Genomic DNA, 57,671 nt, shown 5'->3' on the forward strand with positions numbered 1-57,671 from the left:
GGCACCAGTTACTGTTGTTGTAAAACGATTCATAAAAGGCACACAATCATCTCATTTCATTTATAGTAAAAAGTGCTCTATACTATAAAATGTAGACAAACTATATAATGTACGTTGTCCAACAAAATTCCACACATATGAGAGGAGTTTGCTACACTATGCGCTACGTTATCGTAACAGGAACTTCACAAGGTTTAGGTGAGGCAATCGCCGTGCAATTGTTAGAAGAAAATACAACCGTTATCTCTATTTCTAGGAGAGAAAATAAACAGCTTGTAAAACTCGCAGAGCAAAACGACAGCAATTGTATTTTCCATTCCATAGATCTTCAAGATGTACATAATTTAGAAACTCATTTTAACGAAGTCTTTTCATCTATTCAAAAAGACAATGTCTCATCGATTCATTTAATTAATAATGCAGGAACACTTGCACCAATGAAACCTATTGAAAAGTCAGAAAGTGAACAATTCATTACGAACGTTCATATTAATTTAATCGCACCAATGATCCTTACTTCCACTTTCATGAAACATACGAAAGACTGGAAAGTAGAAAAACGCATTATAAATATTTCATCTGGAGCAGGAAAAAATCCTTATTTCGGATGGGGAGCTTATTGTACAACGAAAGCCGGTGTAAATATGTTTACACAGTGCGTAGCTACTGAAGAAGTGGAGAAAGAATATCCTGTAAAAACTGTCGCTTTCGCACCCGGTGTTGTTGATACAAATATGCAAGCACAAATTCGTGAAACAAATAAGGAAGACTTTATTAACTTAGATCGATTCACCGCATTAAAAGAAGAAGGAAAGCTACTGTCACCTGAATATGTTGCGAAAGCTATTCGTAACTTATTAGAGACTGAAGACTTTCCGCAAGGCGAAGTTATTCGAATTGATGAATAACAAAGAGGCACGCTATAATAGCGTGCCTTTTCATTCTATTTCTCTAAAAATATAAGTACAGACTCCATAATCTTCTCATAACCAATTTCTTGATAAATTTTATTTGATGTTGGATTTGCCAGGTCCGTATATAATGTCGTTGTTTTGTAGCCTTCATCTAACATACGTTGACTAAGTGCAGCGACACAACTAGATGCGTACCCTTTTTTCCGAGCTTCTTTCGGTGTATATACGAAATTAACTGTTATATTGTTTGTAGTCGGTCTCGTTTTTGCAGCTACAGAAACAATCTTCCCGTCTACTTCTAAACCAAATAGACGACGATTAGTAATTAATGTATGAGCAGTTTGTTTCGCTTCTTCTTTCGTAGTAGGAAGCTTCACATCTTCGCAAAATTGATATATCCACTGCTCTATTAATGTTAGCTCATCACTACTTACTTCTCGAAAGATTCCATCTCCGTTCCACTTTTTCTTTACTTGTTTTAATTCATATATACCTTGCTCCATTGCAACATTAGTTTTCTTATTCTCTAACACTGCAATCTCTTCCGCTAATTTCTGTACGATTTTTTTATTACCAATCAATCCAGGAATATGTGGATATACTTTCGTTAACTCTTTTGCAAGTTCCTTAATAGCTACTGCCGAAATCTCAGACGTAGCAACAATTATTTGTTTCTTTTCTTCTGTTTGAAGAAATACAGCTGCAATTTCTTCCTCTTGTTTTGCTACTCCTATAAATATCGGCTCTTGGACCATTTGTAATACACCTAATATGAGATTATTTTCCTGCTCATTCTTCTCTAAAAATGGTTTAACTTCTTCTGTAAAGTTAAGAATCTCTTCATATACATGTAATTGAATCATCGACAATCTCTTCTCTCTATTTATAGTTTCATTAAGTATTGGCGATTAATTCATTAAATCCTTCTTTTACGATTTAATAATGTTCGAAGCTAACGTATTCAAATCATTTTCAGCTTGTAAAATTCTTTGTTTTTCCTTTTCAAATACCTCTTCTTCTTTTTGAAATGACTCTTTTCGATTTTTAATCATACGCTCCATCTCTTTTTTACTCGGTCCACCATATACATTTCTTTTTTGAATAAAAGCTTCTGGTGATATAATTTCTTTCCACTCTTCTTCTAATAAATTTACTTTCAAATTTTCTTGTAAGTATACATTTATGTCTTTGAAATTTAATTCATGTAACTCCTTTTTCTGCTCCAATGACATATTCGCAATCGCACTTGCTGCATGATGTGCATGCCGAAATGGTATTTCATAGTTTTTTGTTAAAACATCTGCGAAATCTGTAATCGTAATCGCGTGTTTATATGAACGACTTTTTAACGTTTCCTCTTCTACTTTCATCGTTCGAATAACTGCGTTCATCATACAAAAAACACGAATCGCCTTTTCGATCCCTTTATATAAATACGGCTGCAAGTCATCCTCCGTATCGACAATATCGCCAAATGGTGTATTATGAATCATTTGAAATACAGTAAATGCTTCCCCTAAAGCACTACTCGTAATAGCACGAGCATGTTCTATTGAAACAGGATTTCGTTTTTGCGGCATAATACTACTTATTTGCACATATGGCTTCGCTACAGTAATCCCATCATATTCTTTCGTCGCTAATAGTAAAAAATCATGAATCCATCTACTCGTATTCGTCATAATAACCATTAGTAACGAGCTAACTTCTAATAAATAATCTGCTCCAGCAACAGCATCATATGAGTTCTCAATTACATTTGTAAACCCAAGTAACTGTGCCACTCGTTTTCTCTTAATTGGGAAGCTTGTTGTAGAAAGCGCAGCTGCCCCCATTGGAGAATGATTTAAAAGATGATACGCTTTTTTCATTCTTTCTAAGTCTCGTTGCATCGTATCATAAATTGCCAAAACATAATGACCAAATGTTGTCGGTTGCGCCGGTTGTGTATGTGTATACGCGGGCATAATTGTTTCCATATGTTCACCGGCGAGCTCGAGCATACTTTCTTGCAGCAATAAATGATGTTCCATTAACCGCAATACAAATTGCCGTAAACTCATGCGATACATCGTTACACCCATATCATTTCTACTTCTACCGATATGCATATTACTTACAAATTCACACTTTGCTTCTTGGGAAAGCAAATGTTCAACTAAGAAAAAAAGATCTTCATGTTGCTCTGTATATAGCAACTTCTCCTTTGGAATCCCCTCTACTTTTTTAAGTGCGATTAATATAACTTTCGCTTCTTCTCTTTTCATTAACTTCTCTTCAGTTAACATAGTAATATGTGCCCTATGCACTTGAAACATATCTTTTAATAAATAATTACGCTGAAAATTAAATACGTGCTGTAATACACAATCTACATATGTTTTCCCAGGGAAATCAGCGCCTTCATTCTTAATAAACTCTTCTTTACTCTGTTTCATCACCTTTTCCCCTTTCGCCTAAGTGTTACTACCCATCATACCCAAGGATGGTGAAAAAGTGCTTGTACATAAAAATAAACTCGGCGCTCATAGCACCGAGTTTATTTAATAAAAGTCGCATCATACTTATCACTTTGCAACACTTGAAAGTGTAGATTTGCTAAATGTTTACGTATTTCAGCACTGTCATCTTCATTTAAATTATTTGCCAAGAAAACAATTTCTGTACAGTTTCCTCGTTTATCCATTGCATAAACTGCTTTTGTTACCGTCCATGGTGTATAACCATTCTTTTGTCCAGCATGCCTGAATGTTTTACGATATTTCTTTGCGCTCATATCTGTTTCAACGATATTCGCCCACACTTTTTCTTCCGCTTCTGTAAGACCACCTTGATGATTTGCCTTTTGAAGCAGTACCATATAATCGTTAGCGGAAGCAGCCGGCAATCTATCCGACCAAATTTTGTCGTAACGTTCCTCTAAATACAGAGGAATTTCCTTCTGTAATAATGGTCCCTTCTTTTTTAAGCGTTCATGAATAATCATAGCATATTCACGATATTGCTCTTGAGACATTTCTTTTAACTTTTTCTCTATTTTATATTTTGGAACATGTAATTCTTTATGCAAATATCCCGGAATGTATAAAGATGAAACAATCGGAAATAGCGGTTGATGTGCAGGAAGTGCTAAACTTTGTAAATTCCGATTAATATTGTCTAATCCTAATACCTCCATTAAATATTCAGTATTTGCATTAGAACTAAACTTAACCATTCCTTTTGCAACTTCTTCTAAAGAAACCGCTCCTTCAGTTATCTTTTCTTTTTTTTGCAAATAATTTTGCCATCTATCTTGTGCACCACCATCTGTACCCGGCACATAATAACGATTCACATCATTAATTGAAACGAAACTAGACGGATCGATTTTCCCCTCTGTAACTTGTTTCGTATATTCAAGCGCCACAATTAACTTCATCGTACTAGCAACTGGCAATACAACATCCGGATTTACAGAATACACGACTTTATCATTTCTTTTTATTAAAAGTGCACTATTCTTTTCATCTTTATGTTCTTCAATAAAGGATGCTATGTACTGCGCATCATCATTATTTGAACTCCACACTTTTTTCACTAAAAAGTTACCTGATATTAGCAAAACGAAAATACCCACAATCACTGCGCATACTATAGTTTTTTTCAAGTAAAATTCCTCTCCTATTGTGTAACTCTTCTCTATTTATCTCTTAAAAACAAAATAATGGAGATGATTATTTAAACAATCATCTCCATTATTTTAACTTGTATGCTACTATTATGTCTACGTCATAATTTTCACAAAATCCTCTAGAAACTTTTTATAATGTAAAGACCAGCCAATTTTAACCCAATTTTTCAACGCTTTTGCTTCAGGTTGCGGGCGAAAATCAGCGATACTTTCCCCTTTCGCAACTCCAACCGTATCTACATCAACACGACGATACACGTAATCTAAAATAGATGGATTTGCCGCTACCATCATCGTTACTACATCATGCACTGGGCTCCCTGTTATTTTAGGATTCAGATTTTTATAAGCTTTATAATAATAATTGAAAATCGGTTCTATTAATTTCTTGAAATTCGTTTTAGAATGTTTCGTAATGTATTTCACCATCTCCGGTGTAATAATCGCTTCTGATGTAACGTTAAGCGGTATTAGTGTCACATTTTTTGCATTTTGCATAACTAATTGTGATGCAATTGGGTCACCATGAAAATTGGCTTCCGCGACTGGTGTAACATTTCCGGGCATTAAAAAAGCTCCGCCCATTATATAATATTCTTTCACATACTTCATCATTGGTTTTTCTAAAATAAAGGCCGTCGCTAATGTTGTTGATCTGCCGGCATCAACAATGATTAGTTCTCCTTTATATTTTTCAATGATATCGAAAAATGCACAAAAAGGTTTAATATTGGGAGAAAAAGTTTTAGGAGGCTTAATAGGTCCTAAGCCATCTGCCCCGTGAATTTCCGGATAATATGTTACAAACTCCCCAGATAAAGGAATTTTCGCTCCATTAATAACAGGTATATCTTCCCGGCCCGCCATTTGCAATAAATACGCCGCATTACTCGTCGCCTTTTCCTGTGTTACATTCCCATATCCTGTTACTACTCCAACAATATCAATATCAGGATGCAATAATCCATACATAATTGCTAAAGAGTCATCAATTCCTGGGTCTCCTAAAAATAATATTTTTTTCATAGACCTCAACTCCATCCCATCAATTGTTATTACTTTATGAATACATGACGGAATACAGAATGAAAAAGATAAATTTTGTATAAACAAAAAACGTAGGAACTTCATATTAGAAGTTCCTACGTTTTTCTATATTTTCATGCTACTTTTTTCATCGTAACCATACTACCAATTATATAAGAAATAAATGCAAAGCAAATCGGGAAAACAACTGTATGTATACCGAATGGATTAGGGTAGCAAAGGTGAATAAACATATAGGAACCTACTCCAACTAAGATAGATGCAAGAGCTCCAGTTGCATTTCCTTTTTTCCAATATAAACCTAACACAATCGGCCAAATGAACGCTGCTTCTAAACCACCGAAAGAAAATAAATTTAACCAAATTAAAAAGTCTGGTGGCTTAATAGCGGCAGCATATACGAGTAATCCTACGATACCAGTAATCAATAGGCTACCTTTCTTTATCGTACTATCCGCGGCATCTTTATTTATGTAGTTCACATATATATCTTTAATAATTGACGAACTTACAAGTAATAATAATGAGTTCACAGTAGACATTATCGCTGCCATTGGTGCAGCTAAGAAAACTCCAGCTAACCAAGGTGGCAACACTTCCATCGCGAGTAGCGGCATTACTTTATCTGGTACCGTTATGCCTGGAAGGACTACTCTTGCAAACACACCTGTTAAATGCATACCAATCATAATTGTACCGACGACAACCGTTCCAATGATTAATGCTTGGTGCATAGCTTTTGAATTTTTATAAGACATAGCACGCACACTAATTTGCGGTAATCCAACGACACCAATCCCAATTAAAATCCAAAATGATGTGACATATGATTTCGTTAAACTTCCATCCGCTCCGAACGGTGTTATTAGATTCGGATTAATTTGAATAAGTTCCTGCATAATCTTTTCAACTCCGCCACCAGCAATGACAGTAGCAATTAAAATGATTGTTGTTCCGACTAACATAATGATTCCTAATAACGTATCTGATAAAGCGACTGCACGAAATCCACCAATTAACACATACACAAGTACAGAAAATGTAAATAAAAATAGTGCCGTTGTGTAGGAAAGTCCTGTTAGCGACTCAATTAATCGTCCGCCGCCAACCCACTGGGCTACTGTTGCTGAGAACAAAAAGATTATAATACATAACGCAGAAAGAACAACTACCGCTTTATTATTGTATCTGCCCTTTAAATAATCAATAAGCGTAATTGCTTCCATCTTTCTAGCGATAATAGCAAACTTTTTACCAATAACCGTTAAAACGATATATCCTGTTACAACTTGAATCGCTGATAACAGCACCCATCCAAGCCCCATATTGTAAGCAATACCAGGCCCGCCGATAAAGCTACTTGCACTACCGTACGTAGCAATCATCGTCATAGCTAATAATAAGCCCCCAAGTTCACGCCCACCAAGAAAATATTCTTGTAAAAATTTATTATTAGCGGTTGCTTGTACACGTCTTGATGCATATACACCAATTAAAAACACAACGATAAAAGAAATTATCATTGGGATTATTACATACCAATTCATCTATCATTCCTCACTTTTTTCTTCCTCATCGAGTGAAATATCTTGAAATAAAAAACGAACAACTAAAATAAGCAAAATAACCATTACGATAAATCCAACGATACAGCTATAAAAAAACCATGCTGGAAAACCTAATACATATGTATATTCACTCGGATCCTTACTTCCAAGCCCATAGGCAAATCCATACCATATTATAAAATTAATAATAGCTAATCCAAGACCAATTAACGCTTCTCTATGGGCAACTCGAAAGCGCGGATCATCATGATAATTCTTCATTTTCCCCCTCCTCTCACGATGTATAATTGTACCACTGTTTTTCTAGTTTTTCCTACTAGAAAACAAAAACGCGCAGGATTTTTTGTAATTATATAGAATACAATGTTTCATTACATATTTTTTACAATTGTAACGAAAATGAAATTTGAATTTTCAGCGTTTTTTATTTATGATTTTAAGTAGAGGCTTTTCATCTAGTTCCCACATCCTTGATTTCGGAATAAACGCCGTCTCGTACTGCGTTTAAATTATATTTTCAAGGGGGTTATACAATGAGTCAACTAGCTGTAAATCTTCATGAAAAGGTAGAGAAATTTCTTCAAGGCACAAAGAAACTATATGTGAACGGAGCGTTCATTGAAAGCGCTTCCGGAAAAACATTTAAAACACCTAACCCAGCAACTGGTGAAACACTCGCTATCGTTGCTGAAGCTGGTCGCGAAGACATTCATAAAGCTGTGGTAGCTGCTCGAATGGCTTTCGATGAAGGTCCTTGGTCACGCATGAGCACTGCTGAACGCAGCCGTCTTATGTACAAGCTCGCTGATTTAATGGAAGAGCATAAAGAAGAGCTCGCACAGCTCGAAACGTTAGATAACGGAAAGCCAATCCGTGAAACAATGGCGGCAGACATACCACTTGCAATTGAGCATATGCGCTATTATGCTGGCTGGGCGACGAAAATTGTTGGTCAAACAATTCCTGTTTCCGGTGATTACTTTAACTATACACGCCATGAGGCTGTTGGTGTCGTCGGTCAAATTATCCCTTGGAACTTCCCACTTCTTATGGCAATGTGGAAAATGGGAGCTGCGCTTGCTACAGGATGTACAATCGTTTTAAAACCTGCAGAACAAACTCCACTATCCGCTCTATACTTAGCTGAATTAATTGAAGAAGCTGGATTCCCGAAAGGTGTTATTAATATCGTTCCTGGATTCGGTGAATCAGCTGGACAAGCACTTGTTAATCATCCACTCGTTGATAAAATTGCATTTACTGGTTCTACTCCAGTCGGTAAACAAATTATGCGACAAGCATCTGAATCATTGAAACGTGTTACTTTAGAGCTTGGCGGTAAATCACCGAACATTATTTTACCAGACGCCGACTTATCTCGCGCGATTCCTGGTGCACTTTCTGGTGTTATGTTTAACCAAGGACAAGTATGCTCTGCTGGATCACGCTTATTTATTCCAAAGAAAATGTATGATAATGTCATGGCTGATCTCGTCCTCTATTCTAAAAAACTAAATCAAGGTGTCGGTCTTAACCCTGAAACAACAATTGGTCCTCTCGTTTCCGAAGAACAACAAAAACGTGTAATGAGCTACATTGAAAAAGGGATTGAAGAAGGCGCTGAAGTACTTTGCGGAGGAAGTAATCCATTCGATCAAGGCTACTTCGTTTCTCCTACAGTATTCGCTGACGTAAATGACGAAATGACGATCGCAAAAGAAGAAATTTTCGGTCCAGTTATTTCTGCAATACCTTTTAACGATATTGATGAAGTAATTGAACGTGCAAATAAATCACAATTCGGCTTAGCGGCTGGTGTGTGGACAGAAAATGTTAAAACAGCACACTATGTTGCAAGTAAAGTACGTGCTGGTACTGTATGGGTAAACTGTTATAACGTCTTTGATGCAGCATCTCCATTTGGAGGATTTAAACAATCCGGTCTTGGCCGCGAAATGGGATCTTACGCGCTGAACAACTATACAGAAGTGAAGAGCGTTTGGATTAACTTAAATTAACGAGAAAGAACCTGACCTACTCGGTCAGGTTCTTTTCATTATGTATTCATTTACACTTGCAACCCACCGCTCACATTTAATACCTCTCCTGTAATGTAAGACGCATACTCTGATGCTAAAAAGGCAGCTGCGTTTGCAATATCTTCCGGCGTTCCGATTCTTCCAACTGGAATCGCTCCAACCATTTTCTCTTTTACTTTATCCGGTATTGTTTTTGTCATATCAGTATCCATAAACCCTGGACAAATCGCATTACACGTAATACCAAAACTTCCAACCTCTTTCGCTGCTGTTTTTGTTAAGCCTACAACCCCTGCTTTTGTAGCCGCATAATTTGCTTGTCCAATGTTTCCTTCCCTACTAATAGAAGAAATATTAATAATCCGTCCATACTGTTGTTGTCTCATATAAAGAAGTGCTGGCTGCATACAATAAAAAACGCCAGTTAAGTTCACTTGTAATACTTGTTCCCAAGCAGACTTCTCCATCTTATGTAACATTGCATCTTTTGTAATCCCAGCGTTATTCACTAAAATATGTAATGTACCAAATTTTTGCACCGCATATTCAATTAACGACTTCGCTTCATTTTGATTACTCACATCACATCGATATAAACTCACATCATACCCTTCATCTGATAATTCACGTGTCGTTTCTTGTAGCTTCTCTTCATTTACATCACTAATTAATACTTTGGCCCCTAGTTTTGCAAAAACTCGTGCGATTTCTTTTCCAATCCCCTGCGCAGCACCCGTTACAACAGCTGTTTTCCCATTCAACAATTCCATCTCTATCCCCCATTTCTATTAGTTATATTGTATATTTCGGCTCTATGCTTTCCAAATCCTCTTTGTATAAAAAAGTCTATTTGTGTCAAACTAACTTTGCAACGTCGCATAAAGTGAAACTTTAATCAGTGGGATTTTGTTCATCCCCCACTGATTATTAGCCCTCACCAATCGGGCATTTACGGGCAGTTAATCTCCCACCTAACTTCTTTGTTCCAACTGGATTTTGAGGTGGGAGTTTTACTACCCGTTAATGCGGGATAAAACACAAGGAGATTGTGTCGAATGAAAAAAAAGAATGTAAATCGAAACAAAGCTGCCGATGGCATTGATGTTGAGTTCGCTCGCGAACTCGCTGACCACAATGACTTAGAAGCAAACGCACGTGCAAATGCCGCTGATGCACGTCAAAAACGCCAATCAACAGAAAAATAAGGAACTACAACGTTCCTTATTCTTTTCAACAGGGACCTACTACCCATCAAAATAAACCGAGAGTATCTCTCGGTTTATTTTCTATATTTCTTTACGTAGTGCGCTAAAGCAAGTAACGGATATATATGCCCATAACTATGATAGCGAATATAAAAGCCCCCCGGTAACCCTGTACCAGTAGGATATTTTTCATTCATAGTAGACTGCGCGAGCAAATATGTAATTCCTTTTCGAATAATCGGTGTTTCTTGATCGTAGTAAGAAATGAGTGCATCAAGTGCCCACGCTGTTTGTGACGGCGTACTAAAAGGTAAAGAAATGAATTTTTTCTCTACACTACTTTGACAGGATTCTCCCCACCCTCCGTCTTCATGCTGCAAATGTTCGAGCCATGAAGCTGCTTTTTTCAACGATGGATGAGTAGAAGGCACTCCTAATGCACGTAAGCCTGTCATCGTTGCCCATGTCCCATATATATAACATATCCCCCATTTTCCATACCATGATCCATTCTGTTCCTGTACATCCATTAACCATTTGATAGCTTTCTTTTTTTGCTCTTCAAGCAATTCATTCGGTGCATACGTTCCGAATAATTCTAACACCCTACCTGTAATATCTGGTGTGGACGGATCGGTTATCATATCACTCGCATTTTCAATCGGCAAATTCGATAGTAACTTGCTCGTTACCCCTCGTTCAAAAGCTCCCCAGCCTCCATCATTGTTTTGCAATCCTTTTACCCATTCCACACCTCTTCCCCACGCATCATCTACTCTATCATTCCCTCTACTTCGCGCTAACGCTCTAAGGGCAGCTGTAGTATCGTCTATATCAGGGATCGTCGTATTAACATCTGAAAATCCCCAACCGCCAGCTACAAGTGATGATGCATGTACGCTCCAATCTACCTTTTTAGTTTGTTGTTTTTGCAATAAATACTCCGTCGCCCTTTGAATCATCTTATTTTCATTTGTAACTTTAGCTTCTTGCAATGAATAGCTAAGTAAAGCGGTATCCCATACGGTAGAAGGAGAATTTTGCAAATGACTTCCTCTGTCCATCTTCCATATATAAGATTTTAATCCTGTCACAGCTTTCTCAATAATTGGAGACTGAATAGAGTGCCCTAATGCAAGCAAAGCATAAATCATATAAAACGTAGCACTGGCGTAACTATATAATGTTCCATTTTCATCTATACGCTCCTTCATAAAGCGCTCTACTTCTTCGTATCCTTTATGATGTAACGATAATGGATAAGATATTACCTTTTTCACATCACCTAAAAACGATTGAAACAGCGGAGACCGCTCCTCTCGAAACCATTGCCCACCCCCGCCTGCAATATGATTTAAATTTGGCAATAACTTTTTCTCTACACGGAATCTCTTATTCATACAAATCATCATCGGAATTAAATGTATACGCGCTGAGCTGCTTAGCCCAAATATACTGAGGGGGGAGTCATCTTGTAAAAATAAGATTGGCGTTGGAAAGTGAAAAAGCGCAGGAAATTCATATTCTCCATGAATCGCTAATAAAAATTTCGTCATAAAATGAGCACGAGAAACTCCCCCGTGTTCCTTAATAAACATTTCAGCTCGCCTCATATTCATATCTTCTTTCGAATATTTTTCCGAAGCAAGTAAAGCAGCATATGCTTGGATCGTCGCGGATAAATTCCCTCCCTTTTCATCTTCGTATAATTTCCAAGTCCCTTCATTTGTTTGAAGAGATACTAACCTTTTCACAAACGGTTCTATTTCGTCATTTCGCCCTAATAATTTGAGTAAAAAAATCATGTGACAATCCGTTAGCAAAGCTCCTTCAAAACAAAATTGCCACGTTCCGTCTCGCCTTTGCATCGTTTGAAGTGCAGTCGTTCTCCGCTCTATCTCCTCATGCACTTTGTCATATAGTAGCACACCGCTCACCCACCCTTTCTAAGTCCGTATACGATATTCGAAAACTCATCTAAATATGTATGAAAACAAAGAAAAGCAGAACGTGTATTACACACATTCTGCTTACAAACAATACCCAACCCCGACAACAATTCCTAATAGTGCACCAACAACAACTTGATACGGTGTATGTCCAACGAGCTCATTTAACTTTTTATATTCTGTTTGTCTACCATGAAAAAAATCATTCAATATTTTCGCTTGCTTACTTACCGCAAGCCTTACACCTGAAGCATCGTACATAACAATAATGGCAAAAATAGCGGCAACCGCAAATATTGGACTCTCCACACCTTCCACCACTCCGACACCTGTAGCAAGTGCAGTAACAGTCGAAGCATGCGAACTTGGCATTCCACCTGAAGCAAAGAACTTAGCAAAATCAAACTCGCCTGTTTTTATTAATTTAAAAACGACTTTCGTTAACTGTGCTAAAAACCAAGAAATTATAGCTGCTATAAGTGGATCATTATGTAAAATTGTTTCCATGTTTTTCAGCTCCTCACTGACTATAATGGAATTTCTATATAATATAAGTATAAAGAAAAATGCGTAGAAAATACTACGCATTATGATACTTTTGCTGATTTATTTTTAATAAATTTTGGTTGCTTCTGTAGTAGAAACTTTGTTTTCGCCATTGAAAAGACAAATAAAGCAATCCATATACAGAAAAACGCAATCATATGAGTAGATGTGAAATGTTCACCAAAAACGAACACACCTAAAATTAAACTAATAGTCGGCGCGATGTATTGTAAAAATCCTATCATATAGAGCGGAATAAGTTGTGCTCCTTTAGCAAAATAAAAGAGTGGTAACGCTGTAACAATACCTGCCCCTATTAAAAGAAACGTTGATATTGCCGAAATAGAACCGAACGAACCAAAGCCATGAACTCCTGTCATAAACAAATATATAAGTGCAAATGGCGTCACTAACATCGTTTCCATCGTAAGCCCAATTGTTGCATCATAATTTAATAATTTTTTCGTTAATCCATATAATCCAAATGAAAAAGCAAGTGAAAGAGAAACCCATGGAATTGATCCGAAACGTATCGTTAAAATAACAACGCCCAATCCAGCTAAACCAACCGCAACATATTGCCAAAAATTAAGCTTCTCTTTTAAAACAACTGTACCAAGTAAAATACTTATAAGTGGATTAATATAATACCCAAGACTTGCTTCGATTACATGGTTATGATTTACGGCCCATATGTATACAAACCAGTTTCCACTAATAAGTACCGAAGCAATTGTTAATGACATTAATAATTTAGGTCGTTTAAAAAGGGCCACTAACTCCCCACCAAACTGACGAAACCTCTTCGTTACTCCTAAAACTAACAACATAAAAACGAATGCCCAAACGATGCGATGCGCTAATATTTCATCTGCCGGTACTTCCTCCACCCATTTCCAATAAATCGGAAGGACTCCCCACATCGTATACGCACCTGCTGCATATATAATCCCCTGCTTTTGCTCTGCTGTTTGACTCCCCATCTTCCTTTTTCTCCTCTTCTCTTTTTTTCTTCATTATAAAGTCTCACATGCTTACTTTACCAATATTCAATCTGCATTTCTTTCGACATTCCTCTTGCAAATCCTTTATATGTATAAAAACACTCCTACTGTTATAATAACGAGCACTGGAATACCGAAGACAAATTTACTTTTATGTGTCTTATGATGAAACATATACATACCAATCCAAGCTCCAATCGCTCCTCCAGCTGCAGCTGATAAAAACAACGTACTTTCTGGCGTTCTCCACTGTTTTTTCTTTGCTTTTCGCTTATCAAGCCCCATCATACTAAATGCTATAACGTTAATAATAATAAAGTATATCCATTTCATCTTATTCTCTCCCTTAAAAAATTCGCTTTATTGTAACACGAAAAAACCACGCAGGCGAGTAGCCTGCATGGTTTTATAATTCAGTCTCTTGATTTTCTTGTTCTTTCTGTTCTTCCATTTGTTGTTCAGCGATTTCCGCTGAAATCATTCCATAATAAATTTCTGGATATAATCCAAATATTTGATATACACTACCTAAAAACGGCATCGGAATCCCTCATTTCTAAAGTTGTATTGTCATTCTTAAGGATTCCCTTTTCACTCATTATACATTCGTTTTTGGCACTTCTTCTTCATCGGGAACATGTAATATATTTTGCCATTTTTTATAAGGCGCACTATTTGGATCCACATACCCTTTCGCATACGAACGATCCCACAATTGTTTCATAAACATCTCTTTCTCTTTCTTTGCAACCATATCTGCACCTGTTCCGTAATAGTTTTGGAAATACAGCTCAATTTCATCAAGGAATAACCTTAACAAATCGTCAGATGTTTCTTCTAACGTCGGGTCATATTTTGCCTCACGGTCATACATTAAAATCATATCTAAAATATTATGAACATGCTCTTTACGGAGCCATCTTATATCTTGAGCGCCTAATACAAATGCATGTGTATATAAATGTCCACCTTGTATCATTGCCTTTTCTTGTTCTTCTTCAAATCGTGACAAGATGTTTTCATAAATAAACGGATTATGAAGCAATGCTCTGTGCAACTTATAACTTTCACTTGAAATATTTTTCCCCATCGACTGGATTAAAAAGCTACGGCCGACACCGTTATATTGATACACGAACTGTCCATCAACAGCAACTAAGCTAATCCAGCGATACATATACGCGTATAGAAGAGCACGATTACATTTGTCGTAATCTAACTTCGTTTGCGTTGCATTCAAGTCTGGCATAAAGGCTGGTAAGTGCCAATATTTATCTAAATGCGGCGTCAAACTAGATTTTTTACTATTTAATTTGTTCACGCGGCGATAATACGATTGAAAATAATCACCTTTATCGTTCATAAAACCATTCGCAATATGTCCAGATGAAAGCTTAGGAAAATCTTGTAGCGATAATCCGTAATGAGCACGATAACAAATCACTTCAAATGGTGAAAACGCCTCGTTTACCGTATCTTTTTCTTTAAACATTTCTTGCAATAACTCTTCTTGCAATTCTTGTTTTAAAGATGGATGTACGCCCCAATATTGTAATTCTCTATGATGAGAAACTTTCGGAACGAACGGACTTGCTAAATGGAAAAGATCTTCAATTTTTTCACGAACGTATTCATCACGATCACGCTTCTTGAAATCTGCTTCTTTTCGCAATGCTTCAACGATATTAAGCTCTAATTTGTCACGATAGCGCACTTGAAGTTCGTCATAACAATAACTCAATATATGTTCACGATAGAAGTCTTCCACCTTTTTCGACTGAATTTCTTCGGCTTTCGCATCACGACAATATTCCCCGTACAAGCTCATATAAATTTCGGAGGATATATCTTTCGGTAATACACCTAAATTTAAATGTTGCTGCATATCTTGCCAAATCTTTTCTTGCAATTTCTCTTCAGCTAATACGTATACATTCGTCGGGTTCGTTTTCCCCTCAAATTCCTTGCTTCGCTTTTGGATTTCAAACAATAAATTTTCACGTGTTTCGTATAAATTATCAAAGAATCTTTCCCAATATTGAATCATTTTATCAACTGCTTGGTATAGCGATTGATACACGAGTTCTAACAACATTTCTTTACGATACTCACTTAATTTGTGTACGTACTGCGTTACAATATCTTCAAATTCTTTTTTAAACAAACGCTGCTGATTATTAATCATTTTTCCAAACCAGCCTTGTTGCTGCGCAATTTCAACGCGGCGAACAGCCGTTACAGTTCCATCAATATTACTCACATTAAATTTCTTATCGTAGTTTTGAATTAAATTACGCTTTTGTTCATTATTTTCATGTAGTCGATTCATCTTCTCTACTAACTGCTTACGAAGTTCATACAGCATAAAACGTGCTGCAACTGGATGAACTGGATCCGTTTTCTTTAAAAACCATGTATTTAATTGGTAAGACTGTCCTTCTGAGCCACTCGGTGTAAAGCGGTCTGATTCGATCATGTCATATAAAAGGGTAGTAACATGCTCATGTACACGGCTCGGAATGGCGTAAGCATATAAACGAACCGCATGATCAACTCTCGCTACTTCCCCCTTCATTTGTTCCATCATTTTAAGCTTCGCAGCCGATATTTTGCACTCATGCTGTAGGCGGTTTAATTCCTCATCTTTTTGCACTGTACGGTGTACGTAACTCTCTACAGCATCTAAAAACAATTTTGATTTTGCAACACCGAGCTTACCACCCTCTGCCCCTTCACGTGTTTCATGGTACATTTGTCTATAAAAAATATGAGCTTGTTCTGGCCGAGTAGCAAGATGCTCTAAGTCTTCTAAATAACTTTTCCCGCGCTCTGGCTTTTCACGCTGCATACCACGTTTGACATCTTGGTCGTATCTTTGCTTTTTTTCTTGAAACAGTTGATCTAAATGAAGCCAAGATTCATCTAAACCTTGCACCGCCCATTTTAAAGCACAGTATTTCAAAACGTGCTCATACGGATAAATAAGTTTTGCCGTTCCTGCTCCGCAATATCTCCCTTTCCCACTCGATTCTGCCAATTGCTGAATTTGATTATCTTCTTGTGCAAAATGATTTGCAGACATTGGACTAAATAACTGTAAATAAATCGTATTTGCCATTTGCTCCATATAATCCGATAAATTGTGCAAATGGTGCCCATGTAAATTTTCATAATCATATAAGAAACAATAATTGTACGGTAAATGATGCTGCTTTATCGTATGGTTTGTTCTTCCGTCCTCATCCACTTGATCAGGACGATATTCTAATTCAATCGTTACGCCGCCTCGTTTTGATAATTCACCAGTCGATCCAAGCGTAATAGCGTGCAACTCTTTTAACGATGCATAACCATTCGCTTGCACAGTTTCAAACTCTTTCGCACTAACCGTTCTCGTCTTAACTAAAACATCTGGCATTAAAAACGCACCGCGAATTAAAATGTTATGATGCTGCAATTTCTTCCGGAGCATCTCACGCAAATATAATGCGATTTGTAAAAACATCCCTGAGCCTGTTCCGCCGGCTAGTGATGTTACAATAATGACACGTACACCATATTCCGTCTGATCACTTGTAACTGGAAAAATCTTCTCGATTTCTTGCCAAAACGATGTGAGTTTATCTTCTTTCATCGCAGCACGTAACGCTAACCGTGAAATGACGCGTAACTGTCCAGCCCCTTCTGTTAACGGTTTATCAAGTATAGTCGGGTCCATCGGAAACCACTCTGGAATCGTTGGATCTCCCGCAATATACTCTCTCGGTGTTTTACTCGAGCTCGTTTGCGTCTTAAACTTCCGAATATGATCAAATTTACTCAATGTATTCACATCTGTATCAAATACATGCATCGCTACCTTTTTACGACGCTCCTCAGGTAATCTTTCATATATTTGATGTGTGACAGTACTACCGATTCCACCTAAGCCAATTAAAATTGTTGGAACTTGTAATGTCATGTGAACCACCTTCCTATTCTTGCTTGTTTGAAAAGAAGAATAAAGAGAGCCGGGCCTCCTCCGCCCCTCTTACACCCTATCTACTATTCACATTCGTACCGGTAAATCTCCTTACCATATCCTCTATCAATTACTAAAAGTTCATTTGGATACAACGTCTTATGCTCCATTCCTACCTCTTCCTCTGTTATAAACATCCCATCAATAATCATCCCAACCACTTGCGATTCTTTCGCTACAAATATAGATTTCGATCCTTTTTTCGCTATTAATGTTACAGATTGCACAGTCTTTCTTTCTGCTCGGAATGGAATGTCAAAATAGTGCTTCCACCATTTATTTTTAAGTAACTCTGGTTCAGATTGATAAAGCCAATCTTTCGCTACTTCTTGATCCCATTCGTAATATAGTAATGCTTTCCTATGAAATCTCGGACGAACAATCCATCCTAAAATAATAATTCCTACTATTAAAAGTAATAAAGTGATAGGAATTACAAATTTAAAAATGAGCGCATACTTCTCAAAAAACGGCGCATTTTCAATGTGCAGTACGATCTTTTCCTTTACTTCTTGTAATGTTGAATCATTGATCGTGATGGTAGCCTCTACGGTGCCGGTATCTGTAAAATTGAATGTGTCGGAGTAATAAGGTCGAGGATAAACATAAACTTGACTACCATGCTGTTTTAATTCATAGTTGATCGATTGATTCGATGTGACACCAGTAGATTTTAATAGTTTCTTTACAGCCTCTTCTGTCATCGGTTTACCATTTAACTGGGGCTGTAAAATAAATGGTTTACTATTTTCTAAATTTGTTACCTTTTCTTCATAATCTTTCGTAACAGCTTGAAGTGTTAATTTTGGTTTTTCAGCTGGTTCAATCTTGAATTCTTTCGTCTGTCTATAAAATCCCTTTATATTCATATGGACTTTCCCGCGTACTAACGCTTTACCAACCTGTGTCTCGTAATAAAACACATGTCTTTTATCATTCCACTTCATCGGATACTGCTTTCCATCTATTTCTACTTCTGCTTCGAAATAAGAAGTTTGAATTGGTAATTCAGTAGGTTTCGCTTCAATAACAGCTGTCACACCTTCATACATTTTCTCAACATTTTTTCTATCTTTATCATCTTTGTCGTACGTAGAAACAGTATAATTAAGCGCTGGTTCAACAAGTACTTGTAATCCCTCTTTCTCAATGTCCTGATCCACTTCTATCGTATATGTCCCTGGCTTAATCACTTCCTGGTTCGCTGTACTTACATGCACTATATTTCCGAATAATTTAGCTTCTCCTGGTGCATGTATAGAAAAAGAAGACTGCAATTGTAACGGTTTGGAAAGTTGCATAACTTTATAATTAGACAAAGAAGGTGATTGTCGTACAAGCGTCATACGCTTTAATGGAAACGGTGTTGTAATCTCTACTTTTTTCCCTACTATTTTCGTTTTGACAATCGACTCAACAGAAGAAAATGGATCACGATTTGCAACTAATGCTGCCACTTGATTCACACTTTGTACAATACCATCCTCACCGCTAGACGGCATGACAACTCCATTCATTTCTTTTTTCCAAATCTCTTTAAACGTATTTAACTGCAGCTTCTCTTGCTGCCCTAAATCCTCTTCCATCGTGATTAAGACTGGATGTAAAGAGATCTTTTTCGAATCCATTTCTTTCTTAAACTGCGCTAACTTCTGTGTAATTTGTTCTTTTCCGCCAATCTTATCTTTCTCCAAATCATTAAATGCCCCGTCAGTTAATACAATAAGCCAAAATTCACGTTTCCCATCTATATCTGCTTCCTTTTTTATAGATTGCATCGCCGTTTCTACTGCGCTAAATGGAGTATTTAAATATGTTTTCCACGCCCCAATCCCCTCAATTTCTGTTTGCCTTTGATCCTTTGTTAATGAAATGTTTAATGGAGCATCCGGCTTACTCATTGGAACGTAAGAAAATTTATCTTTCTCATCTAATAGCGCAACTAAACTTTGCAAGGCGTAATTGGCATACTTCCAGCGATCGTTATTTCTCATGCTGCCCGAATCATCATATACAAGTGAAACGACCCTTTCCTTTGCCTCCTCTCCTTTTGCAAAAACTGAAAAAGGTAAACATATAAATAGAAACAGCATGAACGTGGCACAAATTCGAATTTTCATGATGAGGCTTCGCCACCTTTGTAGACAAATTCCTATGTTTAAATTTATGAGAGGAAACAAGATATATGACTTGTATTTTAGGACAACAGTTCACAGCAATTACATTATGTAAACAAAAATGAACTACTCCCATATTTTATTTCGAATTTTTTCCTTATTATATATCTGAAATAACACATAGATTTCATACTTTTCCCGCTATAAATTCCACCATTAAAGTTTGATTTTCTTTTCAATACAAGAAATAAAGAGCACGCTATAATTAGCGCACTCTTTACTTCTTCACATATACTTCAACAATCGGATTTTCCTTTTGATCTGCATGTAAACGTATATTCTCTTCACCCGTATTATAAATGCTAGATACCAGCATAACTGTTAACAAATTAGGTATTTTCGCATCACTCCCATATTTTCGTTCAAGAGCTTCTGTATACTCGAAATCCAAATCACCCTGCACATATGTATACACTTCAAAACCATCTTCCAAATTACAAACTACTGTATCTATAATATCCGCTCCTACTTGCTTCTTCATTTCACCTCGCAATGCTTCAATAAATTCTTCCCAAGGAACTTCGTACGTCTGAAATTGATCTGTAGATTTCATTTCATTTCCTCCTCACTATATATCCTTTTCATATATTTCCCCTTTCCTATAACAATTATGATAGGTAGGTCATTCATACAAGCCGCACTTGTCCCCCTTACATATCGTATTACTGTAATGGGAAGGAGAAAAGAACATGCATAGAAAAAGATGTTATGATACATGCCAACGTTATTTCGGTAAAGTTGTTCGAATTGAAGATCGTGATGGTCGCATTCACTTAGGCAAAATAATAGATGTAACAAACGATTCTGTTTGGATTGAACCAATGCAACAGCGCTCATCTTTTGATACAGGATTCGGGTACTATAACGCATATTCAAACGGCGGATGTGATATTTGCGGTGGTATTAGCAGATGTGATAACTGTGGATTTGGATGCGGTGGTGGATTCGATGGTGGATTTAGTGGCTGTGGATGCGGCGGTCGTGGTTGCGGTGGTTGTGGCGGCGGTGGCTGGGGCCTTGAACTCGGATTTGGCTTTATTTTTGGAATTACTTTGGCTGCATTATTTTTCATCTAACATAGTAAAGAGTTGACTATCTCTAGCCAACTCTTTTTCTATTTTTCACATATAAAAATCCGATGCCCTAAAATATGTTGATACATAAGCAGTACTTGTTCGTGTTTCACCCACGCCTCATACAATTCTTCTGGAATAAACGGTGATACATTCCACTCTGGCTCTTCCACATGTCCTGCAACTGTTTCTGCAATAGTTCCGCCACCGGCAATTGTAATTCTTTTAAAATTTGCTGCTTGAAATAAATGAATCCACTCATTCTCAGTTAATAATTCTTTCATACCGTATAACTGTCCAATCTTTTCCTCCTCTTTCTTCTCAATATGTTTTTCGGTAATCATTTCAATGACAACAAGTCTCCCATCCTTTTGTAATACACGATAACATTCCGAAATAACCTTTTCTTTATTTGTAAAAGCGAGTATAGATTCTCCAAGTACAAGCTCAAAATAATCATTTAAACACGGTAACCCTTCTACATCGCCTTGAATCAATTGTATATTTAAACCATCAAACAACCATCTATCTTTCGCTTTTTGAATCATAATTTCATTTTTTTCAACCGCTGTCACTTTATAACCCAATTCTTTTGTCATATACGCCGCTGTTTTCCCAGTGCCGCAACCTATCTCAAGAACATTCGCTCCGTGTCTAAGTGGCAATTGAGATAGCAATTGCTTCGTTAACGTAAAACCACCAGGATGAGCACTCCCTATTCCGTAATAAGCTAGAAAATCGATGTATGTGTTTCGTTTCATGGAATTCACCCTTTTTTATTTTATATATTCGGGTAGGGAAGAAAAGTGCATAGAAAAAAGCATTTTCAAGTGCTATAATACCGCAACTTGAAAATGCTTTTTTCTTTTATTATTTCTCTTCTACATACGCCCATTTGAAACTATATTCCGGACTAATATTATGTTTCACAATTCCCTTTATATTTGGTTGCATAACATATGATCTAGCATTTTGATATAAAGGTACAAGTGCTACATCATCTTCAAGTAACACTTTTTCTGCCTTCCCTAACTCTTCCCAACGTTTCTTTGCATCAGACATTAATTCTGTTTTACTCTTCTTAATACTTTCATCATATTTTGAATTTGAGTAACTCATTTGATTCTGAGAATTCGTTGTTTCAAACATATCTAAGTATGTCATCGGATCTGCATAATCTGGGCTCCAACCACCATATGCGATATCATATTCTTGCTCTGATTCTAATTTTAATTTTTGCTTAAACGGCTGAAGTTTAATATTTACTGTTACACCTTTTAAATTTCTCTCAATCTGATCCTTTACATACTCTCCAACTTTTTTCGCATTACCAGTATCATAATTTAGTAATTCAATCGTCACCTGATCTTTTCCAAGTTCTTTTTTCGCTTCTTCCCATGCAGCCGCAGCCTTTTTAGTATCTTGTTTCAAACCATTTTTAAACGTTTCTTGGAAATCTTTACCGTCAGGTCCAGCTGCTAAACCATTCGGAACTAAATAATCGGCTCCTTTTGAACCATCATTTAAAATGACATTTGCTAAATTCTTTTTATCTATCGATAATGCAATTGCTTCACGTAATTTCTTGCTTTTTAGTGGTGTATCTTGACCACCACGCTTTTGATTTAAACGTAAGTAAAATGTACTTGGTTCTGAATATGTTCCAAACTCACCTTTTTTATTTCTATACTTATCAACGAATTCTCCTGATAAAAGCGTGAAATCAATTGCACCTGTATCATATAAATTTACCCTTGTAGCTACTTCTTTTACTACACTGTAATTAATTTCATCTAGTTTCACAGTCTTTTTATCCCAATATTGGTCATTTTTCTTCAATTTCCAGCCTTGCTCATGTTTCCAATCAGTAAGTACAAACGGTCCATTATAGACTGTCGTATCAGATTCTAAACCGAACTTCTCTCCTTTTTCTTTTACGAACTTCTCATTTAATGGATAGTATGATGGGAATGCCACTAAGTTTAAGAAGTATGGTACCGCTTGCTCTAATTCTACTTCAAGCGTATAATCATCGGTTGCTTTTACTCCTAATTCAGTTACAGGTTTTTCTCCTTTATTAATCGCTTCTGCATTTTTAATATAGTAAGTAATAAATGCATACTCAGCAGCTGTTTTTGGATCTAATAGACGTTGCCATGCAAATACGAAATCTTTTGCAGTTACTGGATCACCATTTGACCATTTTGCATCTTTACGTAGCTTGAATGTATATTTTTTACCATCCTCGCTTTTTGTGCTAGATTCTGCTGCAGCTGGGATTGGCTTATTATCTTTATCAAGACGATATAATCCTTCCATCGTGTTTCCTAAAATTTGTGAACCAAGTGTATCCGTACTTTTCGAAGTATCCATCGTCGGAATTTCATTCGTTTCTGTTCGATTTAATACTTGTTTTGCTGCATATTTAATATCGGATTTTTTCTCTTCTCCACCATTAGACGTTGTAGTTGTTTTCTTCTCTCCACCTGATCCCGAGCAAGCTGTTAATGCCATACTCATTGCTAGAACTGGTGCTACAACCGCTGTTAATTTTGTCATCTTTTTTCTCTTCATTTCTTTGTACCCTCCCCAATTATATGTACGATATTAACAGTTAGAGATTCTCTATTAACTTTCGTTATCAGAAAATTCTTATTAATTAATATTCTACTATTTTTTTCGGTTTTGTAAAGTATTTTTGTAAATTTTCTAAATATTTATTTTTTTATGATAATAACTTGCTATTTTACTATTACTACTATATGAATTATCCCCCGTCTACTATATGTAAACATATCCCCTCTTATTCTTCTCTATTGCTATGTTCTATATTTTTCTCATCAATATGAAATCTCTGCTATCATTTATCTATCTAATTGTTGAACTCCTTTCTAATTTCCATGTGCCTTATTCTCCTATTCATACAAAAAAGCATTTCAAAAGCATATTAGCCACTTTTGAAATGCTTTCATGTTATTACTTTCCGCCATCCTCAGTTACATACGCCCACTTAAAGCTATATTCTGGACTAATGTTATGTTTAACGATTCCTTTTACATTTGGCTTCATTACGTACGCTCTTCCTGTTTGATATAAAGGAACTAATCCTGCATCTTCTTCAAGGAATAATTTTTCTGCTTTTCCTAACGTTTCCCAACGCTTCTTCGGATCAGTCAGTAATTCATTACCTGCTTTTTGTACCATTTCATCGTATTTCGGATTTGAATAACTCATTTGGTTATATGGGCTCTTCGATTCAAACATATCAATAAATGTCATTGGATCCGAATAATCTGGGCTCCAACCTGCAAATGAAACTTCATAATCTTGCGCTGACTCTAATTTTAATTTTTGTTTGAATGGCTGAATTTTCGTGGTAACTGTTACACCTTTTAAATTTTTCTCAATTTGATCTTTAAAGTAATCAGCAATCTTTTTCGCAGTTCCATCATCATAGCTTAGTAATTCAATTGTAACTTGATCTTTTCCAAGTTCTTTTTTCGCTTCTTCCCAAGCTGCTGCGCCTTTTTTCGTATCATATTTCAGACCATTTTTAAATGTATCTTGATAATCTTTACCATCCGGCCCTATCGCAAGCCCTTTTGGAACCAATTGATCCGTTGCTTTTGATCCATTATTTAATATAACGTTTGCTAAACCTTTTTTATCAATTGATAATGCGATTGCTTCACGAAGTTTTTTGCTCTTTAACGGTGTATCTTGTCCATTACGCTTTTGATTTAAACGTAAGAAGAACGTACTTGCTTCTGAATACTCACCATATTCATCTTTGTTCGATTTATATTTATCTACAAATTCTCCTGATAATAATGTAAAGTCAATCGATCCTGTATCATATAAATTTACTTTTGTAGCCACTTCTTTTACAACGCTGTAATTAATTTCTTCTAATTTCACAGTCTTATTATCCCAATACTTATCATTTTTCTTCAGCTGCCAACCTTGTTCATGTTTCCACGATGCCATTACAAATGGCCCGTTATACAATGTTGTATCTGCTTCTAAACCGAATTTCTCTCCTTTTTCTTTTACGAACTTTTCATTTAAAGGATAATATGACGGGAATGCTAATAAATTTAAGAAGTACGGTACCGGTTTTTCTAATTCTACTTCTAGTGTATAATCATCTACCGCCTTCGCTCCTAATTCAGTTCCAGGTTTTTCTCCTTTATTAATCGCTTCTGCATTTTTAATATAGTAAGCAATAAATGCATATTCTGCCGCTGTGTTTTTATCAAGTAAGCGCTGCCATCCATATACGAAATCTTTCGCTGTTACAGGCTCTCCATTTGACCATTTTGCATCTTTACGCAGTTTAAACGTATATTTTTTACCATCTTCGCTTTTTGTACTTGATTCTGCGGCAGCAGGAATAGGCTTATTATCTTTATCAAGACGATATAATCCTTCCATTGTGTTCCCTAAAATTTGCGCCCCTAACGTATCAGTAGATTTAGAAGTGTCCATCGTCGGAATTTCTTGGTTTTCCGTACGATTTAATACTTGCTTCGCTGCATATTTAATATCAGCTTTTTTTTCTTCCCCACTATTAGATGTAGTAGTCGTTTTCTTTTCTCCGCCTGATCCAGAGCATGCTGTCAATGCAACACTCATTGCTAAAACTGGTACTACAACCGCTGTTAACTTTTTCATCTTTTTTCTCTTCATTTTTATACCCTCCCTAATTATATGTACATTACCAACCCTTGAGAGACCCCTTATTAATGATTCACTTTTCAGAAAATTATAACTAATGTTATTCTACTCTTTTTTTCACATTTGTAAATAGTTTTATTTTAAATATTCTGATTTTTATCTTCATAAATTAGTATGATTTATCCCCCATCTACTATATGTACGTACTATACGCCTTATTCTTCTCTATTTAACTGAACTAAAAAAAGCATTTCAAAGTAGCTAAGCTACTTTGAAATGCTTTTTTAACTCTATTATTTTTCAGTCACATATGCCCACTTAAAGCTAAATTCTGGACTGATATTATGTTTTACTACACCTTTTACATTTGGTTGTAAAACATAAGAATCTCCACGTTGATATAAAGGTACAATCGCTACATCTTCTTCAAGTAATGTTTTTTCAGCTTTCCCTAACTCTTCCCAACGTTTTTTCGCATCACCCATTAATTCAGTACCGGCTTTTTTCACCATGCCGTCATATTTAGGGTCAGAGAAGCTCATTTGGTTATGAGAATGTCCAGTCTCAAACATATCTAAGAACGTCATTGGATCTGCATAATCTGGATTCCATCCGCCATACGAAATATCATATTGTTGCTCAGATTCTAATTTTAGTTTTTGCTTAAATGGTTGAAGTTTAATGTTAACTGTTACACCTTTTAAGTTTTTCTCAATTTGGTCTTTAATATATTCGCCAACTTTTTTCGCATTACCAGTATCGTAGTTTAAGAATTCAATTGTAACTTGATCTTTTCCAAGTTCTTTTTTCGCTTCTTCCCAAGCTGCAGCAGCTTTTTTAGCGTCTGGTTTCAAACCATTTTTAAATGTTTCTTGGAAGTCTTTACCGTCTGGTCCAGTTGCTAATCCTTTTGGCACTAAGAAGTCAGCTTCTTTTGATCCATCATTTAAAATTACGTTTGCTAAATTCTTTTTATCAACTGATAGTGCAATTGCTTCACGCAATTTTTTGCTCTTTAATGGTGTATCTTGTCCATCACGTTTTTGGTTCATACGAATGAAGTACGTGCTCACTTGCGAGAATGTTCCGAATTCATCTTTCTTACTTCTGTATTTATCAACGAACTCTCCATTTAATAAAGCAAAGTCAACTTGACCGCTGTCATATAAATTGACTAAAGTTGCAGCCTCTTTAACAACACTGAAGTTAACTTCTTCAAGTTTTACAGTCTTTTTATCCCAATATTGATCATTTTTCTTTAATTGCCATCCTTGTTCATGCTTCCAATCTTTAAGAACGAACGGTCCGTTATAAACTGTTGTATCAGACTCTAAGCCAAACTTCTCCCCTTTTTCTTTTACGTATTTTTCATTTAATGGGTAGTACGATGGGAATGCTACTAAGTTTAAGAAGTACGGTACTGCTTGCTCTAATTCAACTTCAAGCGTAAGATCATCTACCGCTTTCACTCCTAATTCAGCGACAGGTTTTTCTCCTTTATTAACCACTTCTGCATTTTTAATTGGGAATGCGATAAATGCATACTCAGCAGCTGTTTTTGGATCTAATAGACGTTGCCAAGCATATACGAAATCTTTCGCAGTTACTGGATCACCATTTGACCATTTTGCATCTTTACGTAGTTTAAATGTATATTTTTTACCATCTTCACTTTTCGTACTAGATTCTGCCGCAGCTGGCATCGGCTTATTATCTTTATCAAGACGATATAACCCTTCCATCGTATTCCCTAGCATTTGTGAAGATACTGTATCTGTTGATTTAGAAGAATCCATCGTTGGAATCTCTTGTGTTACTGTTCGATTTAAAACTTGTTTTGCCGCTAATTTCCCCTCTGACTTGCTATCTCCACTTGAGTTTGTGCTTGTCTTTTTATCTCCGCCTGATGTAGAACATGCTGTTAATGCCATGCTCATTGCTAAAACCGGTACTACAACTGCTGTTAGTTTTTTCATTTTTTTCTTTTTCATTTTTGTACCCTCCCTAATTCTAAACGATAGCTATTTAAGAATTTTCTGATAATTCTGTTTTTCTTTATATATTTATCAGACGATTCTTACTACTTCTTATTCTACTAATTTTTTAAAATTTGTAAAGTGTTATTATTGAAAATTATTAAAAAATTATTTTCTTACAGTAATATTCATAAAAATTCCATATAGTTTTTTAACATCGTTTTTTATCGTTACATATACACTAATTTAATAGTGTTAATGATACTTTCCAATAAATAGACTGTAGATTGTCGCTAATAAATAATGTATATTCTAGAGATCTCTTTCCTACAAAAACAAAAAAAGCAGATATAGCATCCGCTTTAATTTCCCTCAATTTGCTTCTCACTTAATCCAAGATGTGTTCTGAGTGTATTACTCAAATTTTGCAAGTCTTTTTTATTAGGATTATAATAATATACACGCTTCCCATTTGGGCCATTTGGTAAATATAAATCATCACCGTTCAGTTGAATCTTCTCAACTGAACAATCTAAACCATATTTATAAAAAGATAAAATATCATCCAATGCTAAATTTGTTTTAAAATCGCCATCGACGGCCTCAACCATTTTCTCCAGTTTTGTAATAGACCCTACACTTTTTAATTTACTTAAAATCGCCTCAATAACAAGTTGTTGGCGCTGCCCCCTCATTGCATCACTATCAATATGACGAGTTCTCGCCAAAGCAAGTGCTTCTTCTCCCGTTAATTTTTGAACCCCTTTTTTCAAGTGAATCGTATCAGGTTCATCTTTACTATTTTGTTCAGTAAATTCAACCGGGACATCTACCTCAACACCATCGAGCCCATCAACAATTTTAATAAATGAACCAAAATTAAATTTCACAAAATAATCTACCGGTACTTGCAGTAACTTTTCTACTGCCTCAACAGAAGCTTGTGGCCCTCCATCTTTTCCGTTTTTAACGAAACCACTTCCATATGCGTGTGTTATTTTATCTTTTTTCTTTTCGATTGGAACATATGTATATGTATCTCGTGGTATACTGGTTAACTTCACTGTCTTATCTTCTTTATTAAACGTAGCTAACAATAATGCATCCGTATGAAATGCACCATTATACCCCTTTTGCCGTTCTTGATTTTCATCAATTCCCATAATTAACATTGAAACGTTGTGTGTAATTGGCTTTACAGCTTTCTCACGTAAATTTGATTTTTCACCACGCGATAAGTTCAAATTAGATTTTTGTACGAGATTAGAAGTTTTCATATATACATAAGCACCATACCCAACTCCGCCAAATAGTAATACTCCTAACAATACACTTATTATCGTTGTCTTTTTATATTTTCGTTTATTTTTCTTTTCTCTTGAAGGAGAGGTATTCTCCATATAGTTCCCTCCGTTTTCTATTCATCTAATATGTTTTTCAATTTTTCATAATTAGTGCTATCCTTTTGAAATACATTCTCTTTCAATCCTTTGTTTATTTGTATCCATTCAGTCGTAATCGAATATTGAATCATACCTTCATGGAAACTAAGGAACTTCAACATAATCCCCGTATTTTTCTCTACAACCATTTCAAATTTCCCACTCAAATCTTCCGATGTACTTACAGGCATTTCTATGTTTATTACCCCTTCTATTTTGTAGCAATCGAGTCCAAGATACTTCGTTTCTTTATAACTCCAATCTTTATATCGAATTAATAGATCAGCAAATTCTGATTGAATACTGTACTTAGCGAATCCCACATATTCGTCATCATACCGTTTCTTCTCACCTGATTTTCTCAACAACCTTTCCATAGGGCTTAATTTTAATAGTTCATTATTTCTTTCTTTTGGACTCCATCTCATCTCTTTATACGTATTATTCTTATCATTAAACTCTTTTTTTCCGTCCTCGTTATAAATAATCGTGCTTTTTTTCGATAGTTTGTCTTCTTTAGATGAAATACCACTTTGTTTCTCCGTATCAATCACATATTTATATGTTGTAGCAATTTTTGTAGAGCTAGAATATTCTTCGAATTGCCCTGAAACATTTTGGAAATGATCAATTGAATCAAGCATCTTTTGATGAATCTTTTCCTTATCTGGATAATTGACGTTCGACTTTATTTCTTCTTCATTCTCATAATCAGAAAACGCATTCTTCTTTACGTAATTAAACATCCCTCCATTTTGTGCAAAGCTCTGTATAGAAAACTCAGACATAGATACAATTGATAGCGTTAGAACAGCGGCACTAATAAACATCATATGTACTCTATAACTCTTTCTTTTTACAGGAAGATTATGAAGTGTATCATTAATTTTTTCATTTAGTGCCTGTGGCAATACGGTATTATCCTTTTCTATTCTCTTTTTTAATTTTTCATCAAATGATTTTTCTTTATCCATTTTAACCACCTCCTACTCCATCTTTAATCGCTCTTCTAATTGTTCCCTTGCACGTGACAATCTTGATTTAACCGTACCTTTTGGAATTTCTAAAAGCGTTGCAATATTTTCTTGATTCATATCTTCATAATAATAAAGTACAGTTACAGCTCTTAGTTCTTCCGTTAAAGACTGAATAGCATTACAAAGGTCAATATCTTCATATCGATCAAACGCCACCATATTACTATCATGATCCTCAATTACAATTACTTTTTTATAAGAGCGAATTATATTGTTACACTCATTTATTAAAATTCTAATGAGCCAAGTTTGAAAAAACTCTTCCTTTTTCAGTTTTTTTATATTTTCATAAGCTTTTAAGATTGTTGCCTGCATCGCATCCTCTATATTCGTCTCATCACGTAACATCGCCTTCGCAATGCGATACATCTTTACTTTTTCTGTATGTATAAGTGTCATAAAAGCCTCATGATTACCCTTTTTTGCTAAAGAAACATCCGTTTCTTCTTTTACAATCATCTTATATAAAGGAATTACTTTCACAATTGGTCCTCCTGTTTCAGCCTCTCTATTAATTAAACTTTACACATATTAGACGGAGTATCCTAGAAAAAGGTTCAATTCTTTTGAATATTTCTACAAGAAAAAATGTAAATATTCCATTTTGACTATCTACTTAAATGTTTCTCTAAAAGATATCCCTGCGAATTTACAAACAAAAAAAGCCCACTTTCTCAGTGGACTTTCTAATTTACAACGGTAAATCCCTCTTCCTAAACACTACAATTGCTACTATGAAGATACAAAGCGCTCCAGCAGTTAAGCCTATACTTACTGGCCATATATTATATGTTCCTTCAGCAATTTCTTTCGGACGAAACAATGTAAATAAAGATATATTTCTCATCCACTCTAACTTATCACTTAATTTCCCTACCATATCTAATACGAAAAATAAGATTGTTAAACTGGCTGAGTAGCTAAGTGCCTTTCTTTCATCATTACATATACAAGAAAAGAAAAATGAATAGGCACTAACTACTAAAAATATAAGCCCTCCGACTATGTTTATTTTCAAAAATAATTCTCGATTTAAGTTATTATCTTTTAAAAACCATTCTGCACCTAATATACCAGCTACATAAGTAACAATTACAATTATTAGTAGCCCCAATATGAGAACAGCAGCTTGTGTAATTGCAATTTGCACCCTGGATACAGGTGTTGCTAATAAATATGCCATCGCCCCTTTATCTACATGACGAGCAATTAAATGCGTTGCAACCGTGACGCAAAAAATTGTTAAAATGATAATAAACAACAGGCTATAATATTCACCAGCTAAAAAATCCATTACATTTTGAATTGGGCTTTCCATTCCAACGATTTTTTTTACACTATCAGGCATGGCACTTATTAATTCATTTAACCCTTTCGCCGATACCATTGATGGAAATATCCAAATTATTAACAATAAATATAGAGCTGCACCAGTCGCATAACTCAAAATACTTTTTTGAGTTTCTTTCAAACTAGCTAAAAATAATTGTTTATTCATGCTTTATCCCTTCTTTCTTATCGTAATAATGCATAAATAAATGTTCTAAATCCATTGCTCTCGTTTGAAGTGCAGTTACATTATAGTTTGAAAGTATTTGTAAAACAGTTTGATAGTTTCCTTGCACAATAATTGACGCCTCTCTACCTTTCATTCCTTCAAATTGCAAATCACATTGTTTAAGAGATTCGATTTCTTCTTGAGATGATACTGTTACATCTATCACCTGTCTTCTCATGCCTTGTAAATCATGAATGTTTTCAACGGTTACAAGACAACCATCTTTAATAATAGCTACTCTGTCACAAGTTCTCTCAATTTCAGTGAAAATATGTGATGACATAAGGATTGTTTTTCCTCTTTGCTTTTCCTCTAATATTAAATCTATAAATACTTGTTGCATAAGTGGATCGAGTCCTGATGTCGGTTCATCTAAAATTAACACTTCTGGATCATGCATAAATGCCGCAACTATACCTACTTTTTGTTTCATTCCTTTAGACATTTTTCGAATTGGTGTTTTCACATCGAACTGCAAACGTTCTATCAATTCATCTCGTCTTTTTATATTTTTTAACCCACGCATTCCTTGCATCAAATTTAAAAATTCTAATCCATTCATTCCTTCAATAAAAGAAATTTCTCCTGGTAAATAGCCAACTTCTCTTTGAATTTTCGCAGCATCTTCCCAACAATCTAATCCGAAAATTGTCGCTTTACCAGCCGTCGGTTTTATAAATCCCATTAAATTACGAATCGTTGTTGATTTCCCAGCACCATTTGGTCCTAAGTAGCCAAAAACTTCTCCTTCTTTCACTTCAAATGTAATATCAAACAAGCCTTTTCCATTTGAAAACTGTTTTGTAACATTTTGAACTGAAATCATAAACCCACCTCATTTTTTGAAATATTTAACATGTGATATTTCAAAATTATTGTACTCCTCATCTTTCATATTCGCAACAACTTTTTGAAATATTTATATGTCCATATTTCAAAAATATTGTTTTCAATTATTTTTTCTTGTATATTTTAATTGAGGTGATTGTATTGAACGGCTTTGAAAAAGTGAAAGAAAAGAAAAAACGTGCCATTAAAGATGCGGCCTTTACATTATTTTCAGAACGTGGATTTAATGAAGTGAAAATAGAACATATTGCAAAAAAAGCAAACGTTTCTCAAGTGACAATTTATAATCATTTCGGAAGTAAAGAAGCATTATTTAGAGAGCTTATACAAGAATTTATAACATCTGAATTTCAATATTATAAAAAACTTGCAGAGGAAAAATTACCTTTTCATGAGATGATGCAAAAAATGATTGTAAGAAAAATGAATACTGGTGGGTTATTTCAGCCGGATATGTTACTACAAATGATGCAAAGAGATGAAGAGCTCCGAAAGTTTATTTATAGTTATCAAAACGAAAAAATCTTGCCTTGGTATTTAGAAATACTAGAACAAGCACAGCAAAAAAATGAAATTAACCCTCACCTTACTAAAGAAATGATGTTACTATACATTCAAATGTTCACTAAACTAGGTGATGATTTCGGGGCTCAGCTTCTTGAAGGAGATCGCGAAAAACATATAGAAGATATCGTTACGATGTTCTTTTATGGACTGTCCGTCCCAGAAAAATAATGTTTCTAAAGAACAAATACCATCACAAAAAAAGCCCTTTGGATATTTAAATCTCAAGGGCTTTTTGGTGTTAAAAAAATTATTAATACTAATTTTCTCTTAACGAAGTTAAATGCTGCTTTATAGATAATACCTTATTATAGATTAACTCTTTTAGCATAACAGGCTGAATTGAGATAATCGTTTCTCCGAAATTCAGAAAATAGTTCGAGATAAAATCAACTTCTTGTTTATTAAAATAGCCTGTTATAATGTAATTTTCGTTTTCTTTTTGTATCTTCATGGAAGGATAATTCTCTTTATCAAAAATGTCTTTTCCTTTTTGATTAACAACGACAATAAAATCAGTTGCATCAGGCCTTCTATGAAAATTAGTAAGATAACTTAACAATTCTTCAAGATTTTTTGAATTCGTATTGCTTGTTTCCACAATAGAAAGAATTTTATCACATCTAATTATTTGAACATGATTTGTCTCAAAATTAAAGATTTTAGCATACCACTGGCCAAATTTAGATTCTATTCGAATAAATTGGGCGACCAATACTTTCTCCTCATCTTTTTTTAAATATGTTAAATGATAAACTCGCTCAGCAAAAATCCCCTGTAAAAGTTCTTTTAAGAACGGACTAAAGTTACTATGATTTGTTACTTCAAAGGAAAGCGTTCGTTCCATGATTGAAATATTTTTACTCACATTATCAGGTAATACATGTTTAAATTTATTTTCAAGCGCAATACTTTCTATATTAAATGGCTTTGTTTTGTATCCATTTAATGTAAGCATCGAAAAGTATAACGCATACATTTCATCCACACTAAAATATATTGGTGATAACACACTATTTTCTATAATTTTATAACTCCCATTTCTACCTAGTTCAGAATATATTGGTACACCTATTTCTTCTAATGATTGAATATCTCGTAGAGCGGTACTTTTAGAAATATCATATCTAACCATTAAATCTTTTAAATTAAAATATCTTTTATTATTTAAGAAAATAAGCATATCATTTATTCGTTCAGTTTTTTTCATATTTCCCTCCATAAAAGGTGTCATGTATTGAAACCTTTTTAGTCTATATTATAATTATTAACTAATAAAGGAGTTATATATTTATGACATTAGAAATAGCTATTTTTCTTTCAATGAATGGGCAAGCAAAGGAGGCAATTAATTTTTATACACGTAATTTAGAGGCCAAGAAGTTAATGATTGTTACGTATGAAGAACTGGCCAAAAGAGATAGTTCTTTTGAAATTACAAGTGAAAATAAAGATCATATTGCCCACTCTGTTTTACAAATTGGGAATACAAAGCTAATGATAGCCGAAGATACAATGAACCCTACTGAACGTTATAGCGTTGGAAATAACATGTCACTTTGCATTCAAAGTGCTAATTTAGAAGAAATACAAAGATTTTATAATAATTTAATTTCCGATAAGCATGTGAAAATAATCTCTCCACTAGAAAAAAATATATTTAGTGAAGCATATGGTATTATTGAAGATCCTTACGGCATACAAATCCAATTAATGTATGACAAACGACTAAAATAAATAATGAGTCATATTCGCATATTCCTAATAAAAAAAGACACGAAATTCGTGTCTTTTTTATTTTACCGCAATGACTCTACCCGTTTCACTACTTTCAGTCGCCAATTGAATCAATTTAATAACGTCTAAACCTTCTTGAGCAGTTACAGGTAGTTTTTCACCATTTAATATGCTATCTCGCACGCCTTTATAATACATGTCATAGCAGCCGACTTCTGTTGGAATACGCTCTAAGCTTTCTTCTGTTTCTAAAGTAGCAAAATTCTCTTCAGAGTCTGATCCATAACCCTTATCCCCTGGCTTCATTCCAGTCTTTAATTGTTCTTCCTGTGAATCCATACCATACTTCACGATAGAACCTTTATCTCCATGCAGTGTAAAATGTGGTCCAGCTTGCTTTACGTAACTGCTACTATGTAAAATAACGCGCTTCACTCCATAGTGAAGTACAACATGGAAGTAATCATCCACTTCTGCACCTGGTCGTTGTTTTATTACATCTGCGCTTATCGCATCTGGTTTCCCAAATAATGATAATGCTTGGTCAATTAAATGCGATCCTAAATCATATAATATACCTGATCCTGGTAAGTTCTTTTCTCTCCAGCGATCGCGTACATGTGGGCGGAAACGATCGAAATGCGCTTCATATGCGTATACATTCCCTATTCTTTTTTCTTGTAATAATTTCTTTATCGTTAAGAAATCATTATCCAAACGGCGATTATGATACACACTTAAAACGACATTATGTCGGTTCGCTAATGAAATAAGCTCTTCTCCTTCTTCAATTGAAACAACGAATGGTTTTTCCACAACAACATGCTTACCGTGTACAATTGCTTCTTTTACATATGGAAAATGGGTTGTATTCGGCGAAGTAATGACCACTAAGTCAATATCAGCTCGATTTACTAATTCATCAATTGTACCAACAACTTCAGCATTTGGTAATGCTTGTTTCACTACTTCTTCTTTTGATGATAAAATAGCACGAATATCGTATTCTTCTATCGTTTGTAATAACGGGATGTGAAATGTTGTACTAGAAAATCCAAATCCTACAATCCCTACACCTATTTTTTTCATGTTGCCCCTCCATTTGTCCCGTTTTAACGGGCAGTAAGATTCCTAACTCAAAACTCAGCGAAAGCAAAGAAATTAGGTGAGGAATCAACTGCTCGTAAAAACCCGATTGGTTCAACTAATAATCAGTGGGGATAAAGAAAATCCCCACTGATTAAAGTTTCACTTTATGAGAACGATTTCATTATTATAACAAGATTATTTTTATATACATAATGATTTGCTTAGAAAAAAGCATCTTGCTATCATTCATAGCAAGATGCTCCCTTTATCCCGCATTAACGCGCAGTAAGACTCCCACCTCAAAATAAGGGGAATGCGAGGGAAGTTAGGCGGGAGACCAACTGCCCGTAAAAGCCCGATTGGTGAAGGCTAATAATCAGTGGGGGATGGAAAAAACCCCCACTGATTAAAGTTTCACTTTATTCCGTTCTTTTCTTTGTCCACGTTTCAATTACTTCACCAGTATCATTAACATCTAGTACTAAACTACCATTACTATACCGGTCTTTATTTCGAAACGCTTTCGGATCAATTTCTTCTACAATGTGTTTCTCTGTCTTCATGTAAACTAATTCATCATCTCGAACAATTTCAATACCGACAATGCGGTACGGATTACGTTTTAACTCTTTAAAAATTACAAGGCCTCGCTTCGCCCTCGTTGATTTCTCAATTTCCGATGCCTTTATACGTTTCACAGCACCTCGCTGCGTAACGAGAATAAGTTGATCTTTTTCACCATTTAACGGTTTACCAGAAGCAACATAGTCATCTTCTTTTAAATTAATTGCTTTCACACCAGCTGCTCTGACACCAACTGGACTTACTTCTTCTTCATTGAATACAAGTGCATATGCACCATGTGTTGCAAGAACAATATCACTTGTCCCATCTGTCGCAAATATATCAACAACTTCATCATCTTTTTTCAAGTTTACAGCAACGAATGCCCGTGAATAACGCTGCACTTTATATTGGTTTAATTCTGTTTTCTTAATCATACCGTTTCGTGTAACAAATACGATAAATCGTTTTTCTTCTTCAAAATTCGGTACGACTGTTGCCCAAATTAACGATTCATCTCGCTCGAGTGAAACAAGATTCGCAACGTGTTGACCTAAATCTTTCCAACGAATTTCTGGCATTTCATACACAGGAAGATAAATATAATTTCCTTTGTTCGTAAATAAAAGAACGGTTTCTGTCGTGTTTGTATCGAAACGCTCAAGTAAGATGTCACCCTCTTTCATACCGAAGTATTTCCCGTTCGATGCATTATGCGAACGCCAACCTGTTCGTTTCACATAGCCTTCTTTCGTTACAGTAACGATGACATCTTCTTGCGGAATCATAACTTCCACATCGATTTTAATTTCTTCAATTTCCTCTTCAATTATCGCACGGCGATTATCACTATATGTTTTCTTTACTCTCTTCAAATCTGTTTTAATAACTTGAAAAAGTCTTTTTTCACTTTGTAAAATTGACTGTAACTCTATAATTTTCTTACTAAGTTCTGCTGCTTCTTGCTCTAGCGCTGTAATATCTGTATTTGTTAAACGATATAATTGCAGTGAAACAATTGCTTCTGACTGCGCCTCTGTAAATCCAAATTTCGCACTTAAATTATCTTTCGCATTACGCTTATCTTTAGACCCACGGATTGTTTCAATCACTTCATCTAAAATTGATAATGCTTTCTTTAAACCTTCTACAATATGCTGGCGATTTTCTGCTTTTCTTAATTCATATTGTGAGCGTCTTGTAACAACTTCTTTCTGATGTCCAATATATGCATCCAAAATCTTAGGTAATGTCATAAGTGTCGGACGACGATTATTTATCGCTACCATATTAAAGTTGTATGGAATTTGTAAATCTGTATTTTTATATAAATAATTTAAAATACCTTCAGCATTCGCTTCTTTTTTTAATTCTACAACGATACGAAGACCTGTACGATCTGTCTCATCACGTACTTCAGCAATTCCATCTAGCTTTTTATCTATACGTAATTCATCCATTTTCTTAACAAGATTCGCTTTATTTACTTCGTACGGAATTTCTGTAATAACGATTTGTTGCTTCCCGCCACGAATCGTTTCAACCTCTGCTTTTCCGCGAATAATAATTTTACCTTTACCTGTTTCATACGCTTTTTTAATGCCATCTATCCCTTGTATAATACCACCTGTAGGGAAATCTGGTCCTTTAATAACTGTTAACAAGTCCTCCACAGAACTATTCGGTTGATCGATACGCATAATTGTAGCATCAATTACTTCTCCAAGATGATGCGGTGGAATTTCTGTTGCATAACCAGCGGAAATCCCTGTAGATCCGTTCACTAATAAGTTCGGGAACATTGCCGGTAATACAATAGGTTCTTCACTCGTATCATCAAAGTTTGACACGAATTCTACTGTTTCTTTATCAAGATCACGTAATAACTCAGATGCGATTGGTGATAAACGTGCTTCCGTATAACGCATTGCCGCTGCTGGATCCCCATCAACACTACCATTATTTCCGTGCATTTCAACTAAAACATTACGTACTTTCCAAGTTTGACTTAAACGGACCATCGCCTCATATACAGAGGAATCACCATGTGGATGATAATTACCGATAACATTACCTACTGTTTTAGCTGATTTACGAAACGCTTTATCATGTACGTTTCCTTCTACATACATAGAATATAAAATACGTCTTTGTACCGGTTTTAAACCGTCACGCGCATCTGGAAGCGCGCGGTCTTGAATAATATATTTACTATAACGTGCAAAGCGGTCACCTAACACGTCTTCAAGCGGGAGGTCATGAAACTTCTCTGCCTGCATGTTATTCCACCTCCGTCTCCATAATCATTTCATTTTCTAAAATATTTCCTTCTTCTTGCATACCAAATTGTACATTACGCTCAATCCATTTACGGCGAGGTTCTACTTTATCCCCCATCAATGTCGTAACTCGGCGCTCAGCTCTTGATGCATCGTCAATTTTCACACGGATTAACGTACGTGTTTCAGGGTTCATCGTTGTTTCCCATAATTGATCGGCATTCATTTCGCCAAGTCCTTTATAGCGCTGCAGCATGTAGCCTTTACCGACCTTTTTCGTTACACCACCTAATTCTTCATCAGACCATGCATATTCAATTACTTCACTTTTCCCTTTTCCTTTACTTACTTTATATAAAGGTGGAAGTGCGATAAATACTTTACCAGCTTCAATAAGTGGTTTCATATAACGGTAGAAGAACGTCAGTAGTAACACTTGAATATGTGCTCCATCCGTATCTGCATCGGTCATAATAACAACTTTATCGTAGTTAATATCTTCAACAGCGAACTCATTCCCTACGCCGCCGCCAATTGCGTAAATAATCGTATTGATCTCTTCGTTCTTAAAAATATCAGCAAGCTTTGCTTTTTCCGTGTTAATTACTTTACCACGTAATGGTAGCACCGCTTGGAAACGACGATCTCGCCCTTGCTTTGCTGAACCACCAGCCGAGTCACCCTCTACTAAATACAATTCGTTTTTCTGAGGATTACGTGATTGTGCAGGTGTTAACTTCCCGCTTAAAGTACCTTCTGATTTTTTCTTCTTCTTACCAGTACGCGCTTCTTCTCTCGCTTTACGAGCAGCCTCACGTGCTTGTGCTGCTTTAATTGCCTTTCTCACAAGAAGCGTAGCTACATCCGGGTTTTCTTCTAAAAAGTAAGCTAAATGCTCAGATACAATTGCATCAATTGAAGAACGAGCTTCACTTGTACCTAGTTTCCCTTTCGTTTGCCCTTCAAACTGGAGTACGTCTTCTGGTACACGTACAGAAACAATCGAAGCTAATCCTTCTCGAATATCTGTACCCTCTAAATTTTTGTCTTTTTCTTTTAATAAAGAAACTTTACGAGCATACTCATTGAACACACGTGTCATTGCTGTTTTAAATCCAGCTTCGTGTGTACCACCGTCTTTTGTACGTACATTATTTACAAACGAAAGAATGTTTTCTGAGTAACCATCATTAAACTGAAAGGCTAACTCTGCTTCAATTCCATTTTGCTCACCCGAGAAATATACAACTGGATGAATCGAATCTTTCTCTTCGTTTAAGTATGAAACGAAAGCCTCAATTCCTGTTTCATAATGAAACACATCTTCTAAATCATTACGTTCATCTTTTATCGAGATTTTCATTCCTTTTAATAAGAATGCAGATTCACGTAATCTCTCACATAATGTTTCATAATTATAATTTGTTGTGCTGAAAATAGTTGTATCTGGTTTGAAGTGCATCGTTGTACCAGACTCTTTCGTTTTCCCGATTTTCTCTAACGTCGTTGCAGGAGTACCACCATTTTCAAAGCGTTGTTCATAAATGCTACCATCTCGCTTGATCGTTACTACTAGCCATTCTGATAAGGCGTTTACAACTGATGCCCCAACACCGTGTAAACCACCACTCGTTTTATAGCCTCCTTGGCCAAACTTACCACCAGCATGAAGTACTGTTAAAATAACTTCAGGTGTCGGCTTTCCAAGCTTATGCATTCCCGTAGGCATTCCTCGCCCTTTATCAATTACGCTAATACTATTATCTTTATGTATTACGACAGAAATTCCGTCGCCAAATCCCGCTAATGCTTCATCAACGGAGTTATCTACTATTTCATATACTAAATGATGCAATCCACGGCTATCCGTACTCCCGATATACATACCCGGGCGTTTTCGAACGGCTTCAAGTCCTTCTAACACTTGAATTGCATCTTCATTATATTGGAACTGATGCTTCGCCAAACTCCTTGCCCCTTTCCTAATCAAATCAGAACATATGTTTCTATTATAGAATAACGCCTCGACTATAGTTTTGGCAAGTTATCTTATCTCTTTTATATACTATTTTCAATAGAAAAATCCTTGTTTTTTTTCACAAGGATTCCTCTAGGCTACTATTTCAGAAAAATAATCGTTTGTCAACGAGAAATGGATATGTATTCCAACATTATACATTCCAAACCTTTATCATGATCCAAATGATCAATATCCAAAATGGGATAACAAGTAACAATCCCCAAAAACAGCCTTTAAAAAATCTCATGATGAACACCTCGTTCATCCGCCCTACTTATGTAAAAAGCGAGGGCTGAATCAATCTTTCTATCTTTAAAATCTATACTATTTTGTCATTACATGCTCTACTTTAATGCAACGATCCATTATTACTGTGTACCCTTTTTCTTGTAAAAGTTTATATGTATCTTCATCTTGTACTCCTAATTGTGCCCAGAAAACATCTGCATCAATCTCTACAAACTCTTTCGCAACATCCTTTAAAAATTCTGAGCGACGAAACACATTTACAATATCAACATGTTCTTTAATATCCGTCAGTGAAGAAACCGCCTTTTCTCCGAGTACTTCATCTACTGTTGGATTTACTGGAATAATGCGGTACCCAGCATCTTGCATTGCTTTTGAAACCATATACGATGTGCGTTCTGGCTTATCTGATAATCCAACAACTGCAATCGTTTTACTTTTCTTTAATACTTCACCAATTTCCGTACGAGTTGGGTTTTCAATTATCATAATTTATCCCTCCTATTCCTTTAGTATATCCGATAAAGAAAGTCTCTTTCAACATGAAAGAGACTTTCTTTTATTCCGATTATTGATTCTTTGTAGCTGAATTATCTGCTAATGTAGCTGTTTTCGTCATTTTTTGGCCATTGCGATAGAATGTAACTTCTACTTTCTCGCCTACTTTTTTCTTTTCATATAAATATTTACGGAATTGAAGTGAATTCTCTACTTTTTGATCATCTAACGCTACTACTATATCATATTGCTCTAAACCAGCTTTTTCTGCAGGTGATATTGGATAAATTTTACCTAATACAACGCCGTTTGTTACTTCTTTCGGTACTTTTAATTGATTTACTGCATAAGCTTGCACATCTTCTAATGAAACGACACCTACTCCTAGTGCTGGACGTTTCACCACTCCTTCTTTTTCAAGGGATTCAATAACTGGCTTTGCAATATTAATTGGAATAGCAAATCCAATTCCTTCAACTTCTTGTTGTGCAATTTTACTTGAATTAATCCCAATTATTTCACCGTTTTGATTAAATAACGCACCACCACTATTACCTGGGTTAATCGCTGCATCTGTTTGAATAACTTGAGCATTCCAATCTGCACGCTTATCGCCATCAATATCTACTGGAATTTCACGTTCTTTGCTACTAATAATACCTTCTGTTACACTTCCATCAAACCCTAGTGGGTTACCGATTGCAATCGCTTTTTCACCCGCACGAAGTTTACTTGAATCACCTAAAGTGGCAACTTTATTTACATTAGATCCATCAATTTCTACAACCGCTAAATCTAACCAAGGGTCTTTCCCTACAAGCTTTGCATCTACCTTTTTACCATCACTTAGTTTTACAGCAAGTTTATTTGCTCCATCTACTACATGGTTGTTCGTTACAATATACGCTTTATTTCCTGCTTTTTTATAAATAACACCTGATCCTGAGCCAGCTTGTTGCTCTTGGCCTGTCGGTTGCATTGCAAATGGATCAACACTTTGTTGCATATTAATAACACCTACAACAACATCCTTCGCGCCTTCGATCATTCCCGGTAAATCAGTTTCATTTTTCGCTTTATTTACAACTGGAACTACAGTTCCTTCTACTTGTTTATTAGAATTGAATGACGAAACAGCTGCATTATTATTTTGCACCCATGGCATGTACGGTGCTGCAAAACTAATCGAAACCGCCCCGACTACAGCTCCAACTAAACCTGTGAAAAAATATCCTTTTTTACTACCTGATTTTTTCACTTCTCTCGTTTCACTATGCTCTTCATTCAAATTCGGTCCGTCGTAATATCCCATGTTTTATTTCCCCTCCCTGGTGAATTCGTACTTTCAGTATAGTCACATTTTGTGTCCTTCTTGTGAACTCATCGTGAAATCCAATTAAAAAAATACTCCTATCTACCATTGTAGACAAGAAAAGTATTTTTTGTACATTCCACCTACAAAGGAGAGTGTAAATTTGCTATATCCCAAAGCCGGGATGCATAGTAACTTAAAGGTTATTCTTCGAATTTGTAACCTACTCGAATAACAGTGCCGATATGCCTCGCCTTATCTCCTAGCTTATTTCGCAGTTTTTTAATATGTGTATCAACCGTTCGGTCATCACCGTAGTAATCATATCCCCATAACTGATCTAATAAATGTTGACGTGACAACACAATTCCTTTGTTCTCCATTAAATAAACAAGAAGTTCGAACTCCTTATGTGTCAATATAATTTCTTCACCATCTACTAAAACTGTTCTAGATAGTCGATTCACTTCTATTCCAGCTAAAGACATAGTATTTTCTTCTGATACTCCTACCGCTCCATCCGCACGTTTCAATAACGTCTTTGCACGAGCTACTAACACTTTCGGACTAAAAGGTTTTGTTACATACTCATCTGCACCTAGTTCAAAGCCTAGTAATGTATCATCCTCATCAGAACGTGCTGTCAGCATAATGATTGGTACCGCTGACTCTTTTCTAATTCGTCTACAAACAGACCAACCATCTATTTCTGGTAACATAATATCTAACATAATTAAATCAATTGTATGTTCAGCAAATAATTCTAACGCTTTTTTTCCATCTTCCGCTTCGATTACTTCAAAGCCTTCATTACGAAAATAATCACTAACAATTTCACGTAATCTTCTTTCATCTTCAACAAGTAATACTGTTTTATTCATATAACCTATCCCGCCTTTTTACTCTTTCAATCGAATAATACGTTGATTGGAGCTTCCGCGAAATGGAAGTGTTAAATCTTTTTTATCAAGTTCAAATCTTCCATCGACCAAAACATCCCCATAATGTAACAATTCTATCATATCATTATTTTGAGCACTCTGTATCTCTTCTAACCTGTAACCTGTATAAATCCATAGATTTTTTCTCAAATCCTTCACTGCTTTTGCTACTTTTTTCACTTCAGCAGCTTGAAAAAATGGATCTCCGCCTGAAAATGTTACATCGGTTAATGAATTTTTTTCAATCTCTTTCACAATTTCTTCTACCGTCATTTCAGTTCCATTGCAAACATTCCATGATTTCGGATTATGGCAACCGATACAACGATGCGGACAGCCCGCAAAAAACACGACTGTCCGCAATCCTTCTCCATCTACTACACTATCATGAATGATATTCATAACTTTCATTTATGCTTCACCCGATCCATCTCTTCACTACGTTTCGCGCTATTCCACTTTGACATATCTCCAACAAGATATCCTGTTATGCGGCGAATTCTTTCTATTTCATTCTCATCTTCATTCCCACAACTCGGACATTCATTCCCGATAATGCCATGATAACTACAGCACTTACAACGATCAACAGGATGGTTAATTGAACCGTACCCAACGCCATTCTCTGCCATCGCTTGCACAATTTGCTTTAATGCCTTTTTGTTATGCATAGCTGCTCCGTCTAGTTCAATATACGTAATATGTCCCCCGTTACATAGGGCATGGAAAGGTCCTTCTAAACGAATTTTATTTATCGCTTGAATGTTATAATAAACTGGAATATGGAATGAATTCGTATAGTAATTATGGTTCGTTATACCGCTAATCTCACCAAATTCTTCTCTATCTTTTTTCACAAACTTACCTGATAAACCTTCTGCAGGCGTTGCAATTACAGAGAAATTGAGTTGATGTTCTTCCATCGCCTTATCCATGCTCTCTCTCATAAAGGAAATAATTTCATATCCAAGCTTCCACGATTCTTCATTTTCTCCATGATGCTTTCCAGTTAACGCTACTAAACATTCTGCAAGACCGATAAAACCAAGACTTAACGTCCCTTGTTTTAAAATCGGTGCCACAGCATCTTCAGGTTGTAACGTCTCTCCACCACGCCATACACCTTGTGAATATAAGAACTGAAAATCTCTTGCTCTCTTTGTACATTGATAAGCAAATCTCTCTAATAATTGCTTAACGCCTAAATCTAAATAATAACTTAGCGCTTCAAAAAACGCTTCTTTCGATCCACTAATTAGCGCTAATTTCACTAAATTAATAGAAGTAAACGATAAATTCCCTCTTCCAATTGCTGTTTCTTCCCCATGTATATTAGACATAACACGAGTACGGCACCCCATATAACATACTTCACTTTCAGGTCGACCATCATAATGCACAGCATTAAACGGAGCATCTAAAAACGAAAAGTTAGGGAATAATCGCTCAGCGGTCGTTTCTAACGCTAATTCAAATAAATCATAGTTCGGATCACACTCTTCAAAGTTCACGCCTTTTTTCATTTTGAAAATTTGAATAGGAAAAATCGGTGTTTCCCCTTTACCAAGTCCAGCTTGCGTCGCTTTTAAAAGTTGCTTAATTAAAAGTCTTCCCTCTTTCGATGTGTCTGTTCCGTAGTTAATAGAAATAAATGGTACTTGTCCCCCGCCCCTACTATGCATACTATTTGAATTATGAACGAAAGCCTCACACGCCTGATACGTATCATTTTCTGTCTCTTTCCATGCAAATTCCTCTATTTGTTCTTTCGTAAGCGGATATGACTGTAGTCGTTTTTTATGTCTCTTTACTGTTTTTCTCACATATGGAGCTAAATCAATATCAAAGAGTGCAAACGATTGACCACCGTGCTGCATATTTTGATTCGCCTGAAAAATAATTGAAGAAAGCGCCAACGCACTTTTAATGTCTTGCGGTTGTCTCATATGTCCATGTCCAGTATGAAAACCGTTAGCTAGCATTTGCGCTAACGGAATTTGCGAACAAGTCGTCGTTCCTGTTGCATAAAAATCTAAATCATGTGGATATAATATATTTTGATCTATCGCTTTTTTCACTTGATCTGATAATAATTTTTCTACTGCATAATACTTTGCGCTCTCAGATGCGAACGTTCCCATTACTCCCATTGGAGATCGACCATCTACATTTGCATTTTCCTGCATTAAATCTTGTTCATTACCGTGGATAATTGTCTCAAATACTTTCATTAATTCTTCTCCACGTACATTTTGTTTCAACATTCATAACCCTCCACCAACATGTTGTTGTCTTTTGATTAAAATCATACAACATATAGTTCTTCTGTTCCTGTGAAAAATGTAACATTCCTGTGAAAGTTTTTTTAAAAATTAATGACTTTTTCATTTATAAAAAAGAAATGTGCTCTTTACAAATGTATGGTACAATAAATGGGAAAAACTCTTTTTACCCTTTATCAACACATTTGTATAAAGGAGACTGAACTCATGGTTATTACATATCTTTTATTTATCGTTGCCTATCTACTCGGTTCGATTCCATTTGCATTAGTCGTTGGAAAAATTGGTTATGGAATCGACATTCGTGAGCATGGAAGCGGTAATCTAGGCGGAACAAATACATTCCGTACATTAGGGAAAAAAGCAGGTTTTATCGTAACAATTGCTGACATTTTAAAAGGTACATTAGCAACAGGTCTACCGATTATTTTCGGGTCAGATATTCACCCACTATGGTTTGGATTAGCCGCTGTTCTTGGACATGTCTATCCGATCTTCGCAAAATTCCGCGGGGGGAAAGCAGTTGCAACTTCTGCTGGGGTACTATTATGCTATTCACCAGTTGTTTTTGCAATATTAGCTGTTGTCTTTTTCAGCCTTTTATTTACAACAAGATACGTATCACTTTCTTCTATGATAACAGCTGTCGTTGCTGTTATTGCATCCATTGTTAGCGGGGATAAAATCTTCATTATTGCGATGTGTTTATTAGCAGGTATGGTTATTTATAAACACCGTGCAAATATCGGACGAATTATAAATAAAACTGAACCAAAAGCAAACTTTTCAAAAAAGCAAAAATAAGATCGTAACCCACATAACGCAAAAAGAAAACGTGAAGCATATTAATAGCGTCTTTTTGCGTTATTTTTTATACTAAAAGAAAAAGCAACATAATTTGGAGGAACTATACATGAATCTTTCCGTAACAAAAGAAGCAGCACAATGGTATAAAAACGAATTAAACTTACAATCGGGTGAAACAATACGCCTTTTCGTACAATACGGCGGTTGCAGTACTGTGCAAAAAGGACTTTCTTTAGGTATTCGTAAAGATGACCCTGCGCACCCTGCTGTTCAAACTCAAGAAGAAGGTATTAACTTCTTTATTGAAGGCGATGATGAGTGGTTCTTCGATGGACATAATTTATTAGTTACACTTAACGACGGTGATGATTTCCCTCAATTTAATTATGAAAAATAAAAAAGCGTGGCTTCTGCCACGCTTTTTTTATCCCGCTATTTGCGGGTAGTAAGACCCCCACTGATTAAAGTTTCACTTTATTTCTTTTTAATTTCCTCATATTTCGCATACCACTCAGGATATAATTTTTTAAATGATACAGGGCGGAACCCTTCTTTTTTCGCACAAATATTCGTCGTGCTTGCAGTAATACAAAGTTCGCCATCACCATTATAAATTTCATATCCATATACAACGCGGAGCGGGCTCACAGTATCAACCCAAGTTTTCACAATAGCTTTTTCTCCGTAACGCATCGCTTTACGATATGAAATTTGCAAGTCTAATACAGGAGAAATAATTCCCTCTTTCTCCATTTCAACATATGAAAATCCTAATTCTTGTATAAGTTTAGTGCGCCCAAGTTCTAGCCACACTAAATAGTTTGAATGGTAAACAACACCCATCTGGTCTGTTTCCGCATAGCGGATTTCAACTTCATGTTCTGCTACAAACATTTCTATTCGCCTTCTTTCACTTCTGCTACCTTGCATACATTTAATCATAATACAGTGGAATCAAAAATAAAATAAAAACAGTGAATCTTTTACCGAAAGGGGCAAGCACATGATCCAAATTGTAACTGTTCGTAGCGGTGATAGTGTTTATGGTTTAGCATCAAAGTATGGATCTACACCTGAAGAAATTGTAAAAGACAATGGACTAAATCCAGCTGAAACACTCGTTGTTGGTCAGGCACTGATCGTTAATACAAAAGGCAATAATTATTATGTACAGCCAGGTGACAGCCTTTATCGAATTTCTCAAACGTATAACGTCCCTCTCGCCAGTTTAGCTAAAGTTAATAACCTTTCATTAAAATCTATTCTCCATGTCGGACAGCAATTATATATACCGAAAGGAACAAAACGAGCAGTAGAATCCATTGCTTATTTACAGCCTTCAACAATACCGATAAAAGAAAGTTTAGTAAATGCTACACGTGCTATTAATCCATTTTTAACATATTTAGCCTACTTCAGCTTTGAAGCAAAAAGAGACGGCACTTTAAAAGAACCGACGGAAACAGCGAAAATCGCTAATATTGCAACGCAAGGTAACACCATCCCTATGCTCGTTATTACAAATATTGAAAATGGAAATTTCAGTGCCGATCTGACCTCGGTTATTTTACGCGATGCAACAATTCAAAACAAGTTTATTACTAACATTTTGCAAACAGCTGAAAAATATGGCATGCGAGACATTCATTTCGATTTCGAGAGTGTGGCACCTGAAGATCGCGAAGCGTATAATCGTTTTTTACGAAATGTGAAAACACGCTTACCTAGCGGATACACATTAAGTACAACACTTGTACCGAAAACGAGCTCAAATCAAAAAGGGAAATTTTTTGAGGCTCACGATTATAAAGCACAAGGACAAATTGTTGATTTCGTCGTCATTATGACATACGACTGGGGTTGGCAAGGTGGACCACCGATGGCGATTTCCCCTATTGGTCCTGTAAAAGAAGTACTTCAATATGCAAAATCTCAAATGCCCCCACAAAAAATTATGATGGGGCAAAATTTATATGGATTTGATTGGAAACTTCCTTTCAAACAAGGGAATCCACCGGCAAAAGCAGTTAGCTCTGTCGCAGCTGTTGCACTTGCTCGTAAATACAATGTTCCTATCCGCTATGATTTCACAGCCCAAGCTCCACATTTTAATTACTTTGATGAAAACGGCGTACAACACGAGGTTTGGTTTGAAGATTCGAGGTCTATTCAAAGTAAATTCAATTTAATGAAAGAACAAGGCATTGGCGGTATTAGTTACTGGAAGATTGGTCTACCATTCCCACAAAATTGGCGTTTACTCGTTGAAAACTTTACAATTACGAAAAAAGGCTGACGAAAGTCAGCTTTTTAAATATTTTTATAATATTATCCAAACACACAAAAAGGAGAATGATGACATTCTCCTTTTTTTAACCGTTATCAACAATTGGTTGTTTGCCAGTTTGGTCTTGCATTTGCTTTCCTTTATTGCCACCAGCTTTTTTCGATTGTGTTCCAATTTGATTTGGTGCAAAGTCTTTTGAATTCTTTTTCGGATTACCCATTACTATCGCCTCCTTAACACTAGTATCGTACTAGTGTTAAGAATTATTCAGCCTGCTTAAAAAGTTTCATTTCATAACGTTTTTCAATTCGTTTTTCAATTCGATCCATTGCATCACGATCGCTTAATAATTGTTGTTTATTTTCATTTACAAGTTCTTCAAACGATCTACGGCGACTTCTTCTCATGTTGCTCACCCTTTCTTCTACGCTTTCTTATTACATAGTATGAGCAAATGAAAAACTCTTTAATCAGATTTGTAAGAAAATTTTATGTTTTGATAAAAAATCCCATGCGCATATATTGCACATGGGATTTTTTACACCATCGTATTTAAATATTTTTTAATTTCTTCATCCGCATTTACTTTATTTGCTCTATATTCATCCAGCGCTCGTAATACAGAATCGTATTCTGCTACAATGTAGCTCTCTAGCTTCAAAATGTCCTCTACACTGTCAATCATAATTCTCGTGTTGCCAATCTCACTTTTCAATGCTGCCTCGTATGTTAAGCTCGTACAAATTTCTCTTACATCGTCTTCCATTTTTTCTGTTAACACATATTTCTTTCGCCCTTTGACCTTTAACCTTATAATTGGGTAAAAGGCTTTTATATCTAAATAACTCCCAACATTCATACAACGAATCCACTCAATATCACGTTTATTTCGTACAAGCATTTCTTTTACTGCTTCAAATACCGCTGTTTCATCAAGTACTTCCTTATTCGCTTTTCTTTTTCCTTCTTCTTCAACCGCTGCACATTTTTGATAAACAGCCGCACACGTAATACAGTCGTCAAATGCATTATGAGAACTTAATCGAATTCCAAGCATTCGTTTTAACGTTTCAAGTTTATGATTAGGCGCATGCTTCATATATTTTTTCGCTAAAAACACAGTATCAATAACGTTATTTTTAGGCTCAGGTAGTCCAAGCATATTTACATTACTTTTTAAAAAACGCATATCAAAAGATGCATTATGAGCGACAATAACATTTGTATGTAAAAATGCTAAAAATAAAGGTAATACTTCTTCAATCGTCGGTGCATCTGAAACACGATAATTTGTAATACCTGTTAAACTTGTTATTCGGTCCGGAATTGAACGCTCTGGATTCACATAAGAAACAAATTGATCTACTAGTTCATGATTATGATATTTCACTGCTGCAACTTGAATAATTTTATCATTATAAGGGTTAAATCCTGTTGTTTCAAAATCAATTACAACATAATCTAACGGTAAGGATATATTCCCCACTCCAAACACTCCTTTACCTCTAAACGTTTATATTTCTTTTATCATAACATGCTGCTATCACTACGTGAAAAAGAAAAGGCAGAAATGGTAACTTTCCACCTCTACCTTTTCACCGTTATTTTAATTTAGCAATCCGTTTCTCCATCTCTTTTTGCGTCATCGGTCCAATGAACTTATCTTGAATGACACCTTCTGTATCAATAAAATAAGAAGTTGGAATGGTAATTACTTTATACGCTGTTGTCACATCAATGTTCTTGTCCAATAAAATAGGAAAAGTAATTCCTTTTTCTTTAGCGAAGTTCCTTACCTTTTCTTCTCCCCCTCCTTTTTCTGAAGGAGTATAGTTTATAGCTAAAATTTCTACGTTTTCTTTATGTTCTTTATAAAAGGCCTCCATATCAGGCATTTCTTGCTGACAAGGCCCACACCACGTTGCCCAAAAGTTTAAAATAACTTTCTTTCCTTTTAAATTGGATAACTTTACATTCGTTCCATCTATCTTTGCTAATTCAAAATCTGGTGCGCTCTTTCCAATTTCAATACCGTTCCTTGCGAAAATCTCTTTCATAGTAGCTTCACTTTTGGCAGGTTTTTCTTGTACTACTTGATCCTTTTCCGCAAATTGTTCATAAGCTGCATATCCCGCTAAACAAAGTAACACTACAATAATGGTAAGCTTCCGCCACATATTATATCACCCTTACGTGTTTATCTTCTTATAACATAATCACCAAAATACTATATACCTTATTTTAGCTTATACGGACAAGCTTGGAAATATTCACATTCGAAATAGTTAGAATACTTTCGGTTAAGATGAAATATTTACCTTTTTATCATATAATTAGAAATAAATACAAAACCTGCGAGGTGATATGTATTTTACAATTACTTATCAACCCTTTTACTTTTGTTTTCTTCACTTTACCGTTACTATGTATTTTTTTAGCGCCTTACTATACAAATTCAAATGGGCTGTAATTATTATTTCTTTTACTGTTCCACTTATATTTTTCATTATCGTCTCGGGATTTGATATACACCTAGCTTTACAAAACTTAGACGCTTGGATTGTTTATAGTTCTGTTTATTCTGTACTTTCCTACATAACGGCAGCGCTAATACGAAGAAAATTGCACATGTAGCACTTTCAAAAAGGGGGATTTTTATGAATTTATTAAAAAAAATACTATTATATATTCTTAGTTTTATATTTTCCCCAATCGGGATTATCACTTGGATCATCTCGCTCTTCAGTAAAGATCCTGAAAAAAAGCAAGTTGGACGTATTTGTCTCTTTATCGCTTTAATCTCATTTATCCTTTTAGCCGGCCTCGGTATTCTTACTTTCTTCACAATGACTATCACCACCACTACTATACAATAATTATAGAAAGGATGATTATTTTGGGAGAACATCCTATAAGTAAAGAACTTCGCTATATACGACTATGTTTAGTTGTTTTAGTAATCGTTCTTTTATTTTTCAACGGTGAAAGAGTTGTTGAAATTTCTACAAATCATGATGCCGTAGAAAACGTTTCAACCAGTAATATGACACAGATTGCTGAAAATACATTTGCTATTCAAGAATATAATCCATCACTAAGTAGCGAACGTACGGTCAAAATTTTCAAATATAATCCGGATACAAATCAACTTACTCTAGTCAAAGAGTTTAGCACTAACGATACTGAGTCTTATACGTATCAACTTAATAAGAGTGAATAAAGATAAGAGCGCTATATAGCTCTTATCTTTTTATTAGCATCTCTTTAAACAATGACTTACACGTTAATAATTCTCTAGGATCCCCGCATTCCACAACAATTCCATTCTTCATGACCACAACTCGATCCGCTATCATCGCCCTCTCAACATCATGTGTCGTCACAATTCTCGTTACATTCCCCCCTAGCCCTTTAAGCATATTCCAAACCACTTCTTGATTGCTCAGATCTAATCCCGCAGTCGGTTCATCTAGAATAATGAGATTCGGATTTGATACAATCGCTCGCAATAACGCAAGACGCTTTCTCTCTCCTCCCGAAAACTCTTCACCGCTTTTATGTAGTACAGTCTGAATCCCTTTAGATAAACTCCTAATAATTGACTTCGCATTTACAAGTTCAATATTTTTTTCTAACTGTTTCTCTAAGACCCCTTCCCCAAAATACATATTCTCTTTTACTGTCGTCCGAAAAAAACGAGGTTCCTGCCATATGGTAGTCATACGAGCTTTATTACCGTAATAAGCAATACTACCATTAGATGGTTTATATAAACCCGTGATTAATTTTAAAAGCGTCGTTTTTCCTGCACCACTTTCCCCCACAATAATAACGAGTTCGCCAGGATTAATTTGCAAATGTATATTTTTAATTCTACATCTCTCTTCACCGTTCTCTTGAAATGAAACGTTTGTTAATTTCATTCCCATCGCTCTTTCTACATTTCTGTATTCAGCCGGTATATCTAAAAAGCCAAAAACTCGATTTGCCGAAGCAATAGCAACTTGTGTCATCATCAATAAATCACTCGCATAACGAACGGGGAAAAATAACATCTCAATTGTAGCTAATACCGCCACAAGCGAACCGACTTCCATATCCCCTTTTATTATTTTTTTTGCTCCTATAATAAGAACAACTATATATGCTCCTGTTTCTATTACCGTTCCAACTATCCCAATACAATGTTGTATCATCGTCTTCCTTACTTCAGTTTTATAAGATTGTGCCGTCACTCCTTTAAACAAATGAATTGCCCATTTTTCTTTTTGTAAACTACGTAAATCTTGTATACCTTTTACAAACTGTGACATCATCTCTACAACACTTGATTGATTTTTTTGAGCAATACTTGCAATATTTCTTACTTTTCCCCCCATAAGCATTGGAACAATTGCACTGAAAAATAAAAACGGCGCTACCCACCATATGAACTGTATATCTATATGTTGTAGCGCTATGAGCGCACCAATAAATTGTGCAATGGCGTGGATGTATTCTATTAATATAGATCCATATAACCTTATCCAATTCGGAATATCAGAAACGACTAATGTTTCTAACTCCCCTTGTTTTACCTTCTCACTTTCTTCAAATGGTAATAAGAAAAAATGACGTAATACATCTATACGCTTCTCTCGTAATATTCGCTGACTTACTTTTGAGCTTACATAATCAAATAACAGATTGTTCACCCACATCAAAAAGCGGCTCCCCGCAAACAAAGCAATATATACATACGTACCTTTTAACTCCCGCTGAATAAGGTTATCTACAATTAGCCCCATAAATAGCGGACGGGATAAATTTAAAATGGCAGCTACTATTCCGCTACAAATCGCACTAATTAGCAATAGCTTTTCTTGCAACAGCGGCAACATTATTCTTCTATACTCATTCATTGTCATTCCCCCAATTTTGCATAATAAAAGGAAAGGGATGAAACCAAATGGTTTCATCCCTTTCCCTCTGTACATAAAGTAAGGAAGCTAACAAATGTTAGCTTCCTTATCATTCATTTCAATTATTTAGTTTGACACTTTAGACTCTTCGATTTTCGAACGAAGAACCATTTGCAAGATACCACCGTGACGGTAGTAGTCAATTTCAACTTCACTATCGAAACGAGCTACTACTTCAAATTGCTTCTCTTTTCCTTCTGCATCGATTGCAACTACTTTTACAAGATCGCGTGGTCTAACCGTTTTGTCAATTTGAATTTCAAATGACTCGTCACCAACAAGACCTAATGTTTCAGCACTGTCGCCATCTTTAAATTGTAATGGTAATACGCCCATTAACACTAAGTTACTGCGGTGAATACGCTCGAAGCTTTCTGCGATTACTGCTTTAATACCTAATAAGTTTGTACCTTTCGCAGCCCAGTCACGAGAACTTCCCATACCGTAGTCTTTACCAGCAACAACTAGAAGGCCTGTGCCATCTTCTTTATATTTCATCGCAGCATCATAGATAGATGTTACTTCACCAGTTGGCCAATATGTTGTATATCCGCCTTCTGTTCCTGGTGCGATTTGGTTTTTAATACGGATGTTTGCAAATGTACCACGCATCATAACTTCATGGTTACCACGACGAGAACCGTAAGAGTTAAAGTCGACTGGTTGTACGCCGTTTTCTAGTAAATAACGTCCAGCTGGCGTGTGCTTACCAATTGAACCTGCTGGTGAAATGTGGTCTGTTGTTACAGAATCACCAAATTTACCAACTATGCGTAAACCTGATAACGTTTCAACTTCACCTGGCTCTTTAGATAATCCTTCGAAGAACGGTGGGTTTTGAATGTATGTTGAATCATTATCCCAAGTATATAAAGCTTCATTTGAAGTTTGGATTTCATTCCAGCGCTCATTACTGTTAAATACTTGTGCATATTCTTTTTTGAACAATTCAGATGTAACAACACTTTGAACTACATCTTCAATTTCTTTAGCTGATGGCCAAATATCATTAAAGTAAACAGCATTACCATTTACATCTTTACCGATTTCATCATTTTTCAGGTCAATATCAACAGTACCTGCAAGTGCATATGCCACAACAAGTGGTGGTGATGCTAAGTAGTTTGCTTTTACAAGTGGATGAATACGACCTTCAAAGTTACGGTTACCAGATAGAACAGATGTTACTAATAAATCATTTGCTGCGATTGCTTCTTCTAATTCCTCTGCTAATGGACCAGAGTTACCGATACAAGTCGTACAGCCGTAACCAACTGTTTGGAAACCTAATTGATCTAAATACGTTGTTAAACCAGACTTATCTAAGTACTCTGTAACAACTTTAGATCCTGGTGCTAACGATGTTTTTACGTAACCAGGTACTTTAAGTCCTTTTTCAATTGCTTTCTTCGCAACTAACCCTGCTCCAATTAACACGTACGGATTTGACGTATTTGTACAGCTTGTAATTGCAGCGATTGCAATTCCACCTGTTTTCATCGTTACTTCTTGATCTTTCAATGTAACTTTCACTTCTTTATCAAACTCTTGCTCATTGAATCCAAGTCCTTGTGTTCCAACTGGTGCTACAACAGCTTTATGGAACTCCTCTTTCATATCTGAAAGCGGGATTAAATCTTGCGGACGTTTCGGTCCAGAAAGGTTAGATTCGATTGTATTTAAATCAATTTCAACAAGATCAGTATAGATTGGATCTTTACTATCTGCTGTATAGAATAAACCGTTTGCTTTACAATATTCTTCAACAACGCGAATTTGCTCTTCATCTCTACCTGTTAAACGTAAGTATTCTAATGAAATATCGTCGATTGGGAAGAATCCACAAGTTGCACCGTATTCTGGTGCCATATTTGAAATTGTTGCACGGTCAGCTAAAGGCATGCTCTTTAGTCCACTACCGAAGAACTCAACAAATTTACCAACTACACCTTTTTGACGTAACACTTGTGTTACTTTTAATGCAACATCAGTTGCTGTTGTACCACTTGGAAGTGTACCAGTTAATTTCACACCGATTACTTCAGGTACTGGGAAATATGAAGGCTGTCCAAGCATTCCTGCTTCTGCTTCAATACCACCAACGCCCCATCCAAGAACACCAATACCATTAATCATTGTTGTATGTGAGTCAGTTCCAACTAATGAATCTGGGTATGCAACTAAGTCACCTTCAGCATTTTTCACCGCATGAACAACCGGTGCCAAATATTCAAGATTTACTTGGTGTACAATACCTGTTGCTGGTGGAACTGCACGGTAGTTATCAAATGATTTCTGTGCCCAGCTTAAAAATTTATAACGTTCTTCATTACGTTTAAACTCTAAGTCCATGTTGAATGCAAGCGAGTCCGCTGTACCCGCTCTATCAACCTGTACAGAGTGGTCAATTACAAGGTCTACAGTAATTTCTGGATTAATTTTATCAGGATCTCCGCCCATATCTGCCATTGCTTTACGAAGCGAAGCCAAATCTACAACAGCTGGAACACCTGTGAAGTCTTGTAAGATTACGCGAGATGGTTTAAACGGAACATCGATATCTTGAACATCTTTCGTTCCCCATTTCGCTAAATTTGTAACGTGTTCTTCTGTAATTACGCGTCCGTCTACTTGACGAAGTACAGATTCAAGTAAAACTTTCACGGAATATGGTAATTGAGATACGTTGCCAACCCCTGCGTTTTCAAGCGCTTTCAATTGATAATAATGATACGTCTTTCCATCTAGTTCAAAAGTTGCACGTGATTGAAATGGATTATGTTTGACCATTATGTTTCCCCCCTGTTAAACGTGACTAATTTGTCTGAATATAAAATGTAGACAAACTTTTCAATACCTTACGATAATATCTTATTACAACTTTCTAAATAAGTAAATAATAAGAAACTTATGGATTATCATAAGTTTTCTTTATCTTTCTAAATTTGAATAGTGTCCATGCTCTTTATTAATACTATTACTATAAAGTAAAGCACTCTTTCAGCGTTTTACTTTACGTTCATATATGCTATGAACGACTCATAGTTCGTCTATAAAAAACATTATAGAGGTGAGAAAAATGGGTAAACGAAAAGCCAATCATATTATTTCAGGAATGAATGCTGCATCCGCCCAAGGGCAAGGAACTGGCTATAATGAAGAGTTCGCAAATGAACCTTTAACTCCGGCAGAGCGACAAAATAATAAGAAACGAAAAAAGAATCAGTAACGAAAAATCCCAAAAGGTATACCTTTTGGGATTTTCTCTAATGTTTATAACGTAACAACTCCGAAACTGTTACAAATCGATAACCCTGCTTTTTCAG

At 35.7% G+C, this 57,671-nt stretch carries 54 protein-coding genes (2 of these 54 running past the window's edge); 12 read left to right on the plus strand and 42 right to left on the minus strand.

Going from position 1 to position 57,671, the window contains the following annotated elements:
• Window positions 1-42, minus strand: partial view of a DUF7507 domain-containing protein gene (locus tag QCI77_RS17845; RefSeq protein WP_353825305.1) — the 5' portion only. Its footprint begins 7,431 nt before the window's first position; the window shows 42 of its 7,473 coding nt (coding positions 1-42); its start codon is at window positions 40-42; its stop codon lies beyond the left edge, outside the window.
• A 116-nt stretch (window positions 43-158) separates the two neighbouring features.
• On the opposite strand from QCI77_RS17845, the gene QCI77_RS17850 reads away from it, so the two are divergent.
• Entirely contained in the window at window positions 159-908 is a 750-nt protein-coding gene (locus QCI77_RS17850; RefSeq protein ID WP_353825306.1) for a (S)-benzoin forming benzil reductase, read from the plus strand.
• Window positions 909-943: 35 nt separating this feature from the next.
• Here the strand turns inward: QCI77_RS17850 and QCI77_RS17855 are convergent, their stop codons facing one another.
• The 6 genes from QCI77_RS17855 to QCI77_RS17880 all read right to left on the minus strand — a co-directional run bounded on the left by QCI77_RS17855 (window position 944) and on the right by QCI77_RS17880 (window position 7,463).
• On the minus strand, window positions 944-1,777 hold the full coding sequence (locus QCI77_RS17855; protein ID WP_353825307.1) for a GNAT family N-acetyltransferase: 834 nt from the start codon (window positions 1,775-1,777) through the stop codon (window positions 944-946).
• A gap of 66 nt (window positions 1,778-1,843) precedes the next feature.
• Window positions 1,844-3,352 (minus strand): argininosuccinate lyase, encoded by a 1,509-nt coding sequence (gene argH, locus QCI77_RS17860; RefSeq protein ID WP_044439958.1) that lies wholly within the window; start codon window positions 3,350-3,352, stop codon window positions 1,844-1,846.
• Between the two features lie 101 nt (window positions 3,353-3,453).
• Complete coding sequence (locus QCI77_RS17865) at window positions 3,454-4,563, minus strand: serine hydrolase (protein ID WP_002128464.1); 1,110 nt, start codon at window positions 4,561-4,563, stop codon at window positions 3,454-3,456.
• A 117-nt stretch (window positions 4,564-4,680) separates the two neighbouring features.
• Window positions 4,681-5,613: a nucleoside hydrolase gene (locus QCI77_RS17870; RefSeq protein ID WP_044439956.1), complete on the minus strand. Its 933-nt coding sequence runs from the start codon at window positions 5,611-5,613 to the stop codon at window positions 4,681-4,683.
• 134 nt (window positions 5,614-5,747) lie between these two features.
• Entirely contained in the window at window positions 5,748-7,181 is a 1,434-nt protein-coding gene (gene panF, locus QCI77_RS17875) for a sodium/pantothenate symporter (protein ID WP_002087740.1), read from the minus strand.
• A gap of 3 nt (window positions 7,182-7,184) precedes the next feature.
• On the minus strand, window positions 7,185-7,463 hold the full coding sequence (locus QCI77_RS17880; protein WP_002014357.1) for a YhdT family protein: 279 nt from the start codon (window positions 7,461-7,463) through the stop codon (window positions 7,185-7,187).
• Window positions 7,464-7,735: 272 nt separating this feature from the next.
• Between QCI77_RS17880 and dhaS the strand changes: the two genes are divergently transcribed.
• Window positions 7,736-9,220 (plus strand): aldehyde dehydrogenase DhaS, encoded by a 1,485-nt coding sequence (dhaS, locus tag QCI77_RS17885; RefSeq protein ID WP_002087742.1) that lies wholly within the window; start codon window positions 7,736-7,738, stop codon window positions 9,218-9,220.
• Between the two features lie 50 nt (window positions 9,221-9,270).
• Here the strand turns inward: dhaS and fabG are convergent, their stop codons facing one another.
• Window positions 9,271-10,011 (minus strand): 3-oxoacyl-ACP reductase FabG, encoded by a 741-nt coding sequence (gene fabG, locus QCI77_RS17890; protein WP_002014354.1) that lies wholly within the window; start codon window positions 10,009-10,011, stop codon window positions 9,271-9,273.
• A 285-nt stretch (window positions 10,012-10,296) separates the two neighbouring features.
• On the opposite strand from fabG, the gene QCI77_RS17895 reads away from it, so the two are divergent.
• Window positions 10,297-10,446 (plus strand): YfhD family protein, encoded by a 150-nt coding sequence (locus QCI77_RS17895; RefSeq protein ID WP_002066466.1) that lies wholly within the window; start codon window positions 10,297-10,299, stop codon window positions 10,444-10,446.
• A gap of 74 nt (window positions 10,447-10,520) precedes the next feature.
• Here QCI77_RS17895 and QCI77_RS17900 read toward each other — a convergent pair whose 3' ends face one another.
• The 8 genes from QCI77_RS17900 to QCI77_RS17935 form a co-directional block, all read right to left on the minus strand.
• The gene (locus QCI77_RS17900; RefSeq protein ID WP_353825308.1) at window positions 10,521-12,374 is read right to left on the minus strand and encodes a terpene cyclase/mutase family protein; all 1,854 of its coding nucleotides are present in this window, start codon (window positions 12,372-12,374) and stop codon (window positions 10,521-10,523) included.
• A gap of 102 nt (window positions 12,375-12,476) precedes the next feature.
• Window positions 12,477-12,902 carry a divergent PAP2 family protein gene (locus tag QCI77_RS17905; RefSeq protein WP_000447809.1) on the minus strand — a complete coding sequence of 142 codons (426 nt, stop codon included), beginning with the start codon at window positions 12,900-12,902 and terminating at the stop codon, window positions 12,477-12,479.
• A gap of 80 nt (window positions 12,903-12,982) precedes the next feature.
• Window positions 12,983-13,924 (minus strand): EamA family transporter RarD, encoded by a 942-nt coding sequence (gene rarD, locus QCI77_RS17910; RefSeq protein WP_002014350.1) that lies wholly within the window; start codon window positions 13,922-13,924, stop codon window positions 12,983-12,985.
• Between the two features lie 105 nt (window positions 13,925-14,029).
• A complete protein-coding gene (locus QCI77_RS17915; protein WP_113769599.1) occupies window positions 14,030-14,278 on the minus strand; it encodes a DUF1294 domain-containing protein in 249 nt (82 codons plus the stop codon).
• A gap of 73 nt (window positions 14,279-14,351) precedes the next feature.
• Window positions 14,352-14,486 (minus strand): hypothetical protein, encoded by a 135-nt coding sequence (locus QCI77_RS17920; protein WP_002014348.1) that lies wholly within the window; start codon window positions 14,484-14,486, stop codon window positions 14,352-14,354.
• Window positions 14,487-14,543: 57 nt separating this feature from the next.
• A complete protein-coding gene (locus tag QCI77_RS17925; RefSeq protein WP_353825309.1) occupies window positions 14,544-17,906 on the minus strand; it encodes a tubulin-like doman-containing protein in 3,363 nt (1,120 codons plus the stop codon).
• Between the two features lie 83 nt (window positions 17,907-17,989).
• Window positions 17,990-20,086 (minus strand): vWA domain-containing protein, encoded by a 2,097-nt coding sequence (locus tag QCI77_RS17930; RefSeq protein WP_353825310.1) that lies wholly within the window; start codon window positions 20,084-20,086, stop codon window positions 17,990-17,992.
• 274 nt (window positions 20,087-20,360) lie between these two features.
• Window positions 20,361-20,696 carry a hypothetical protein gene (locus QCI77_RS17935; protein WP_060751608.1) on the minus strand — a complete coding sequence of 112 codons (336 nt, stop codon included), beginning with the start codon at window positions 20,694-20,696 and terminating at the stop codon, window positions 20,361-20,363.
• A gap of 136 nt (window positions 20,697-20,832) precedes the next feature.
• Between QCI77_RS17935 and QCI77_RS17940 the strand changes: the two genes are divergently transcribed.
• Entirely contained in the window at window positions 20,833-21,219 is a 387-nt protein-coding gene (locus QCI77_RS17940) for a hypothetical protein (protein WP_002128474.1), read from the plus strand.
• A 38-nt stretch (window positions 21,220-21,257) separates the two neighbouring features.
• On the opposite strand, the gene QCI77_RS17945 is transcribed toward QCI77_RS17940, so the two are convergent.
• The 9 genes from QCI77_RS17945 to QCI77_RS17985 all read right to left on the minus strand — a co-directional run bounded on the left by QCI77_RS17945 (window position 21,258) and on the right by QCI77_RS17985 (window position 32,732).
• The gene (locus QCI77_RS17945) at window positions 21,258-21,977 is read right to left on the minus strand and encodes a class I SAM-dependent methyltransferase (RefSeq protein ID WP_113769597.1); all 720 of its coding nucleotides are present in this window, start codon (window positions 21,975-21,977) and stop codon (window positions 21,258-21,260) included.
• Window positions 21,978-22,086: 109 nt separating this feature from the next.
• The gene (locus QCI77_RS17950; protein WP_113769596.1) at window positions 22,087-23,790 is read right to left on the minus strand and encodes a peptide ABC transporter substrate-binding protein; all 1,704 of its coding nucleotides are present in this window, start codon (window positions 23,788-23,790) and stop codon (window positions 22,087-22,089) included.
• Window positions 23,791-24,192: 402 nt separating this feature from the next.
• Window positions 24,193-25,905 carry a peptide ABC transporter substrate-binding protein gene (locus tag QCI77_RS17955; RefSeq protein WP_113769595.1) on the minus strand — a complete coding sequence of 571 codons (1,713 nt, stop codon included), beginning with the start codon at window positions 25,903-25,905 and terminating at the stop codon, window positions 24,193-24,195.
• A 281-nt stretch (window positions 25,906-26,186) separates the two neighbouring features.
• Complete coding sequence (locus QCI77_RS17960) at window positions 26,187-27,884, minus strand: peptide ABC transporter substrate-binding protein (RefSeq protein ID WP_353825311.1); 1,698 nt, start codon at window positions 27,882-27,884, stop codon at window positions 26,187-26,189.
• A gap of 347 nt (window positions 27,885-28,231) precedes the next feature.
• The gene (locus tag QCI77_RS17965) at window positions 28,232-29,269 is read right to left on the minus strand and encodes an LCP family protein (protein WP_002142691.1); all 1,038 of its coding nucleotides are present in this window, start codon (window positions 29,267-29,269) and stop codon (window positions 28,232-28,234) included.
• Window positions 29,270-29,286: 17 nt separating this feature from the next.
• Window positions 29,287-30,285: an anti-sigma factor gene (locus QCI77_RS17970; RefSeq protein WP_353825312.1), complete on the minus strand. Its 999-nt coding sequence runs from the start codon at window positions 30,283-30,285 to the stop codon at window positions 29,287-29,289.
• 12 nt (window positions 30,286-30,297) lie between these two features.
• On the minus strand, window positions 30,298-30,831 hold the full coding sequence (locus tag QCI77_RS17975; RefSeq protein WP_098777403.1) for an RNA polymerase sigma factor: 534 nt from the start codon (window positions 30,829-30,831) through the stop codon (window positions 30,298-30,300).
• A gap of 208 nt (window positions 30,832-31,039) precedes the next feature.
• A complete protein-coding gene (locus QCI77_RS17980) occupies window positions 31,040-31,846 on the minus strand; it encodes an ABC transporter permease subunit (RefSeq protein ID WP_193663211.1) in 807 nt (268 codons plus the stop codon).
• On the minus strand, window positions 31,839-32,732 hold the full coding sequence (locus QCI77_RS17985) for an ABC transporter ATP-binding protein (RefSeq protein WP_353825313.1): 894 nt from the start codon (window positions 32,730-32,732) through the stop codon (window positions 31,839-31,841). The genes QCI77_RS17980 and QCI77_RS17985 overlap by 8 nt, the downstream gene beginning before the upstream one ends.
• A gap of 137 nt (window positions 32,733-32,869) precedes the next feature.
• On the opposite strand from QCI77_RS17985, the gene QCI77_RS17990 reads away from it, so the two are divergent.
• Window positions 32,870-33,490, plus strand: coding sequence for a TetR/AcrR family transcriptional regulator (locus tag QCI77_RS17990; RefSeq protein WP_353825314.1), 621 nt, complete (start codon window positions 32,870-32,872; stop codon window positions 33,488-33,490).
• An 88-nt stretch (window positions 33,491-33,578) separates the two neighbouring features.
• Here QCI77_RS17990 and QCI77_RS17995 read toward each other — a convergent pair whose 3' ends face one another.
• Entirely contained in the window at window positions 33,579-34,553 is a 975-nt protein-coding gene (locus tag QCI77_RS17995) for a helix-turn-helix transcriptional regulator (RefSeq protein WP_002190369.1), read from the minus strand.
• Between the two features lie 59 nt (window positions 34,554-34,612).
• On the opposite strand from QCI77_RS17995, the gene QCI77_RS18000 reads away from it, so the two are divergent.
• A complete protein-coding gene (locus QCI77_RS18000; protein ID WP_002014318.1) occupies window positions 34,613-35,056 on the plus strand; it encodes a VOC family protein in 444 nt (147 codons plus the stop codon).
• A 57-nt stretch (window positions 35,057-35,113) separates the two neighbouring features.
• On the opposite strand, the gene QCI77_RS18005 is transcribed toward QCI77_RS18000, so the two are convergent.
• From QCI77_RS18005 to QCI77_RS18040, 8 genes are all read right to left on the minus strand, one after another.
• Window positions 35,114-36,145, minus strand: a complete 1,032-nt coding sequence (locus QCI77_RS18005; RefSeq protein WP_353825315.1) for an oxidoreductase — start codon at window positions 36,143-36,145, stop codon at window positions 35,114-35,116.
• Window positions 36,146-36,564: 419 nt separating this feature from the next.
• On the minus strand, window positions 36,565-38,988 hold the full coding sequence (gene parC / locus QCI77_RS18010) for a DNA topoisomerase IV subunit A (RefSeq protein ID WP_002014315.1): 2,424 nt from the start codon (window positions 38,986-38,988) through the stop codon (window positions 36,565-36,567).
• A 1-nt stretch (window position 38,989) separates the two neighbouring features.
• The gene (parE, locus tag QCI77_RS18015; RefSeq protein ID WP_353825316.1) at window positions 38,990-40,954 is read right to left on the minus strand and encodes a DNA topoisomerase IV subunit B; all 1,965 of its coding nucleotides are present in this window, start codon (window positions 40,952-40,954) and stop codon (window positions 38,990-38,992) included.
• A gap of 378 nt (window positions 40,955-41,332) precedes the next feature.
• Entirely contained in the window at window positions 41,333-41,746 is a 414-nt protein-coding gene (locus tag QCI77_RS18020) for a CoA-binding protein (RefSeq protein WP_002014313.1), read from the minus strand.
• A 79-nt stretch (window positions 41,747-41,825) separates the two neighbouring features.
• Window positions 41,826-43,067, minus strand: coding sequence for a S1C family serine protease (locus tag QCI77_RS18025; protein ID WP_002014311.1), 1,242 nt, complete (start codon window positions 43,065-43,067; stop codon window positions 41,826-41,828).
• Between the two features lie 203 nt (window positions 43,068-43,270).
• Window positions 43,271-43,948 (minus strand): response regulator transcription factor, encoded by a 678-nt coding sequence (locus tag QCI77_RS18030; protein WP_002185181.1) that lies wholly within the window; start codon window positions 43,946-43,948, stop codon window positions 43,271-43,273.
• Between the two features lie 18 nt (window positions 43,949-43,966).
• Window positions 43,967-44,419 carry an anaerobic ribonucleoside-triphosphate reductase activating protein gene (gene nrdG / locus QCI77_RS18035; RefSeq protein ID WP_002128495.1) on the minus strand — a complete coding sequence of 151 codons (453 nt, stop codon included), beginning with the start codon at window positions 44,417-44,419 and terminating at the stop codon, window positions 43,967-43,969.
• Window positions 44,416-46,272, minus strand: coding sequence for an anaerobic ribonucleoside triphosphate reductase (locus tag QCI77_RS18040; protein ID WP_131245319.1), 1,857 nt, complete (start codon window positions 46,270-46,272; stop codon window positions 44,416-44,418). Before QCI77_RS18040 ends, nrdG begins: the two co-directional genes overlap by 4 nt.
• A 225-nt stretch (window positions 46,273-46,497) precedes the next feature.
• Here QCI77_RS18040 and plsY point away from each other — a divergent pair, with 225 nt between their 5' ends.
• Window positions 46,498-47,094 (plus strand): glycerol-3-phosphate 1-O-acyltransferase PlsY, encoded by a 597-nt coding sequence (gene plsY, locus QCI77_RS18045; protein WP_002014306.1) that lies wholly within the window; start codon window positions 46,498-46,500, stop codon window positions 47,092-47,094.
• Window positions 47,095-47,203: 109 nt separating this feature from the next.
• Entirely contained in the window at window positions 47,204-47,494 is a 291-nt protein-coding gene (locus tag QCI77_RS18050) for a HesB/YadR/YfhF family protein (protein WP_002033558.1), read from the plus strand.
• A 77-nt stretch (window positions 47,495-47,571) separates the two neighbouring features.
• Here QCI77_RS18050 and QCI77_RS18055 read toward each other — a convergent pair whose 3' ends face one another.
• The gene (locus tag QCI77_RS18055) at window positions 47,572-47,991 is read right to left on the minus strand and encodes an acyl-CoA thioesterase (protein ID WP_002128497.1); all 420 of its coding nucleotides are present in this window, start codon (window positions 47,989-47,991) and stop codon (window positions 47,572-47,574) included.
• A gap of 109 nt (window positions 47,992-48,100) precedes the next feature.
• Here QCI77_RS18055 and QCI77_RS18060 point away from each other — a divergent pair, with 109 nt between their 5' ends.
• Complete coding sequence (locus QCI77_RS18060) at window positions 48,101-49,393, plus strand: glycoside hydrolase family 18 protein (protein WP_002066644.1); 1,293 nt, start codon at window positions 48,101-48,103, stop codon at window positions 49,391-49,393.
• A 76-nt stretch (window positions 49,394-49,469) separates the two neighbouring features.
• Here the strand turns inward: QCI77_RS18060 and sspN are convergent, their stop codons facing one another.
• From sspN to QCI77_RS18080, 4 genes are all read right to left on the minus strand, one after another.
• Window positions 49,470-49,604 (minus strand): acid-soluble spore protein SspN, encoded by a 135-nt coding sequence (sspN, locus tag QCI77_RS18065; RefSeq protein WP_000527988.1) that lies wholly within the window; start codon window positions 49,602-49,604, stop codon window positions 49,470-49,472.
• 43 nt (window positions 49,605-49,647) lie between these two features.
• The gene (locus tag QCI77_RS18070; RefSeq protein ID WP_002014298.1) at window positions 49,648-49,791 is read right to left on the minus strand and encodes an FbpB family small basic protein; all 144 of its coding nucleotides are present in this window, start codon (window positions 49,789-49,791) and stop codon (window positions 49,648-49,650) included.
• Window positions 49,792-49,922: 131 nt separating this feature from the next.
• Window positions 49,923-50,870, minus strand: a complete 948-nt coding sequence (locus QCI77_RS18075; protein WP_016100849.1) for a 3'-5' exonuclease — start codon at window positions 50,868-50,870, stop codon at window positions 49,923-49,925.
• 115 nt (window positions 50,871-50,985) lie between these two features.
• Window positions 50,986-51,561, minus strand: a complete 576-nt coding sequence (locus QCI77_RS18080) for a TlpA family protein disulfide reductase (RefSeq protein ID WP_113769592.1) — start codon at window positions 51,559-51,561, stop codon at window positions 50,986-50,988.
• A gap of 480 nt (window positions 51,562-52,041) precedes the next feature.
• Between QCI77_RS18080 and QCI77_RS18085 the strand changes: the two genes are divergently transcribed.
• Window positions 52,042-52,260, plus strand: a complete 219-nt coding sequence (locus tag QCI77_RS18085; protein ID WP_113769591.1) for a hypothetical protein — start codon at window positions 52,042-52,044, stop codon at window positions 52,258-52,260.
• An 11-nt stretch (window positions 52,261-52,271) separates the two neighbouring features.
• Window positions 52,272-52,604, plus strand: a complete 333-nt coding sequence (locus QCI77_RS18090; RefSeq protein ID WP_080019310.1) for a YmzC family protein — start codon at window positions 52,272-52,274, stop codon at window positions 52,602-52,604.
• Window positions 52,605-52,626: 22 nt separating this feature from the next.
• Here QCI77_RS18090 and QCI77_RS18095 read toward each other — a convergent pair whose 3' ends face one another.
• Both QCI77_RS18095 and acnA read right to left on the minus strand, forming a co-directional pair.
• Entirely contained in the window at window positions 52,627-54,342 is a 1,716-nt protein-coding gene (locus QCI77_RS18095; protein WP_113769590.1) for an ABC transporter ATP-binding protein, read from the minus strand.
• 69 nt (window positions 54,343-54,411) lie between these two features.
• Entirely contained in the window at window positions 54,412-57,135 is a 2,724-nt protein-coding gene (gene acnA, locus QCI77_RS18100; RefSeq protein ID WP_088031057.1) for an aconitate hydratase AcnA, read from the minus strand.
• Window positions 57,136-57,424: 289 nt separating this feature from the next.
• Between acnA and sspO the strand changes: the two genes are divergently transcribed.
• Entirely contained in the window at window positions 57,425-57,574 is a 150-nt protein-coding gene (gene sspO, locus QCI77_RS18105) for a small acid-soluble spore protein O (RefSeq protein WP_002033549.1), read from the plus strand.
• 37 nt (window positions 57,575-57,611) lie between these two features.
• Here sspO and pdaB read toward each other — a convergent pair whose 3' ends face one another.
• Window positions 57,612-57,671, minus strand: partial view of a polysaccharide deacetylase family sporulation protein PdaB gene (pdaB, locus tag QCI77_RS18110; RefSeq protein ID WP_080019777.1) — the final stretch only. It continues 666 nt past the right edge of the window; the window shows 60 of its 726 coding nt (coding positions 667-726); the start codon falls outside the window, past its right edge — the gene reads right to left on this strand; it ends in the stop codon at window positions 57,612-57,614.

Origin of the sequence: Bacillus cereus group sp. MG9 (genome assembly GCF_040459995.1) — a bacterium.
GTDB classification, from domain to species: domain Bacteria; phylum Bacillota; class Bacilli; order Bacillales; family Bacillaceae_G; genus Bacillus_A; species Bacillus_A mycoides.

Excerpts from the sequence above, each read along its gene's own strand:
- QCI77_RS18085 (WP_113769591.1), top strand. The coding sequence starts at position 52,042 with ATGAATTTATTAAAAAAAATACTATTATATATTCTTAGTTTTATATTT.
- fabG (WP_002014354.1), bottom strand. The coding sequence starts at position 10,011 with ATGGAATTGTTGAATGGGAAAACAGCTGTTGTAACGGGTGCTGCGCAG.
- QCI77_RS18095 (WP_113769590.1), bottom strand. The coding sequence starts at position 54,342 with ATGAAACCATTTGGTTTCATCCCTTTCCTTTTATTATGCAAAATTGGG.
- QCI77_RS17880 (WP_002014357.1), bottom strand. The coding sequence starts at position 7,463 with ATGAAGAATTATCATGATGATCCGCGCTTTCGAGTTGCCCATAGAGAA.
- QCI77_RS17930 (WP_353825310.1), bottom strand. The coding sequence starts at position 20,086 with ATGAAAATTCGAATTTGTGCCACGTTCATGCTGTTTCTATTTATATGT.
- QCI77_RS17995 (WP_002190369.1), bottom strand. The coding sequence starts at position 34,553 with ATGACACCTTTTATGGAGGGAAATATGAAAAAAACTGAACGAATAAAT.
- sspO (WP_002033549.1), top strand. The coding sequence starts at position 57,425 with ATGGGTAAACGAAAAGCCAATCATATTATTTCAGGAATGAATGCTGCA.
- QCI77_RS17850 (WP_353825306.1), top strand. The coding sequence starts at position 159 with ATGCGCTACGTTATCGTAACAGGAACTTCACAAGGTTTAGGTGAGGCA.
- QCI77_RS17920 (WP_002014348.1), bottom strand. The coding sequence starts at position 14,486 with ATGCCGTTTTTAGGTAGTGTATATCAAATATTTGGATTATATCCAGAA.
- QCI77_RS18080 (WP_113769592.1), bottom strand. The coding sequence starts at position 51,561 with ATGTGGCGGAAGCTTACCATTATTGTAGTGTTACTTTGTTTAGCGGGA.
- QCI77_RS17955 (WP_113769595.1), bottom strand. The coding sequence starts at position 25,905 with ATGAAGAGAAAAAAGATGAAAAAGTTAACAGCGGTTGTAGTACCAGTT.
- QCI77_RS17985 (WP_353825313.1), bottom strand. The coding sequence starts at position 32,732 with ATGATTTCAGTTCAAAATGTTACAAAACAGTTTTCAAATGGAAAAGGC.
- QCI77_RS18030 (WP_002185181.1), bottom strand. The coding sequence starts at position 43,948 with ATGAATAAAACAGTATTACTTGTTGAAGATGAAAGAAGATTACGTGAA.
- QCI77_RS17980 (WP_193663211.1), bottom strand. The coding sequence starts at position 31,846 with ATGAATAAACAATTATTTTTAGCTAGTTTGAAAGAAACTCAAAAAAGT.
- QCI77_RS17970 (WP_353825312.1), bottom strand. The coding sequence starts at position 30,285 with ATGGATAAAGAAAAATCATTTGATGAAAAATTAAAAAAGAGAATAGAA.
- dhaS (WP_002087742.1), top strand. The coding sequence starts at position 7,736 with ATGAGTCAACTAGCTGTAAATCTTCATGAAAAGGTAGAGAAATTTCTT.
- QCI77_RS17870 (WP_044439956.1), bottom strand. The coding sequence starts at position 5,613 with ATGAAAAAAATATTATTTTTAGGAGACCCAGGAATTGATGACTCTTTA.
- QCI77_RS17925 (WP_353825309.1), bottom strand. The coding sequence starts at position 17,906 with ATGACATTACAAGTTCCAACAATTTTAATTGGCTTAGGTGGAATCGGT.
- QCI77_RS18090 (WP_080019310.1), top strand. The coding sequence starts at position 52,272 with ATGATTATTTTGGGAGAACATCCTATAAGTAAAGAACTTCGCTATATA.
- plsY (WP_002014306.1), top strand. The coding sequence starts at position 46,498 with ATGGTTATTACATATCTTTTATTTATCGTTGCCTATCTACTCGGTTCG.
- QCI77_RS17945 (WP_113769597.1), bottom strand. The coding sequence starts at position 21,977 with ATGAAACGAAACACATACATCGATTTTCTAGCTTATTACGGAATAGGG.
- QCI77_RS17965 (WP_002142691.1), bottom strand. The coding sequence starts at position 29,269 with ATGGAGAATACCTCTCCTTCAAGAGAAAAGAAAAATAAACGAAAATAT.
- QCI77_RS17915 (WP_113769599.1), bottom strand. The coding sequence starts at position 14,278 with ATGAAATGGATATACTTTATTATTATTAACGTTATAGCATTTAGTATG.
- acnA (WP_088031057.1), bottom strand. The coding sequence starts at position 57,135 with ATGGTCAAACATAATCCATTTCAATCACGTGCAACTTTTGAACTAGAT.
- QCI77_RS17940 (WP_002128474.1), top strand. The coding sequence starts at position 20,833 with ATGCATAGAAAAAGATGTTATGATACATGCCAACGTTATTTCGGTAAA.
- QCI77_RS18070 (WP_002014298.1), bottom strand. The coding sequence starts at position 49,791 with ATGAGAAGAAGTCGCCGTAGATCGTTTGAAGAACTTGTAAATGAAAAT.
- QCI77_RS18060 (WP_002066644.1), top strand. The coding sequence starts at position 48,101 with ATGATCCAAATTGTAACTGTTCGTAGCGGTGATAGTGTTTATGGTTTA.
- QCI77_RS18055 (WP_002128497.1), bottom strand. The coding sequence starts at position 47,991 with ATGTTTGTAGCAGAACATGAAGTTGAAATCCGCTATGCGGAAACAGAC.
- QCI77_RS17960 (WP_353825311.1), bottom strand. The coding sequence starts at position 27,884 with ATGAAAAAGAAAAAAATGAAAAAACTAACAGCAGTTGTAGTACCGGTT.
- QCI77_RS17905 (WP_000447809.1), bottom strand. The coding sequence starts at position 12,902 with ATGGAAACAATTTTACATAATGATCCACTTATAGCAGCTATAATTTCT.
- QCI77_RS18020 (WP_002014313.1), bottom strand. The coding sequence starts at position 41,746 with ATGATAATTGAAAACCCAACTCGTACGGAAATTGGTGAAGTATTAAAG.
- QCI77_RS17935 (WP_060751608.1), bottom strand. The coding sequence starts at position 20,696 with ATGAAATCTACAGATCAATTTCAGACGTACGAAGTTCCTTGGGAAGAA.
- sspN (WP_000527988.1), bottom strand. The coding sequence starts at position 49,604 with ATGGGTAATCCGAAAAAGAATTCAAAAGACTTTGCACCAAATCAAATT.
- QCI77_RS18040 (WP_131245319.1), bottom strand. The coding sequence starts at position 46,272 with ATGTTGAAACAAAATGTACGTGGAGAAGAATTAATGAAAGTATTTGAG.
- QCI77_RS18050 (WP_002033558.1), top strand. The coding sequence starts at position 47,204 with ATGAATCTTTCCGTAACAAAAGAAGCAGCACAATGGTATAAAAACGAA.
- QCI77_RS17950 (WP_113769596.1), bottom strand. The coding sequence starts at position 23,790 with ATGAAGAGAAAAAAGATGACAAAATTAACAGCGGTTGTAGCACCAGTT.
- rarD (WP_002014350.1), bottom strand. The coding sequence starts at position 13,924 with ATGGGGAGTCAAACAGCAGAGCAAAAGCAGGGGATTATATATGCAGCA.
- QCI77_RS17855 (WP_353825307.1), bottom strand. The coding sequence starts at position 1,777 with ATGATTCAATTACATGTATATGAAGAGATTCTTAACTTTACAGAAGAA.
- panF (WP_002087740.1), bottom strand. The coding sequence starts at position 7,181 with ATGAATTGGTATGTAATAATCCCAATGATAATTTCTTTTATCGTTGTG.
- QCI77_RS18005 (WP_353825315.1), bottom strand. The coding sequence starts at position 36,145 with ATGAAAAAAATAGGTGTAGGGATTGTAGGATTTGGATTTTCTAGTACA.
- QCI77_RS17895 (WP_002066466.1), top strand. The coding sequence starts at position 10,297 with ATGAAAAAAAAGAATGTAAATCGAAACAAAGCTGCCGATGGCATTGAT.
- argH (WP_044439958.1), bottom strand. The coding sequence starts at position 3,352 with ATGAAACAGAGTAAAGAAGAGTTTATTAAGAATGAAGGCGCTGATTTC.
- QCI77_RS18025 (WP_002014311.1), bottom strand. The coding sequence starts at position 43,067 with ATGGGATATTACGACGGACCGAATTTGAATGAAGAGCATAGTGAAACG.
- nrdG (WP_002128495.1), bottom strand. The coding sequence starts at position 44,419 with ATGAAAGTTATGAATATCATTCATGATAGTGTAGTAGATGGAGAAGGA.
- QCI77_RS18000 (WP_002014318.1), top strand. The coding sequence starts at position 34,613 with ATGACATTAGAAATAGCTATTTTTCTTTCAATGAATGGGCAAGCAAAG.
- parC (WP_002014315.1), bottom strand. The coding sequence starts at position 38,988 with ATGCAGGCAGAGAAGTTTCATGACCTCCCGCTTGAAGACGTGTTAGGT.